Source organism: Streptomyces sp. NPDC039424, from assembly GCF_055639495.1.
In genome coordinates this window covers 113,051-168,716 of the sequence record NZ_JBVKAI010000005.1, presented here as the reverse complement: position 1 = coordinate 168,716, position 55,666 = coordinate 113,051, and the positions used below count along the sequence as shown (strand labels likewise).

At 72.0% G+C, this 55,666-nt stretch carries 53 protein-coding genes and 1 tRNA gene (2 of these 54 cut by a window edge); 22 read left to right on the top strand and 32 right to left on the bottom strand.

The genetic code is table 11. The features are described from left to right. The 4 genes from ACZ7L0_RS15085 to ACZ7L0_RS15070 all read right to left on the bottom strand — a co-directional run. Nucleotides 1-511: the 5' portion of a Cof-type HAD-IIB family hydrolase gene (locus ACZ7L0_RS15085; protein WP_471242886.1), read on the bottom strand. It extends 377 nt beyond the left edge of the window; 511 of the gene's 888 nt are visible here — the first part of the coding sequence; it begins with the start codon at nt 509-511; its stop codon lies off the left edge, out of view. A gap of 71 nt (nt 512-582) precedes the next feature. Beyond that, on the bottom strand, nt 583-1,494 hold the full coding sequence (locus ACZ7L0_RS15080) for an LLM class flavin-dependent oxidoreductase (protein WP_471242885.1): 912 nt from the start codon (nt 1,492-1,494) through the stop codon (nt 583-585). A gap of 59 nt (nt 1,495-1,553) precedes the next feature. Then, complete coding sequence (locus ACZ7L0_RS15075) at nt 1,554-2,108, bottom strand: RNA 2'-phosphotransferase (protein WP_471242884.1); 555 nt, start codon at nt 2,106-2,108, stop codon at nt 1,554-1,556. Between the two features lie 141 nt (nt 2,109-2,249). Next, nucleotides 2,250-4,007: an SDR family oxidoreductase gene (locus tag ACZ7L0_RS15070; protein WP_471242883.1), complete on the bottom strand. Its 1,758-nt coding sequence runs from the start codon at nt 4,005-4,007 to the stop codon at nt 2,250-2,252. 225 nt (nt 4,008-4,232) lie between these two features. Here ACZ7L0_RS15070 and ACZ7L0_RS15065 point away from each other — a divergent pair, with 225 nt between their 5' ends. The 5 genes from ACZ7L0_RS15065 to ACZ7L0_RS15045 all read left to right on the top strand — a co-directional run bounded on the left by ACZ7L0_RS15065 (nt 4,233) and on the right by ACZ7L0_RS15045 (nt 8,033). Further along, the gene (locus tag ACZ7L0_RS15065; protein WP_471243218.1) at nt 4,233-5,198 is read left to right on the top strand and encodes an ABC transporter ATP-binding protein; all 966 of its coding nucleotides are present in this window, start codon (nt 4,233-4,235) and stop codon (nt 5,196-5,198) included. Then, nucleotides 5,188-6,096, top strand: a complete 909-nt coding sequence (locus tag ACZ7L0_RS15060) for an ABC transporter permease (protein ID WP_471242882.1) — start codon at nt 5,188-5,190, stop codon at nt 6,094-6,096. Before ACZ7L0_RS15065 ends, ACZ7L0_RS15060 begins: the two co-directional genes overlap by 11 nt. Continuing rightward, nucleotides 6,096-7,007, top strand: coding sequence for an ABC transporter ATP-binding protein (locus ACZ7L0_RS15055; RefSeq protein ID WP_471242881.1), 912 nt, complete (start codon nt 6,096-6,098; stop codon nt 7,005-7,007). Before ACZ7L0_RS15060 ends, ACZ7L0_RS15055 begins: the two co-directional genes overlap by 1 nt. A gap of 9 nt (nt 7,008-7,016) precedes the next feature. Next, nucleotides 7,017-7,736, top strand: coding sequence for an ABC transporter permease subunit (locus ACZ7L0_RS15050; RefSeq protein ID WP_471242880.1), 720 nt, complete (start codon nt 7,017-7,019; stop codon nt 7,734-7,736). 78 nt (nt 7,737-7,814) lie between these two features. Beyond that, nucleotides 7,815-8,033, top strand: a complete 219-nt coding sequence (locus ACZ7L0_RS15045; RefSeq protein ID WP_471242879.1) for an SGM_3592 family protein — start codon at nt 7,815-7,817, stop codon at nt 8,031-8,033. 381 nt (nt 8,034-8,414) lie between these two features. On the opposite strand, the gene ACZ7L0_RS15040 is transcribed toward ACZ7L0_RS15045, so the two are convergent. From ACZ7L0_RS15040 to ACZ7L0_RS15000, 9 genes are all read right to left on the bottom strand, one after another. Continuing rightward, nucleotides 8,415-9,218 (bottom strand): HAD family hydrolase, encoded by an 804-nt coding sequence (locus ACZ7L0_RS15040; RefSeq protein WP_471242878.1) that lies wholly within the window; start codon nt 9,216-9,218, stop codon nt 8,415-8,417. Next, nucleotides 9,215-10,492, bottom strand: a complete 1,278-nt coding sequence (serS, locus tag ACZ7L0_RS15035; protein WP_471242877.1) for a serine--tRNA ligase — start codon at nt 10,490-10,492, stop codon at nt 9,215-9,217. Before serS ends, ACZ7L0_RS15040 begins: the two co-directional genes overlap by 4 nt. A gap of 509 nt (nt 10,493-11,001) precedes the next feature. Beyond that, a complete protein-coding gene (gene pheA, locus ACZ7L0_RS15030) occupies nt 11,002-11,934 on the bottom strand; it encodes a prephenate dehydratase (protein ID WP_471242876.1) in 933 nt (310 codons plus the stop codon). Between the two features lie 78 nt (nt 11,935-12,012). Further along, entirely contained in the window at nt 12,013-13,308 is a 1,296-nt protein-coding gene (efeB, locus tag ACZ7L0_RS15025) for an iron uptake transporter deferrochelatase/peroxidase subunit (protein ID WP_471242875.1), read from the bottom strand. 8 nt (nt 13,309-13,316) lie between these two features. Continuing rightward, nucleotides 13,317-15,221, bottom strand: coding sequence for a copper resistance CopC/CopD family protein (locus ACZ7L0_RS15020; RefSeq protein ID WP_471242874.1), 1,905 nt, complete (start codon nt 15,219-15,221; stop codon nt 13,317-13,319). 13 nt (nt 15,222-15,234) lie between these two features. Further along, on the bottom strand, nt 15,235-15,672 hold the full coding sequence (locus ACZ7L0_RS15015) for a copper chaperone PCu(A)C (protein WP_471243217.1): 438 nt from the start codon (nt 15,670-15,672) through the stop codon (nt 15,235-15,237). 20 nt (nt 15,673-15,692) lie between these two features. Beyond that, nucleotides 15,693-16,346 carry an SCO family protein gene (locus ACZ7L0_RS15010; RefSeq protein ID WP_471242873.1) on the bottom strand — a complete coding sequence of 218 codons (654 nt, stop codon included), beginning with the start codon at nt 16,344-16,346 and terminating at the stop codon, nt 15,693-15,695. 91 nt (nt 16,347-16,437) lie between these two features. After that, the gene (locus ACZ7L0_RS15005) at nt 16,438-17,181 is read right to left on the bottom strand and encodes a YcnI family copper-binding membrane protein (RefSeq protein WP_471242872.1); all 744 of its coding nucleotides are present in this window, start codon (nt 17,179-17,181) and stop codon (nt 16,438-16,440) included. A gap of 115 nt (nt 17,182-17,296) precedes the next feature. Beyond that, entirely contained in the window at nt 17,297-18,157 is an 861-nt protein-coding gene (locus ACZ7L0_RS15000) for a hypothetical protein (RefSeq protein ID WP_471242871.1), read from the bottom strand. A 200-nt stretch (nt 18,158-18,357) separates the two neighbouring features. On the opposite strand from ACZ7L0_RS15000, the gene ACZ7L0_RS14995 reads away from it, so the two are divergent. The 5 genes from ACZ7L0_RS14995 to ACZ7L0_RS14975 all read left to right on the top strand — a co-directional run bounded on the left by ACZ7L0_RS14995 (nt 18,358) and on the right by ACZ7L0_RS14975 (nt 22,668). Further along, complete coding sequence (locus ACZ7L0_RS14995; RefSeq protein ID WP_471242870.1) at nt 18,358-18,804, top strand: ATP-binding protein; 447 nt, start codon at nt 18,358-18,360, stop codon at nt 18,802-18,804. Nucleotides 18,805-18,884: 80 nt separating this feature from the next. Beyond that, on the top strand, nt 18,885-19,835 hold the full coding sequence (locus ACZ7L0_RS14990; RefSeq protein ID WP_471242869.1) for an intradiol ring-cleavage dioxygenase: 951 nt from the start codon (nt 18,885-18,887) through the stop codon (nt 19,833-19,835). A gap of 9 nt (nt 19,836-19,844) precedes the next feature. Beyond that, nucleotides 19,845-20,660, top strand: a complete 816-nt coding sequence (locus ACZ7L0_RS14985) for a triphosphoribosyl-dephospho-CoA synthase (protein WP_471242868.1) — start codon at nt 19,845-19,847, stop codon at nt 20,658-20,660. A gap of 76 nt (nt 20,661-20,736) precedes the next feature. Further along, nucleotides 20,737-22,086 carry a JmjC domain-containing protein gene (locus ACZ7L0_RS14980; protein ID WP_471242867.1) on the top strand — a complete coding sequence of 450 codons (1,350 nt, stop codon included), beginning with the start codon at nt 20,737-20,739 and terminating at the stop codon, nt 22,084-22,086. Between the two features lie 18 nt (nt 22,087-22,104). After that, a complete protein-coding gene (locus ACZ7L0_RS14975) occupies nt 22,105-22,668 on the top strand; it encodes a GNAT family N-acetyltransferase (protein WP_471242866.1) in 564 nt (187 codons plus the stop codon). On the opposite strand, the gene ACZ7L0_RS14970 is transcribed toward ACZ7L0_RS14975, so the two are convergent. The 10 genes from ACZ7L0_RS14970 to ACZ7L0_RS14925 form a co-directional block, all read right to left on the bottom strand. Continuing rightward, entirely contained in the window at nt 22,601-23,905 is a 1,305-nt protein-coding gene (locus tag ACZ7L0_RS14970) for an MFS transporter (RefSeq protein WP_471242865.1), read from the bottom strand. The two genes, ACZ7L0_RS14975 and ACZ7L0_RS14970, sit on opposite strands and share 68 nt — an antisense overlap. A 33-nt stretch (nt 23,906-23,938) precedes the next feature. Then, a complete protein-coding gene (locus ACZ7L0_RS14965; protein ID WP_471242864.1) occupies nt 23,939-24,712 on the bottom strand; it encodes a TfuA-like protein in 774 nt (257 codons plus the stop codon). Further along, nucleotides 24,699-25,964, bottom strand: coding sequence for a YcaO-like family protein (locus ACZ7L0_RS14960; protein ID WP_471242863.1), 1,266 nt, complete (start codon nt 25,962-25,964; stop codon nt 24,699-24,701). Before ACZ7L0_RS14960 ends, ACZ7L0_RS14965 begins: the two co-directional genes overlap by 14 nt. Then, nucleotides 25,957-29,031 (bottom strand): carbamoyltransferase C-terminal domain-containing protein, encoded by a 3,075-nt coding sequence (locus ACZ7L0_RS14955; protein WP_471242862.1) that lies wholly within the window; start codon nt 29,029-29,031, stop codon nt 25,957-25,959. The genes ACZ7L0_RS14960 and ACZ7L0_RS14955 overlap by 8 nt, the downstream gene beginning before the upstream one ends. After that, nucleotides 29,028-29,915, bottom strand: coding sequence for a multinuclear nonheme iron-dependent oxidase (locus tag ACZ7L0_RS14950; RefSeq protein WP_471242861.1), 888 nt, complete (start codon nt 29,913-29,915; stop codon nt 29,028-29,030). The genes ACZ7L0_RS14955 and ACZ7L0_RS14950 overlap by 4 nt, the downstream gene beginning before the upstream one ends. Before the next feature lie 11 nt (nt 29,916-29,926). Beyond that, complete coding sequence (locus tag ACZ7L0_RS14945) at nt 29,927-30,676, bottom strand: hypothetical protein (RefSeq protein WP_471242860.1); 750 nt, start codon at nt 30,674-30,676, stop codon at nt 29,927-29,929. An 81-nt stretch (nt 30,677-30,757) separates the two neighbouring features. Continuing rightward, nucleotides 30,758-30,943 (bottom strand): hypothetical protein, encoded by a 186-nt coding sequence (locus ACZ7L0_RS14940; protein ID WP_471242859.1) that lies wholly within the window; start codon nt 30,941-30,943, stop codon nt 30,758-30,760. Nucleotides 30,944-31,057: 114 nt separating this feature from the next. After that, nucleotides 31,058-32,425, bottom strand: coding sequence for a MocR-like pyridoxine biosynthesis transcription factor PdxR (gene pdxR, locus ACZ7L0_RS14935; RefSeq protein ID WP_471242858.1), 1,368 nt, complete (start codon nt 32,423-32,425; stop codon nt 31,058-31,060). A 66-nt stretch (nt 32,426-32,491) separates the two neighbouring features. Beyond that, the gene (locus ACZ7L0_RS14930) at nt 32,492-33,964 is read right to left on the bottom strand and encodes an aminopeptidase P family protein (RefSeq protein ID WP_471242857.1); all 1,473 of its coding nucleotides are present in this window, start codon (nt 33,962-33,964) and stop codon (nt 32,492-32,494) included. A gap of 76 nt (nt 33,965-34,040) precedes the next feature. After that, the gene (locus ACZ7L0_RS14925) at nt 34,041-35,468 is read right to left on the bottom strand and encodes a PP2C family protein-serine/threonine phosphatase (protein WP_471242856.1); all 1,428 of its coding nucleotides are present in this window, start codon (nt 35,466-35,468) and stop codon (nt 34,041-34,043) included. A 611-nt stretch (nt 35,469-36,079) separates the two neighbouring features. On the opposite strand from ACZ7L0_RS14925, the gene ACZ7L0_RS14920 reads away from it, so the two are divergent. Both ACZ7L0_RS14920 and ACZ7L0_RS14915 read left to right on the top strand, forming a co-directional pair. Continuing rightward, nucleotides 36,080-36,745 (top strand): bifunctional DNA primase/polymerase, encoded by a 666-nt coding sequence (locus ACZ7L0_RS14920; RefSeq protein WP_471242855.1) that lies wholly within the window; start codon nt 36,080-36,082, stop codon nt 36,743-36,745. 55 nt (nt 36,746-36,800) lie between these two features. Beyond that, nucleotides 36,801-37,361 (top strand): hypothetical protein, encoded by a 561-nt coding sequence (locus tag ACZ7L0_RS14915; RefSeq protein WP_471242854.1) that lies wholly within the window; start codon nt 36,801-36,803, stop codon nt 37,359-37,361. A gap of 245 nt (nt 37,362-37,606) precedes the next feature. On the opposite strand, the gene ACZ7L0_RS14910 is transcribed toward ACZ7L0_RS14915, so the two are convergent. The 3 genes from ACZ7L0_RS14910 to ACZ7L0_RS14900 all read right to left on the bottom strand — a co-directional run bounded on the left by ACZ7L0_RS14910 (nt 37,607) and on the right by ACZ7L0_RS14900 (nt 40,254). Continuing rightward, nucleotides 37,607-38,572 (bottom strand): DUF5926 family protein, encoded by a 966-nt coding sequence (locus tag ACZ7L0_RS14910; RefSeq protein ID WP_471242853.1) that lies wholly within the window; start codon nt 38,570-38,572, stop codon nt 37,607-37,609. A 98-nt stretch (nt 38,573-38,670) separates the two neighbouring features. Next, nucleotides 38,671-39,312 carry an ATP-binding protein gene (locus ACZ7L0_RS14905; protein ID WP_471242852.1) on the bottom strand — a complete coding sequence of 214 codons (642 nt, stop codon included), beginning with the start codon at nt 39,310-39,312 and terminating at the stop codon, nt 38,671-38,673. 108 nt (nt 39,313-39,420) lie between these two features. Continuing rightward, nucleotides 39,421-40,254, bottom strand: a complete 834-nt coding sequence (locus tag ACZ7L0_RS14900; RefSeq protein WP_471242851.1) for a glycerophosphodiester phosphodiesterase — start codon at nt 40,252-40,254, stop codon at nt 39,421-39,423. A gap of 268 nt (nt 40,255-40,522) precedes the next feature. Here ACZ7L0_RS14900 and ACZ7L0_RS14895 point away from each other — a divergent pair, with 268 nt between their 5' ends. Next, the gene (locus ACZ7L0_RS14895) at nt 40,523-42,001 is read left to right on the top strand and encodes a S1C family serine protease (RefSeq protein WP_471242850.1); all 1,479 of its coding nucleotides are present in this window, start codon (nt 40,523-40,525) and stop codon (nt 41,999-42,001) included. A 57-nt stretch (nt 42,002-42,058) separates the two neighbouring features. Here the strand turns inward: ACZ7L0_RS14895 and ACZ7L0_RS14890 are convergent, their stop codons facing one another. Further along, nucleotides 42,059-42,553 carry a hypothetical protein gene (locus tag ACZ7L0_RS14890; RefSeq protein ID WP_471242849.1) on the bottom strand — a complete coding sequence of 165 codons (495 nt, stop codon included), beginning with the start codon at nt 42,551-42,553 and terminating at the stop codon, nt 42,059-42,061. 217 nt (nt 42,554-42,770) lie between these two features. Between ACZ7L0_RS14890 and ACZ7L0_RS14885 the strand changes: the two genes are divergently transcribed. Together ACZ7L0_RS14885 and ACZ7L0_RS14880 are read left to right on the top strand one after the other, a co-directional pair. After that, nucleotides 42,771-42,857: transfer RNA gene (locus ACZ7L0_RS14885), tRNA-Ser, on the top strand. Between the two features lie 308 nt (nt 42,858-43,165). After that, a complete protein-coding gene (locus ACZ7L0_RS14880) occupies nt 43,166-43,477 on the top strand; it encodes a hypothetical protein (RefSeq protein WP_471242848.1) in 312 nt (103 codons plus the stop codon). Between the two features lie 103 nt (nt 43,478-43,580). Here ACZ7L0_RS14880 and ACZ7L0_RS14875 read toward each other — a convergent pair whose 3' ends face one another. The 4 genes from ACZ7L0_RS14875 to ACZ7L0_RS14860 all read right to left on the bottom strand — a co-directional run bounded on the left by ACZ7L0_RS14875 (nt 43,581) and on the right by ACZ7L0_RS14860 (nt 47,306). Beyond that, the gene (locus ACZ7L0_RS14875; protein ID WP_471242847.1) at nt 43,581-44,141 is read right to left on the bottom strand and encodes a hypothetical protein; all 561 of its coding nucleotides are present in this window, start codon (nt 44,139-44,141) and stop codon (nt 43,581-43,583) included. Between the two features lie 12 nt (nt 44,142-44,153). Next, on the bottom strand, nt 44,154-45,056 hold the full coding sequence (locus tag ACZ7L0_RS14870; protein ID WP_471242846.1) for an amidase domain-containing protein: 903 nt from the start codon (nt 45,054-45,056) through the stop codon (nt 44,154-44,156). 529 nt (nt 45,057-45,585) lie between these two features. Next, a complete protein-coding gene (locus ACZ7L0_RS14865) occupies nt 45,586-46,209 on the bottom strand; it encodes a hypothetical protein (protein WP_471242845.1) in 624 nt (207 codons plus the stop codon). A 230-nt stretch (nt 46,210-46,439) separates the two neighbouring features. Further along, on the bottom strand, nt 46,440-47,306 hold the full coding sequence (locus ACZ7L0_RS14860) for a bifunctional DNA primase/polymerase (protein WP_471242844.1): 867 nt from the start codon (nt 47,304-47,306) through the stop codon (nt 46,440-46,442). A gap of 542 nt (nt 47,307-47,848) precedes the next feature. Between ACZ7L0_RS14860 and ACZ7L0_RS14855 the strand changes: the two genes are divergently transcribed. The 7 genes from ACZ7L0_RS14855 (at nt 47,849) to ACZ7L0_RS14825 (ending at nt 55,028) form a co-directional block, all read left to right on the top strand. Next, complete coding sequence (locus tag ACZ7L0_RS14855) at nt 47,849-49,012, top strand: acyl-CoA dehydrogenase family protein (protein WP_471242843.1); 1,164 nt, start codon at nt 47,849-47,851, stop codon at nt 49,010-49,012. Further along, on the top strand, nt 49,009-49,935 hold the full coding sequence (locus tag ACZ7L0_RS14850; protein WP_471242842.1) for a bifunctional MaoC family dehydratase N-terminal/OB-fold nucleic acid binding domain-containing protein: 927 nt from the start codon (nt 49,009-49,011) through the stop codon (nt 49,933-49,935). The genes ACZ7L0_RS14855 and ACZ7L0_RS14850 overlap by 4 nt, the downstream gene beginning before the upstream one ends. Before the next feature lies 1 nt (nt 49,936). Further along, nucleotides 49,937-50,980, top strand: a complete 1,044-nt coding sequence (locus ACZ7L0_RS14845) for an acyl-CoA dehydrogenase family protein (protein WP_471242841.1) — start codon at nt 49,937-49,939, stop codon at nt 50,978-50,980. A 12-nt stretch (nt 50,981-50,992) separates the two neighbouring features. Continuing rightward, entirely contained in the window at nt 50,993-51,388 is a 396-nt protein-coding gene (locus ACZ7L0_RS14840) for a MaoC family dehydratase (protein WP_471243216.1), read from the top strand. Beyond that, on the top strand, nt 51,385-52,551 hold the full coding sequence (locus tag ACZ7L0_RS14835; protein WP_471242840.1) for a lipid-transfer protein: 1,167 nt from the start codon (nt 51,385-51,387) through the stop codon (nt 52,549-52,551). The genes ACZ7L0_RS14840 and ACZ7L0_RS14835 overlap by 4 nt, the downstream gene beginning before the upstream one ends. 147 nt (nt 52,552-52,698) lie before the next feature. After that, nucleotides 52,699-53,256: a SigE family RNA polymerase sigma factor gene (locus ACZ7L0_RS14830; RefSeq protein ID WP_471242839.1), complete on the top strand. Its 558-nt coding sequence runs from the start codon at nt 52,699-52,701 to the stop codon at nt 53,254-53,256. A 116-nt stretch (nt 53,257-53,372) separates the two neighbouring features. Further along, the gene (locus tag ACZ7L0_RS14825; protein ID WP_471242838.1) at nt 53,373-55,028 is read left to right on the top strand and encodes a long-chain fatty acid--CoA ligase; all 1,656 of its coding nucleotides are present in this window, start codon (nt 53,373-53,375) and stop codon (nt 55,026-55,028) included. A 111-nt stretch (nt 55,029-55,139) separates the two neighbouring features. Here ACZ7L0_RS14825 and ACZ7L0_RS14820 read toward each other — a convergent pair whose 3' ends face one another. Beyond that, on the bottom strand, nt 55,140-55,666 hold the 3' end of the coding sequence (locus tag ACZ7L0_RS14820; protein ID WP_471242837.1) for an MFS transporter. Its footprint extends 688 nt past the window's final position; 527 of the gene's 1,215 nt are visible here — the last part of the coding sequence; the start codon falls outside the window, past its right edge — the gene reads right to left on this strand; its stop codon occupies nt 55,140-55,142.

Genomic DNA, 55,666 nt, shown 5'->3' with positions numbered 1-55,666 from the left:
CGTCGGGGGCCGCTCCGTCCGGGGCCAGCAGGTCCTCGGCCGGCGCGAGGTCGTCCGGTATCTCCATGTGCAGCTTCGGGTAGTCGGGCTCCTGGTGGAAGCCGTACGTCTGCTCGACCGCGTACACCGTGCCGGGGGCCGCGTCGCGCAGCAGCCGTACGGCGTCGAGCGCGTTCGGCCTGGCCAGCTCGCGCACCTTCACGAAGCGGTGGGTGCCGGGGCCGCCGTGCAGGTCGACCACGGCGGCGCCGTTGCCGCAGATCGCCAGGCCGTGACCGTGGACGTGCTCGCTGACGACGTCCATCCAGCGGGCCGGGCGGCCGGTGACGAAGAAGACCTCGATGCCCGCCTCCTCGGCGGCCGCCAGCGCGGCGACCGTCCGGGGGGACACCGACTTGTCGTCGCGCAGCAGGGTGCCGTCGAGATCAGTGGCGATCAGCCGCGGCGGGACGGCGGCGGCCGGGGTCTCGGGCTGTCGAGTCGCTGAGGTCACCGGGTCATTCTCGCGCATGTGTCCAGACGGCCGTGCGGGGCGTCGCACGGACGAGTCACCGCGGGCTCACGGACCGCACTCGGCCCGGTTCAGCGCAGCTGTGCCGGGGCCTCCATGGCGATCTGCTCGAAGACCTTCTCGTCGGCGGCGAAGTCCGAGTCGGGGATGGGCCAGTGCACCACGATCTCGGTGAAGCCGAGCTCCTGGTGACGGCCCGCGAAGTCCACGAAGGCGTCCAGGGACCGCAGCGGCCGGCCGCGGTCCGGGGTGAAGCCGGTGAGCAGGATCTTGTCCAGCCCGGCCATGTCCCGGCCGATCGCCGCGCACGCGTCGGCCAGCTTCCCCACCTGCCCGCGCAGGGCCTGGACCGACTGCTCCGGCGTCCCCTCCGCGTACAGCTTGGGGTCGCCGGTGGTCACCCACGCCTGTCCGTGCCGGGCGGCGAGCTTCAGGCCCCGGGGGCCGGTGGCGGCGACGGCGAAGGGCAGCCGGGGGCGCTGCACACAGCCGGGTATGTTGCGCGCCTCGTGCGCCGAGTAGAAGTCGCCCTGGTACGACACCCCGTCCGTGCCGTCCTCGGTCAGCAGCCGGTCGAGCAGCGGGACGAACTCCGCGAGCCGGTCGGCGCGCTCGCGCGGGCTCCAGGGGTCCTGCCCGAGCGCGGTGGCGTCGAAGCCGGTGCCGCCCGCGCCGATGCCGAGGGTGACCCGGCCGCCGGAGATGTCGTCGAGGGAGATCAGCTCCTTGGCCAGCGTCACCGGGTGCCGGAAGTTCGGCGAGGTCACCAGCGTGCCCAGACGGAGCCGGTCGGTGACGGAGGCGGCGGCGGTCAGCGTCGGTATCGCACCGAACCAGGGGCCGTCGCGGAAGCTGCGCCAGGACAGGTGGTCGTACGTGTACCCCGTGTGGAAGCCCAGCTGTTCGGCCCGCGTCCAGGCCGAACGGCCGCCCTCGCTCCAGCGGCGGTACGGAAGGATCACGGTGCTCAGACGCAGACTCATGCCCCCGAGACTAAAGGGCGCCACCGACAACGGACGAAACGGTCACCGTGCGCGGCGGCTCAGCCACCGTGCGCCTCGGTGAACCGCAGATACCGGGGCGGCACGGCCTGGGTGAGCCACACCCCGTTGGCGCTGACGTGGAAGACATGGCCGTCGCGGTGCATGGCGGCGGCGTCGACCGGGAGGACGACCGGGCGGCCCCGGCGGGCGCCGACCCGCCGCGCCGTCTCGCGGTCGGCCGACAGGTGCACGTCGTGCCGGTTCATGGGCCGCAGGCCCTCGGTGCGGATCGCGTCCAGGCTGCGCGCCACGGTGCCGTGGTAGAGGTACGGCGGCGGGGTCGCCGGGGGCAGACCGAGATCGACCTCGATGCTGTGGCCCTGGCTGGCGCGGATCCGGGTGCCCTCGACCGCGAACCGCTTCTTGTCGTTGACGGCCACCACGTGGTCGAGCTCCTCCCGCGTGAAGCGGAAGCCGTGCGCGCCGGCCGCGGTGATCAGTGCGCCGATCTCGACCCAGCCGCCCTCGTCGAGGGTGAGACCGATCCGCTCCGGCTGGTGACGCAGATGCTTGGAGAGGTACTTCGACACCTTCACGGTGCGTCTTTCGTCCATCCCCTCAGCATGGCGGGCGAGACGGGAATCACGCATTTTGTTTTGCCGGTGAGGTTTGATCCACAGCCAACTTCGGTTATCCACAGCCCCGTTGGTGATTCTGTGGACAACTGACCGCTATTCCAGGGGACTTCACCGAGATCACAAGCGCGGCTCCACCCGGGCGAGCGCACGCAGCGCCCCGGGCAGGAGACGGGACAGCAGGTGCGCGCCGCGGGCCTCCGGTGTCACCGGGACCACGGGCCTGTCGCGGACCACCGCGTCCAGGACGGCGGCGGCGACCTTCTCCGGCGGGTAGCCGCGCAGGCGGTAGAGGCGGGCGGCCCGCTTCCGGCGCCGCTTCTGCTCCTCGGCGTCCACGCCCGCGAAGACGGCCGTCGACGTGATGCCCGTATTGACGAAGCCGGGGCAGACCGCCGTCACGCCGATGTCCCGGCCGGCCAGCTCGGCCCGCAGGCACTCGCTCAGCATGAGCACCGCCGCCTTGGAGGTGCTGTAGGCGGGCAGCGCCCGGGAGGGCTGGTAGGCGGCGGCCGACGCGATGTTGACGATGTGGCCGCCCTGCCCGCGCTCGGCCATCCGCGCGCCGAAGAGGCGGCAGCCGTGGATGACGCCCCACAGGTTGACGTCCAGGACCCTGCGCCAGTCGTCCGGTGTCGTGTCGAAGAACGAGCCCGCCAGGCCGATGCCCGCGTTGTTCACCAGTACGTCGACCACGCCGTGCTCGGCGTCGACCTTCTCGGCCAGCTTCTCCATGGCCCGCTCGTCGGAGACGTCCACCGGCTCCGCCCAGGCGCCCGGGGCGCCGAGCAGACGGCACCGGTCCGCGGTGCGGGCGGCGGCCTCCGCGTCCCGGTCGACGGCCACCACGCGCGCGCCGGCCTCCGCGAACGCCAGCGCCGTGGCCCGCCCGATGCCGCTGCCCGCACCGGTCACCAGGACCAGCTGACCGGCGAAGCGCTCGGCGTGCCGGCCGGTGGGCCGCGCCTCGTCACGGCCCTCCTCGACGCCCGTGACGAACTCCTCGATCCAGGCCGCCAGCTGGTCGGGCCGGGTGCGCGGGATCCAGTGCCTGGCCGGGAGCGTGCGGCGGGTCAGCCGCGGAACCCATCGCTCCAGTCCGTCGTACAGCCGCTCCGACAGGAACGCGTCCCCCAGGGGCGTGATGAGCTGCACGGGCGCGTGCGCGTACGCGTCCGGGCGCGGCCGGCGCAGCCGGAAGCGCACGTTGTCCCGGTACAGCCAGGCGCCGTGCGCCGCGTCCGTGGGCAGGGACGGGGTGGGGTAGTCGCCGCCGGAGACCTTCTCCGTCCGCCGCAGGATCGCCGGCCAGCTCTTGCCCAGAGGGCCGCGCCAGGCCAGTTCGGGCAGGGCGGGGGTGTGCAGCAGGTACACGTACCAGGATCTGGCGCCCTGGCCGAGGAGCTGGCCCACGCGGCGGGGCGTCGGGCGCTTCACGCGCGCGTTGATCCAGTGCCCGAAGTGGTCGAGGGACGGCCCGGACATCGAGGTGAAGGAGGCGATGCGGCCCTTGGTCCGCCGGACGGTGACGAACTCCCAGGACTGCACCGAGCCCCAGTCGTGCCCCACCAGGTGCACCGGCCGGTCCGGGCTGACCGCGTCCGCGACCGCCAGGAAGTCGTCCGTGAGCTTCTCCAGGGTGAAGCCGCCGTGCAGCGGCCGGGGTGCCGTCGAGCGGCCGTGGCCCCGGACGTCGTACAGCACGACGTGGAACCGGCCGGCGAGGCGGACGGCCACCTCCGACCAGACCTCCTTGCTGTCCGGGTAGCCGTGCACCAGCACCACCGTGGGCCGGTCCGGGTCCCCGAGCTCCGCCACGCACAGCTCGACCCCGCCCGTGCGCACCGTGCGTTCCCGCGCGCCCCTCAGTGCCGTCACCCCGCGCCTCCGTCCGCCGTCAGCCATCCGCTCCGGTCGTACCGGGTGTCCGAAAACTCGGCCTCAGGCGAGCGTTCCAGTTGTTAGACCGAGCGTCAACAGCCTGGTCGGGCGTGAGACCTCAGGGTGACCCCTAAGGTCCCGTACGACTGGAGGCTGACGCCAAGACGGCTCTCCGGGCTGACGTCCGGCGTGGCCCGCGTCACTACGGTCTAAGACGTGACTGTGATCGTGACCGAAAGCCTGAGCAAGCGGTTCCCCCGGGTGACCGCGCTTGACCGGCTCTCTGTGGACGTCGGACCCGGTGTGACAGGGCTCGTCGGTGCCAACGGAGCCGGCAAGTCCACGCTGATCAAGATCCTGCTGGGTCTGTCCCCCGCCACCGAGGGCCGCGCCGAGGTGCTCGGACTCGACGTCGCCACCGAGGGCGCCGCCATCCGCGAGCGGGTGGGCTACATGCCGGAGCACGACTGCCTGCCGCCCGACGTCTCGGCCACCGAGTTCGTCGTGCACATGGCCCGTATGTCCGGCCTGCCTCCGGCAGCCGCGCGCGAGCGCACCGCGGACACCCTGCGCCACGTCGGCCTGTACGAGGAGCGCTACCGCCCCATCGGCGGCTACTCGACCGGCATGAAGCAGCGTGTGAAGCTCGCCCAGGCCCTGGTGCACGACCCGCAGCTGGTCTTCCTGGACGAGCCGACCAACGGCCTCGACCCCGTCGGCCGTGACGAGATGCTGGGCCTGATCCGCCGCATCCACACCGACTTCGGCATCTCGGTCCTGGTCACCTCGCACCTGCTCGGCGAGCTGGAGCGCACCTGCGACCACGTCGTGGTCGTCGACGGCGGCAAGCTCCTGCGCTCCAGCTCCACCACCGACTTCACGCAGACCACGACCACCCTCGCGATCGAGGTCACCGACACCGACGACCACCCCGACGGCACCCGCGCGGTCCGCGAGGCGCTCCACGCGCGCGGGGTGGACACCCACGACGAGGGCACCGGCCTGCCCGGCTCCGGCCATGTGCTGCTGCTGACCGCGCGGGGCGAGGAGACCTACGACCTGGTGCGCGACGTCGTCGCCGACCTCGGCCTCGGCCTGGTCCGCATGGAGCAGCGCAGGCACCACATCTCGGAGGTGTTCCGGGACAGCGACGAGCAGCGGAAGGAGGCGGTCGGCCATGGCAGTTGAGCACCCCGTAGCGACGCCTTCGGGTGACCAGACCCGCATCCACAACATCGGCTACCGCAGCTACGACGGCCCCCGCCTGGGCCGCGGCTACGCCCGCCGGTCCCTGTACGCGCAGTCCCTGCGCGGCGCCTACGGGCTCGGCCGCTCGGTGAAGTCCAAGGTGCTGCCGATGCTGCTGTTCGCGGTGATGTGCGTGCCCGCGGCCATCATGGTCGCCGTCGCCGTCGCCACCAAGGCGCACGAACTGCCGGTGTCCTACACCCGCTACGCGATCATCATGCAGGCCGTCATCAGCCTGTACATCGCCTCGCAGGCACCCCAGTCCGTCTCCCGTGACCTGCGCTTCAAGACCGTGCCGCTGTACTTCTCGCGGCCCATCGAGACCGCCGACTACGTCCAGGCGAAGTTCGCGGCGCTGGCCTCGGCGATGTTCATCCTCACCGGAGCCCCGCTGCTCGTGATGTACGTGGGCTCGCTGCTCGCCAAGATGGGCTTCGCCCACCAGACCAAGGAATTCGCCCAGGGACTCGTCTCCATGGCACTGCTCTCGCTGCTCTTCGCCGGCATCGGCCTGGTCATCGCCGCCGTCACCCCGCGCCGCGGCTTCGGCATCGCGGCCGTCATCGCCGTGCTGACCATCTCCTACGGCGCGGTCACCACGCTCCAGGCCATCGCCGACACCCAGGGCAGCAGCGGCGCGGTCCCCTGGATCGGCCTGTTCTCGCCGGTCACGCTCATCGACGGGGTGCAGTCCGCCTTCCTCGGTGCCACCTCCTCCGCCCCCGGAGGCGACAGCCCGTCCACCGGGGCGGGAGTGGTCTACGTCCTCGTCTGCCTGGGCCTGATCGCCGCCGCCTACGGCCTCCTGACGCGCCGCTACAAGAAGCTGGGGCTCTGATGACCACGCTCTCCCTCGACCACGTCTCCCGCTGGTTCGGCAACGTGGTCGCCGTCAACGACATCACCATGACCATCGGCCCCGGCGTCACCGGCCTGCTCGGCCCCAACGGCGCCGGCAAGTCCACCCTGATCAACATGATGGGCGGCTTCCTGGCCCCCTCCACCGGCACGGTCACCCTCGACGGGCAGCCGGTGTGGCGCAACGAGGACATCTACCGCCACATCGGCATCGTCCCCGAACGCGAGGCGATGTACGACTTCCTCACCGGCCGCGAATTCGTCGTCGCCAACGCCGAGTTGCACGGACTGGGCGCGAAGGCGGCCCAGAAGGCGCTGGCCACGGTCGAGATGGAGTACGCGCAGGACCGGAAGATCGCCACCTACTCCAAGGGCATGCGGCAGCGCGTGAAGATGGCCAGCGCCCTCGTGCACGACCCGTCCCTGCTCCTGCTCGACGAGCCGTTCAACGGCATGGACCCGCGCCAGCGCATGCAGCTGATGGAACTGCTGCGGCGGATGGGCGATGAGGGCCGCACGGTGCTGTTCTCCTCCCACATCCTGGAGGAGGTCGAGCAGCTCGCCTGGCACATCGAGGTGGTCGTGGCCGGCCGGCACGCGGCCAGCGGTGACTTCCGCCGGATCCGCCGCCTGATGACCGACCGCCCGCACCGCTACCTGGTGCGCTCCAGCGACGACCGCGCGCTCGCGGCGGCGCTGATCGCCGACCCGTCGACGTCCGGCATCGAGGTCGACCTGGCGGAGGGCGCCCTGCGCATCCAGGCCGTCGACTTCGGGCGGTTCACCTCCCTGCTGCCCAAGGTGGCCAGGGACCAGGGCATCCGCCTGCTGACGGTCTCGCCGTCCGACGAGTCCCTCGAGTCCGTCTTCTCGTATCTCGTCGCGGCGTAGGAGGCCAAGATGTACGACCCCACAGTCGCCCGGCTCACCTACCGGGCCCTGCTCGGCCGCCGCCGGGCCCTCATCCTCGGCGCGCTGCCGCTGCTGCTGATCGTGATCGCCGTGATGGTGCGCGCCCTGGTCGGAGCCGACGACCAGACCGCCTCCGACGTGCTGGGCGGGTTCGCGCTCGCCACCATGGTGCCGATCATCGGCGTCATCGCGGGCACCGGCGCGATCGGCCCGGAGATCGACGACGGCTCCGTGGTCTACCTGCTGTCCAAGCCGCTGAAGCGGCCGACGATCATCTTCACCAAGCTGATCGTCGCGATCGCGGTGACCATGGTGTTCTCCGCGGTGCCCACGATGGTCGCGGGCCTGATCCTGAACGGCAACGGCCAGCAGGTCGCCGTCGCGTACACGGTGGCCGCGCTCGTCGCCTCGATCGCGTACGCCGCGCTCTTCCTGCTGCTGGGCACGGTCTCCCGGCACGCGGTGGTCTTCGGGCTGGTCTACGCACTCGTCTGGGAGGCCCTGTTCGGCTCCCTGGTGCCCGGGGCCCGCACGCTCAGCGTCCAGCAGTGGTCGCTGGCGGTGGCCCACAAGGTGTCCGGCGGCGATCTCGTGACCTCGGACGTCGGGCTGACCACGGCGACGGTGCTGCTGGTGGCGGTCACCGTGCTGGCCACCTGGTACGCCGGGCAGAAGCTGCGGTCGCTGACGCTCGCGGGCGAGGAGTAGGAGCAACGGCCTTGACGGGGGCCTCATCTCCGTCCGGGCAGACTTGGTCCAGGGGATGCGCTGCTGGGAGGCACGGGCATGGCTGACGAGGCGCCACGGAACGACGACTGGGACGGGATCGTCCTGGACGACGAGTTCATACGCTCGGCCGGGACCACCGAGCCGTCCGCCCGTGCCCGGATGCTCGCCGCCCGCTGGCGCGCCGAGTCGCCGGAGCCACAGCCCTGGCGGTCGGACGAGCCGCCCGCGGGGTGGTTCTTCAGCAGGGCGCGCCGCCGGAAGTGGCGCCGCCGGTAACGCCGTTTAATTCGGTGGCACCCAACCGACGTGGACGGCACAGTGGTGGTGTCGCAGCCACCGGCCGGGGGACCGGTGCCACGTTCTGGGAGAGGAGCCGGGCGATGTCCATGCACGACAGTACGTCCGGCTCCCGTCAGGGCAGCCCGCGGCGGGCTCCGGAGTAGTTACCCGCTCCGTCCGAGTCCGCCCCGCACGGGGAAGCTGCCCGGGGCGGTCGCTTCGAGCACGCGATGCGCTGCGCTCGCGTGGGCCGCCTTCCCAGTCACCGCCTCTCAGAGAGGCACCCGACGCTGGGGCGGGCGGGTAGGTCGCGCAACTCGGCGCTACGAGACGCCGCTGTGCCGACCCGTGCCGCCCCAGCGGCACGACCGCCCGCAGCTACGCCAGCAGGCGTTCGAGCACCACGGCGATCCCGTCCTCCTCGTTGGAGGACGTCACCTCGTCCGCCACCGCCCGCAACTCCTCGTGGGCGTTGGCCATGGCCACGCCCCGGGCGGCCCAGGCGAACATCGGGATGTCGTTGGGCATGTCGCCGAAGGCGAGCGTGTCGGCGGCCTTCAGGCCCAGGCGGCGGGCCGCCAGGGAGAGGCCCGTGGCCTTCGACAGGCCCAGCGGCAGCAGCTCCACTATGCCCTCGCCCGCCATCGCCACGGTGACGAAGCCGCCCGCGGCCTGCCGGGCCGCCTCGGCCAGCTCGTCGTCCGAGAGGGTGGGGTGCTGGATGTAGATCTTGTTCAGCGGGGCGGTCCACAGGTCCGACGCGTCCGTGAACGGAGTCGCCGGAAGCCGGCCCGTGACCGCGTAGCCGGGGCCCACCAGCACCTCGCCGTCCAGGCCGTCGCGGCTCGCCGCCAGGTACAGCGGGCCCACCTCGGCCTCGATCTTGGCCAGGGCCACGCCCGCCAGCTGCCGGTCCAGGGTCACGGAGGTCAGCAGGCGGTGCTCGCCGGCGTGGTAGACCTGGGCGCCCTGGGCGCAGACCGCGAGGCCGTCGTAGCCGAGGTCGTCGAGGATGTGCCGGGTCCAGGGGGCCGAGCGGCCGGTGACGACGATATGGGCGGCGCCCGCCGCGGTGGCCGCGGCGAGCGCCTCACGGGTGCGTCGCGAGATCGACTCGTCGGAGCGCAGGAGCGTTCCGTCGAGGTCGGTGGCGACGAGTCCGTAGGGGAAACCGGCGCTCACTTGGCCACCGGCTCCAGGACCTCCCGGCCGCCCAGGTACGGACGCAGCACCTCGGGCACGCGCACCGATCCGTCGGCCTGCTGGTGGTTCTCCAGGATGGCCACGATCGTGCGCGGTACGGCGCACAGCGTGCCGTTGAGCGTGGCCAGCGGGCGCACCTGCTTGCCCTCGCGGACGCGGATCTGCAGGCGCCGGGACTGGAACTCGGTGCAGTCCGAGGTCGAGGTCAGCTCGCGGTACTTGCCCTGGGTCGGGATCCAGGCCTCGCAGTCGAACTTGCGCGCGGCCGAGGCGCCCAGGTCACCGGTGGCGACGTCGATCACGCGGAACGGCAGCTCCAGCGAGGTCAGCCACTGCTTCTCCCACTCCAGCAGGCGCTGGTGCTCCGCCTGCGAGTCCTCGGGAGCCACGTAGGAGAACATCTCCACCTTGTCGAACTGGTGGACGCGGAAGATGCCCTTGGTGTCCTTGCCGTGCGAGCCGGCCTCGCGGCGGAAGCAGGGCGAGAAGCCCGCGTAGCGCAGCGGCAGCCGGTCCGCGTCGATGATCTCGTCCATGTGGTACGCGGCCAGCGGCACCTCGGAGGTGCCGACCAGGTACAGGTCGTCCTTGTCGAGGTGGTAGACGTCCTGGGCGGCCTGGCCGAGGAAGCCGGTGCCCGCCATGGACTGCGGGCGGACCAGCGCCGGGGTCAGCATCGGGGTGAAGCCCGCGGCCGTCGCCTGGGCGATCGCCGCGTTGACGAGGGCCAGCTCCAGCAGGGCGCCCACGCCGGTCAGGAAGTAGAAGCGCGAGCCGGAGACCTTGGCGCCCCGCTCCACGTCGATCGCGCCGAGGACCTGGCCGAGCTCCAGGTGGTCCTTGGGCTCGAAGCCCTCGGCGGCGAAGTCGCGGATGGTGCCGTGCGTCTCCAGCGTGACGAAGTCCTCCTCGCCGCCGACGGGAACGTCGGGGTGGATGAGGTTGCCCAGCCTCTGGAGGAGCTCCTGGGTCTCCGTGTCGGCCGCGTCGCGCTCGGCGTCGGCGGCCTTGACGTCGGCCTTGAGCTGCTCGGCGCGCTTGAGCAGTTCGGCCTTCTCGTCCCCGGAGGCCTTGGGGATGAGCTTGCCGAGCGCCTTCTGCTCGGCGCGCAGCTCGTCGAAGCGGACGCCGGACGACCTGCGCCGCTCGTCGGCGGACAGGAGGGAGTCGACGAGCGCGACGTCCTCTCCACGGGCGCGCTGGGACGCGCGCACACGGTCGGGGTCCTCACGGAGCAGGCGAAGGTCAATCACGCGGTCAAGGCTACCGGTGCGGCGTTCCGGCCCACGACTCGGTATTCCGAACTGCCGTGAACTGCGGCTTACGTACCGTTGTGGGGGAATTGCGCAGCGTGTCAATAAACATCGTCTCACTCCCTGGGACGGGGCATGCGGGAGGCGGGGGATTGACTCGACTCCCTTGTCGGAAACGGGATTTGAGGCCTCCGTTGTCCACAGGAATCCACACCCTCCGAAGAGTTATCCACAGGCTGTGCGGAAGACCTGTGGACACCGGAATTGATCACTCCGGAAGTGGTGACCGGAGTGAGGAATTCCCGGTTCAAACTGCCCTGACACCCGCTTTCGGGTGGAAAAAGGTCGCCCCAAAAGATGAACCAAAGGAAACGGATGGACGAAGGGTGATGCGAGCGAGGTCGGCCCGGGGTGCGGGCTGTAGGCCGATTTGTCGACCGAGTGGCGCTTCCGTGTCGACTTGTCCCCAGGTCGAGAAGCTCGCCTGTGGATAACTCCTGTGGATAACTCTAGAACCGCCCGTCCTGGCACCGCGCGACCCAGCTCGCGGCGGCCATGAACGCCTCGTCCGACGTCCCCGGCAGCGTGGGCAGAGGGGTGTCCGGCGTGATGTCCGCACGCGGGTACGAACCGAGGAATCGTACCTGCAGACAGATCCGCTTCAGGCCCATCAGCGCGTCGGCCACCCGGCGGTCGGAGATATGGCCCTCGGCGTCGATACAGAAGCAGTAGTTGCCGATTCCGGCGCCGGTCGGGCGGGACTGGAGCAGCATGAGGTTGATGCCCCGGGTGGCGAATTCGCCGAGCAGGTCGCGCAGCCCGCCGGGATGGTCGTCGCGCGGCCAGATCACCACGGACGTCTTGTCCGCGCCGGTCGGGGCCGCGGGCCGGGCCGGGCGGCCCACCAGCACGAACCGGGTTTGCGCGTTCTCCGCGTCGTGGATCCCGGTCTCCAGGGCCTCCAGGCCGTACCGGGCCGCCGCGAACTCGCCCGCGAAGGCGGCGTCGTACCGGCCCTCCTGGACCAGCCGGGCGCCGTCCGCGTTGGAGGCGGCGGACTCCCAGAGGGCGTCGGGCAGGTTGGCCTTGAGCCAGTTGCGGACCTGGGGCTGGGCGGCCGGGTGGGCGGTGACCGTCTTGATGTCGGACAGCTTGGTGCCCGGCCGGACCAGCAGCGCGAAGGTGATCGAGAGCAGCACCTCGCGGTAGATCATCAGCGGCGCGCCCGCCACCAGCTCGTCCAGAGTGGTGGTGATACCGCCCTCGACGGAGTTCTCGATCGGCACGAAGGCGGCCTCGGCCTCTCCGCCGCGCACGGCGTCCAGCGCGGACTGCACCGACACATACGGGATCAGCTCCCGGGTGGCCGCCTCCGGAAGCGTGCGGAGGGCGACTTCGGTGAAGGTGCCCTCGGGGCCGAGATACGCATAGCTCGCTGGCATGTCCTCACCCTAATGGCCGCCACGAAAACCGGCCCGGGTGTCTCAGGACTGCCCCCGCCGGGGGTGAATCGGCGTGACCTAACCCTCCAGCAGGCGTTGTCCGACGTACTCTCCACGGCCGGCGCCGCCCGGCACCGCGAACAGCCCACTGGCCTCGTGCCGGATGTACTTCGACAGCGCGTCGCCCCGGTCCAGCTTGCGCTGCACCGGCACGAAGCCGCGCAGCGGATCCGCCTGCCAGCAGACGAACAGCAGGCCCGCGTCGGGCGTCCCGTCGGCGTCGATGCCGTCGTGGTAGGAGAACGGGCGCCGGAGCATGGCCGCGCCCCCGTTCTGGTCGGGCCGGGTGATCCGGGCGTGGGCGTTGAGCGGGACGACGTAGTCGCCGCCCGCGTCCGCCTTCTCCAGGTCCATCGGGGTCGTCTCGGTGCCGCCCGACAGGGGCGCGCCGTTGGACTTGCGGCGCCCGATGACCGCCTCCTGGGCGGAGGTGGACAACTTCTCCCAGTCGTCGAGGAGCATGCGGATCCGGCGTACGACGGCGTAGGAGCCGTTCGCCATCCAGGCGGGGTCGGCCGAGCCGGACGCCGGGACGAAGATCCGCTTGTCGAAGTCGGTCTCGGCCGGCTTCGGATTGCGGGTGCCGTCGAGCTGGCCCATCAGATTGCGGGCCGTCATGGGATGGGCGGTGGCGCCGGGGGTGCGGTTGAAGCCGTTCATCTGCCAGCGGACGCGGGCCGCGACGCCCGCGTCCTTCTGGATCGCGCGCAGCGCGTGAAAGGCGACCAGGGCGTCGTCGGCACCGATCTGCACCCAGAGGTCGCCGTTGCTGCGCGCCTTGTCGAGGTGGTCGGAGGAGAAGTCGGGAAGGGGGTCGAGGGAGACCGGGCGCTGCTTCTCCAGGCCGGTCCGGCCGAAGAAGCTGTGCCCGAAGCCGAAGGTGATCGTCAGGGAGGACGGGCCGGCGTCCCGGGCCACGTCGGTGTCGTCGTGCGCGGACGCCTCGCCCGCCATCAGCCGCTCGGCCGTCGCCGACCAGCGGCGCAGCAGCGCGGACGCCTCCTTGCGGCCCGCGCCCGCCGCCAGGTCGAAGGCGACGAGATGGCCCCGGGCCTGGAGCCCCTCGGTGATGCCGGGCTGATGTTTCCCGTGAAACATCGCCCGGCCGGCGCCCACCGAGCTCAGCGGCGTGGCCGCGGCGGGGGCGGCGGCGTACCCCGCGGCCCCGCCCGCCGCGCCGAGCACCAGCCCGGTGGCACCGGCGGTGCCGAGAAGCCTGCGCCGTGAGATGCCGTCGCGCGGGGAGTCGCCGAGGACGGGCTCCGCCGCGGCGGTGTCGGGCGTGCGAGCCTGCGGGATGGACTGGTCGGGCATGGTGGGGTTCAGCCGATCTGCGCGTTCTTGAAGACGGTCGCCTGGTCGATGTCGGAGGTGCGCACGGTCACGGCGATCTTCCATTCGCCGGCCATGGGGATCTGCACCCCGTTCGCCGCCCAGTGTCCGGTGGTGACGTGGTCGGGGTTGACGGGCAGCGGCCCGATCTTCTTGGCGGTGAGCGTGAAGGCGACCTTCACCTCGGGGACGTCGAAGGCCCGGCCGTTGGGCCGCTGCACGTAGACGTGCATCTCGTTGCCGCCCACGCGCGCGGGGTCGAAGTCGAGCCGTACGACGCCCTTGCCGTCCTGGCCGCCGGTGTCGAACGGCATGTCCAGGGTCAGCGCCCCGGCGGACGACGAGGAGGAGGACGAGGACGACGACGTGGCCGCCTTGGCCTCCTGCTCGGTGCGGCCCGGCTCGGTCTGGGTGAGCACGGTGGTGACGGCGAGCAGGACGACGGCGACGCCCGCCTCGGCGAGGACCGAGCGGCGCAGGCCGAAGCGGTCGGGGTCGGCGTCCCGCAGCCGCTTCTGCCGGGCGGAGTCCTCGGCGGCGCGCTGCCGGGCGAGCTGAGCGGCGCGCTCGGCGTTCCCGCCGGAGGCGGGCGCGGTCACGCGCTCCTTCACTTCGGCCTTGGCCTTCGAGGGCTCGGCCCCCTTCGCCGCCGTCGAGGCGGGCGCGGTGTCGGCGAGCCGTGCCGTCCACCGCCGGGAGACCGCCGCGATGCCGACCAGCAGCGCCACGAGCCCGATCTTGACCAGCAGCAGCTGCCCGTACCGGGTGTCGGTGAACGCCGACCAGGAGCCCATCTGGCGCCAGGACTGGTAGGTGCCGGTCGCGACCAGCGCCAGGACGGAGCCGAAGGCGAGGCGGGAGAAGCGGTGCACGGCCGCGCTCTCCACGGGGGTCTCGGCGGGCGCCCGGTAGAGCGCGACCAGGAGGGCGGTGAGCCCGCCCAGCCAGGTGGCGACCGCCAGCAGGTGCACCACGTCGACCGGCATGGCGATGCCCGCCTGGAGCCCGACGGAGGCGTGCTCGGCCATCGCCCAGCTCGCCGCGAGCCCGGCGGCCACCACGGTGCCGCCGATCGCCAGGCCGAAGGTCAGGTCGCGCCTCTCGTCGTCCTCCCGCTTGTCGTAGGCCCCGAAGAGGACGGCGACGAACAGCGCCGCCGCGGCGAGCAGCAGCAGCCGGGAGACCAGCGCGGCGCCGGTCTTGGTCTGCAGCACCTGCCCGAGCAGCTCCAGGTCGAAGATGTCGGCGACCTTCCCGGAGCCGGTGTAGGAGCCGCGCAGGAGCAGCAGCCAGAGGGTGGCGGCGGTGAGCGTGACCCAGCCGCCGACGACCAGCCGCTGCAGGGCCCGTACCCCGGATCCGCGCTGCCAGCAGGCGAGCACGAAGGCCGCGCCGCCGACCAGCACGATGTAGCCGGCGTACGACATGTACCGCCCGAACCCGTACAGCCGGCCCACGGCCCCGCCGCCCGCGGTCTGGTCGGAGACGGAGACGGTGGTCTGGGAGGGGGCCCCGACGGAGAAGGTGAAGGCGCCGGAGACGGGGTGGCTGTCCGCCGAGACGACCTGGTAGGCGACGGTGTAGGTGCCGTCGGCCAGGCCGCTCTTGAGCTGCACCGCGTACGTGGTGCCGCTGATGTTGGACGGCTTGCCGACGTCGACCTTCTTGCCCTTGGGGTCGAGGACGTGCAGCGAGTCGTCGTTCATGGCGACCTTCTCGGAGAAGGTCAGCGACACCTGGGTGGGCGCCTTCTTGACCACCACCCCCTGTGAGGGGTCGCTGCCGGTCAGCGCGGCGTGCGCGGAGGCCGGCCCGGCACCGGCCAGCAGCGCGCCGGTGACGGCCAGGAACAGCAGCACCAGGGTGCGCAGGCGGGGGGTGATGGTCCGCGTCAAGATGGTCCCTCCCTCAGTGTCCGGTCGACGGGTTGTACGTGGCGGACTTCACCGGCATCTCGACGGTGAGGGGCCCGGACTTGGCGAACGTGAGCTTCAGGGTGACCGTCTGGCCCTGCTTCGGCCGGTGCTTCAGCTTCTCGAACATCAGATGGTCGCCGCCGCTCTTGAACACGAGCCGGCCGTGGGCGGGGACGGCGAAGGAGGTGGCCTCCCGCATCGCGCCGCCGGCGGTGTGGTGCATGGTGATCTCGCCGGCCGCGTCGCTGGTGACCGAGGTCAGCTCGTCCTTCGTGCCGCCCTTGTTGGTGATCGTCAGGAACCCGGCCGCCATGTCGGCCGAGACCGGCTGCGGCATGTAGGAGGAGCTGACCGACAGCTCCGCCTTGGCGGCGCCGTCGCCGGAGCCGCCGCAGCCCGCCAGCGCCGGCGCGCCCGCCAGGAGGGTCATCGCGGCCAGGGCCGGACGCCTCACGGGTTGGCTCCCTTGATGATCTTGGGGAGGTCCTTGGTGTAGTCGCCGACCGTGGTGCCCTCGCCGTAGAGGAGGTAGCCCCCGTCGGTCTTCGGGGAGAACGCGACGACCTGGGTGCCGTGGACGGAGACGGTCTTGCCGTTCTTGTCCTTCTTCGTCGGCTCGATGGTGATGCCGAGGGCGCGGGCGCCGGCCTGGATGGTGGAGAAGTCACCGGTCAGGCCGATGAACTGGGAGTCGATTCCCTTGAGCCACTTGCCGAGTTCGGACGGGGTGTCGCGGGCGGGGTCGGTGGTGACGAACACCACCCGCAGCTTGTCCTGTTCGGCCTTGGGCAGGGCCTTCTTGGCGACCGCGAGGTTGTTCATGGTCAGCGGGCAGATGTCGGGGCAGTGGGTGTAGCCGAAGTAGATCAGGGTCGGCCTGCCCTGGGTCTCCTTGCGGAGGTCGTATTTCTTGCCGTGCGTGTCGGTGAGGACCAGGTCCGGCTTCTCGAACGGCTGGTCGAGCACGGTGGCGGCCTTGTCCGAGCCGGACTCCTCGGAGACCACGGCGATGGGTGACTTGCCGTCGTCGCCGCTGCCGCAGGCGGAGAGGGTCAGAGTGGCCGCGGCGAGCAGCGAGGCCGCGGCGAACGTCTTCTTGCGCATAGAGAAATGTCCCAGATGTGAGAGCTCCGGCCCGCACCGGGGCCGTGCCAAGCCTGGCACGGGCCCCTGTGCGCGGCACGGATCAGGGGGTTCAGGCGTCGGCCCGGCGCCGTCCGGCGAGCACGCCGTAGGCGACACCGGCCGCGCCGACGACGATGCCGACCACACCGAGCACGCGCGCGGTGGTGTCGCTGCCGCCGGAGGAGGAGTCGTCGGAGGCGGCGGCGGTCTCGGCCTTCTCCTCCTTCTCGTCGGAGGCGTCCTCGGCGGCGGTCGAGCCGTGGGAGTGCTCGTCCTCGGAGGCGGCGGCCAGTTCGAGCACCGGGGCGGGGTTCTCGGGCTCCTCCTGGCCGTCCTGCTGGACCTCGATCCAGCGGACGACCTCCTTGTTGGAGTACGTCTGGATCGCCTTGAAGACCAGTTCGTCGGTGTCTTCGGGCAGGGCGCCGACGGACAGCGGGAACTTCTGGAAGTAGCCGGGCTCGATGCCCTTGCCGTCGGCGGTCCAGGTGACCTTGGTGATCGCCTCGCTGATCTTCTCGCCGTGCATCTCCAGCGGCTTGTCCAGCTTGGACTTGGTGACCTTCACCTTCCAGCCGTCGATCGGCTGCGGCATCACCGAGGCCAGCGGGTGGTCGGTGGGGAAGCTGACCTCGAGCTTGGTCGTCGAGGCGTCGTCGCGCTCGTTGGGCACCTTGAAGTCGACGACCGCGTAGCCGCCCTTGGCGGCCGTGCCCTCCGGCTGCACGCTGACGTGCGCGAAGGCGGGCGCGGAGAGGACGAGGACGGAGGAGCCGGCGACGGCAGCGGCGGCGGCGAGACGAGAAGCCTTCATGGCGTGGAGCACTCCACTCTGAGTGAGTTCCGGTGGTGAAGAGGGGTATGCGTGCGCGAGGCGCGACCGCGGTCCCTCTCCTTACGGATGTGTGCGGAGTGGCGTTCGCGTCGCGTCAGGCGGCGAGGACGAGTGCGGCGGCCGACGGCGGGCCGCGCCGGATCACCGTGTGCTGGAGTGCGGTGGTCTGCGGGGCGGGCGAGTCGTCCGTGGCGGTACGACGGGCCCGTGCGCGCGGGTCGGGAACGGGCGGGAGCCCGGCGCACAGGGCGCATGCCAGCGCGAGGGCCGCGCGCAGCGACCTTACGAGCGCTCCCTCAGTGATTCCGTGCGTCGACAGGTCGAGCAGGCGCAGCACGGCCAGGTCGCCACGGCGCAGCAGCCAGCCGACGGCGACGGCCGCGAGGAGGTGGCCGAGGACCATCGGCAGCGAGGGCAGCAGGGACGCGGAGGCGCCGGTGGCGTCCGCCGCGTGGTGCATGGCGCTCATGTCCATGCCCGGGTGCGGGGCCGCGGGGGCGGCCAGATGCGCGTCGACGAGGAGCCGGTACGCATGGGCGGGGCTGAGGGCAGCCGCGCTCGACCCGCACACCAGCCGTGCGGCCCGGGCCACGAGGGCCTGGTCGCTCATCCCGGACATCGAGCCCATGGAGCTCATCGAGCCCATGGACGCGGCGCCGGAGGCCGTAGCGGCCGTGGCCTGCTCGGCCAGCCCGAACAGCGTGTGCAGCGCGGTCTGCCCCACGGCGAGCAGCGCCGCGATCCCCGGCAGTGAGCGGGCCCGCCCGGCGAGCGGGGCCACCAGTACGAGGGAGCCCAGGAATCCCGCGCCCAGCGTCCACAGCGGGACGGTGGCGCAGGCGGCCAGGGTGTGCCCCGCCGCAGCCAGCACGACGCAGACCGCGGCGAACACCGCGGCCCGCAGAATCCGGAGTTCCGCTCCGGAGCGCGTAGTGCGCGGCTGGGGGGCAGTCATGGCGGGCTCATCATCGCACTGTCCTCACACCTGCCTTACGGCAGGTCCGGAAGACGGCCGTCGCACAGCCGCCCCTCATACACCGATTCGTCCCCGGCCGCATCCACCGTATGGGCGGAGTCACGCCGACGGTGTGCTTACGGACCGCCACGGGCGGCAATACGTATCGGTATGTCGAGCCGCAGCCAGGAGGCTGGAGCATGAGCATCTGGTGGTCACTCCATCTGCGGCGCGAGGCCGCGAGCGTCCCGCTCGCCCGACGGCTGCTGCTGGGCACGATGGAGACCGCGGGCGTCGACCCCGACATCTCGTACGACCTGTCCGTCGCCCTCAGTGAGGCCTGCGCGAACGCCGTCGAGCACGGCGGTGACGGTGCGCGCGGCGCCTCGGAGGAATACCGGGTGACGGCCTACCTCGACGGCGAGAAGTGCCGTATCGAGGTGACCGACTCCGGCCCGGGACTCGCCCCCGGCGCCGCGGTCACCCGGCCCCCGTGCCCGGACGCCGAGCACGGCCGCGGCCTGTGTCTCATCCGGGAACTCGCCGACCACGTCCACATCGGCCCCAAGTCCGGCCGGGGCGGGACGGTGGTCAGCTTCGACAAGATGCTCAAGTGGCGCGACGACGCGCCGCTGGTGGCGGTCTAGACGCCCGGCCGGGCGGCTCACAGCTTTCTGCCAGCCACGGCTCATGTCCCTGACATGCGGAGTTCGTACGTTCCTCGGCCATGACGGGAAAACACAAGAACAACATCACCCGGCGCCGCGCCCTCGCGGTGACCGGCGGTACGGTCGCGGCCGGCGGCCTCGCCGTCGCCGGTTACCAGTCGGCCTTCGCCGACACGGCCACCGAGGCCACGGCGAGCGCCTCCGCCTCGGCCACCTCGACCGGCGGCACCTGCATGCAGCTGATGTCGAGCGTCACGGAAGGGCCGTACTACCTCGATGGTGCCTTGGTGCGCAAGGACATCACCGAGGGCAAGAGCGGCGTCCCGCTGACGCTCCGGCTCACCGTCGTGGACGCCACCGACGGCTGCACCCCGGTCTCCGGCGCCGCCGTGGAGATCTGGCACTGCGACGCCTGGGGCTACTACTCGGGCTACACCACCGCCAACCCCGGCGGCTCGGCGCCCGCGGAGAGCGAGGACGGCTCCACCGCCGACGACAGCACCTATCTGCGCGGCTACCAGATCGCCAACGCCAACGGGGTGGTGAAGTTCGAGACGATCTTCCCCGGCTGGTACACGCCCCGCACCTGCCACATCCACCTCAAGGTGCACACCGGCGGCGAGAAGGAGGACGGCACCTACGAGGGCGGCAAGGTCAACTACACCGGCCAGCTGTTCTTCGCCGACGACATCGCCGAGGAGATCTTCACGCTGGAGCCGTACTCGAAGCACACCGGCACCTACACCGAGCTCGCCGACGACATGGTCTACGACGGCGGCGGCGCCTCCAGCGGCCTGCTGACCCTGGAGCGCGTGCACAAGAAGGACCCGTCCAAGGGCTACAAGGGCTACATCACCCTGGGCGTCGACCCCGACGCCGAGAACACCGGCGCCGGCAGCGGCGGTGGGGGCACGCCCCCGAGCGGCGCGCCCAGCGACACCCCGACGGGTGCCCCGCCGAGCGGTGCCCCGAGCGACAGCGCCTCCCCGACGGCGTCCGCGTCCTCGTAAGGTACGGCCATGAGCAGCCGCGAGGACGACACGCTGGCGCAAGCCGCAGTGGACGCGCTCACCAGGCAGCTGGCCCTGGCGCCCAAGCCGGGACTGCCCGATCCGCGCGACCTGACCGCCCGGACCACCCGCCGGGACCACCGTGCCCTGCGCTGGTCGGCCAAGGCGCTGACACCCGGCCTCGCGGCGATGGCCGCCTCCGCCCGCCGCACCGGTGAGGTCACGCCGGCACTGCGGGCGGAGCTGGGGGCGATCGGCCGGTGCACCGAGCACTCGGTCGGTCTGGCGGGCGGCGGACACCGGGGCGCCCTGTGGGCGCTGGGCCTGCTGGTCGCCGCTGCCGCGCTGGGGCCGAGGCCCGGGGCACGGGACGTGCTGACGGTGGCCAAGCGGATCGCCGCGCACCCCGACCGCCGCGCCCCGCTCAGGGCGTCACGCGGCTCCTCCGTGTCGGCCAAGTACGGCGCGGCCGGGGCCCGGGGCGAGGCGAAGGCCGGATTCCCGCATGTGCGGCGGGCGTTGGACGCGCTCGCCGCCGCCCGCTCGGCCGGCGCCACCGAGGCCCAGGCGCGCCTGGACGCCCTGCTCACCGTGATGTCCACCCTCCAGGACACCGAACTCCTCTACAGGGCGGGTCCGTTGGGCCTGCGGCAGGTGCAGGCGGGCGCCCGGGGGATCCTGGAGGCGGGCGGAACGGCCACCCCCGTGGGCGCCGAGGCGCTGGCCGCCTTCGACGCCGACCTGCACACGCGCGCGTGGAGCCCCCGGGGAAGCGCGGGACTGCTCGCGGGGGCGCTGTTCCTCGATTCGCTGCCGGTGGCTTGAATTTCCCTGGATTCCGGATCTCGTGGCGGGCCGGCATGGTTGATGGACGGCCCGCCACGTCATTAGCCTGTCGAAAATGCTGGCCCATGAGCCCAAGGCGTCGACGGTCCGGGTGGTCACCACCGCATCCTTGCGTGCCGACCCGGAAAAGCTGATCCCCCTTTCCGGGGAATCCGCTCGCATTCTCCCGTTCGACGAGGAGGTGCTGCGCCACTGCACCGGCGACGTCACCGAATTCACCGCCTCGGTGTGGGGAAAAAGAGCCCACGTCACGGCGGCCGGAATTCCGGAGGGCGATCTGATCGGCGCCGAGGACATCGACCGGCTGCTCACCGGGCTGCCGCTGCTGCGGGCGGACATGATCCGGCTCGTGCGCAACGGGGAGGTCCTGCCGCGTTCGTCGTATCTGAGGTCCGTACGGGAGGTCTACCCGCGCCCGGTCGACCAGCGGATGACCGAGAACGAGCATCTGCTGGAGATGCTCACGCGCGGCGCGGCGAGCCCGGCGGAGGTGACGGCCGCCGTACGCGCGGGAGCCACGCTGATCCTGGAGAACACCCACTGGTACCACCCGCCGGTCACCGAGTTCTGCCGTGCGCTGGAGCTCGCCCTGGGCCACCGGTGCCGGGCGAACGTCTATCTCACGCCCGCCTCGGCACAGGGCTTCGACCTGCACTCCGATCCGACCGACGTGTTCGTGCTCCAGGCGTCCGGCGAGAAGGACTGGCACCTTGAGGCCAGCCCCTGGCAGCGCCGGCACGGCATCGAGCCCGAGGTCACCGACCTGGTGCTGCGGCCCGGCGACGTCCTGTACGTCCCGCGCGGCACCCCGCACCGCGCCCACACCCGGCACGCCCGCTCGGTCCATGTCACCGTCAGCGTCACCCCGAACACCTGGCGGGACGTGCTGCGGACCTCGCTCACCCAGCTCGTCGAGCAGGCCCTGCCGGCCGAGAGGCTGGACGCCGAGCTGCCGGTCGGCTGGCTGCACGACGGCGACGCCCTGGCCCCCGACACCGACCGGCTGATGGCGAGCCTGCGCACCGCCCTGGAGGAGACGGAGGCGGACCGCGTCCACTCTGCGCACCTGCGGAACTTCCTGACCGAGCTGACCGACCGCGTCCCCGGCGCCTTCGCCGCCGACCACGCCCTCGGAGTGCTCGGCGTGACCGACACCACCCGGCTGCGGCGCCGGCGCACCGTGCCGTGCGCGCTGTTCACCCGCCCCGGCACCCCGAAGCTGTACGTCGTCCTCGGGCGCCGCACGGTCGTCCTGCCCGCGCACCACGAGCGGGCGGTACGGCACCTCGTGGTCGCCGACGTGTTCGAGCCGCGGGACCTCGCGGCGTGCGGCCTCGCCGAGCCGCGCGAGCGCCTGGAGCTCTGCCAGGTGCTCGTCGACACCCACCTCCTGCGCACGGCCTGACGCCGCTAAGGTGAGCCCATGGACATTCCGGCCGAAAAATTACCCGGCGGTGTGATATTGCGGCTCGCCACGAAAGGCGACGCCCCGGCACTCGCCGCCGCATATGTCGAGAACCGCGAGCATCTCGCACCGTGGGAACCCCGCCGCACCGAGGAATTCTTCACCGTAGGCACTCAGGCGGCCCTGCTCGAGGAGCGGCTGAGGCAATTCGCCGAAAAGCGGATCGTGCCCAGGGTTCTGGAATCCGCCGACGGCCGGATCGTGGGGACCATCACCCTGTCCGGAATCGTCCTCGGCCCTTTCCGCAGCGCCTATCTCGGGTACTGGATCGCCGCCGACCACCAGGGGCGCGGACTGGCGACAGCCGCCGTGGAGGCGGTGTGCCGGGACGCCCGCGAGACCGTGGGCCTGCACCGCATCGAGGCCACCACCGTCCTGGACAACACCGGCTCCCAACGCGTGCTGGCCAAGTGCGGCTTCGAGCACATCGGTACGGCCCCGCGCTATCTGCACATCAACGGGACGTGGCGGGATCACCTGCTGTTCCAGCGGATCCTGCACGACGACGACCCGACTCCGTGACCCCGGCGGCGGGCGCGGGCGCCGAGGCCCGTACCGCCACGGCGTGCGCACCCGCGCCGGCGGCCAGGAACAGCACCGCCAGCGCCGCCCAGCCCGCCGCCCCCGCGGCCACCACGCCCCCGGCCACCAGGGACGGCCCGACCATCCCCTCGGCGGTCGGGCCCAGGCTGTACGCGGCGGCGTAACTCCCGCGCTCCTCCTCGGGGGACAGCGCGAACTGCAGCCCCCAGCCGCCCGCGGCATGCCAGATCTCGCCCAGCGTGTGCAGCACCACGGTCGCCAGCAGCAGCGCCACGGCCACGGCCGTCGGCACCCGGGCGGCCAGCGTCAGCGCCCCGCACATCAGGGCCAGCGACACCCCGGCCCGCCGCATGTGCCGTCCCGCGCCGGGCACCGTCTCGGCGCCCCGGCTCATCGGCACCTGGAGCGCGATCGCGATGACGGTGTTGGCGGCGATGAGCAGCGGGGCGATCGCCGGGGGCGCCTCGGTCGCCCGGGACACCCATAGCGGGATGCCGATCACCAGCACCGAAAGGTTCAGCTGGAGGAAGCCGTTGCAGCAGGTCAGCGCCAGGAACCTCAGATCCCGGAAGGGCGCGAGCGCGGTGCGCTGCCCGCGCCCGCGCGCCTTGCCGCCCACCTCGCGCGCCCCCGCCATCAGCACGGCGGCGATCACGAACGACAGCCCGTCGCCCAGCAGCAGCGACCGGTACCCCCACGCGCTGCCGCTGCCCACCGCCACCGCCGCGAGCAGGGCGCCCACCAGGAACCCGGTGTTCTTCACCACCTGCACCCGGGCCATGACACCGACCCGCTGCCCGTCGCCGAACGCGGCGCCGACGTACGCCTGGAGAGCGGGCATCCCGGCGTACTCGGCCAGTCCCAGCAGCACCAGCACGGTGAGGAACTGCCAGAAGGTGTGCACGAACGCCAGCGCGGAGCACCACACCGCGCGCCACAGGTGCAGCGCGACCAGCGCGCGGCGCGGCCCGAGCCGGTCGACCAGGGCGCCGTTCGGGACGGTCGCGGCCAGCGCGACGACGCCGAGGACGGACAGGCCGATCCCGATCTGGCCCCCCGACAGCCCGGCCACCCGCGTGTAGAAGAGCGTGGCACCGGCGAGGAACAGACCACCGCCCGTCGCGTCGATCGCGACCGTGGTCAGCAGCCTGCGCTCCAGGGGGCCGGTGGGCCGGACACCGAGCCGGCCGGCGAGTGCTCCCAGTGCTCCCCGCATGATCGGACTCCCTTCATGATGTGCGGCGGACGTTCACAGACAGGTCTCGTGCGCCTCGGACACGCACGTCGGGCAGAACAGCGTGCCGTCGAGCCGTTCCTGACAGGCCGGGCAGCGCCGTACCGGGTCGACACGGTCGCCGAGCCAGGCGCGGGCCAGGACGGAGCGCAGCGCGGTCTCCGCGTCGCGCACCTTCGGGTGCAGGGCGGTCTCCCGGCCGAGCCGCAGCACCGAGGCGACCACCGGCTCCGGCACACCCAGGGCCCGCCACACCGCCCGGCAGGCCGGCCAGGAGCGCTCCGCCCAGTGCAGTTCCTCGGCGGCCTCGGACATCGCCGACCGCAGGGCCGGGGCGAGAACACCCGAGCCGACGGCGGTTGCCAGGACGGCCCGCACATGGACGGTGGACACGGTCAGTTCGGCGTGCCCGGCGTCGGGGTCCAGGGCGACGGCGACATCGGCGTCCGAGGTGAGGACGCCCAGCCGGTACAGGGTGAAGACGTCACCGATGCCGATCGCGCCCAGCGGCCACAGGTCGGCGGCCCGGAGCGCGCCCATGCTGGAGGCGCCCACCACCGTCCAGCCCGCGTCCAGCAGTTCCCGGCACTCGGTCGGCGTGACGGCCATGGACCCGCCGAACAGTCCGTCGACGAGGAGCACGGTGCCGGGCCGCAGGTCCAGCAGCGGCGCCAGGTCGCCCCGGCGTACGGGCGGTCGCAGGTCGACGGCGGCCAGCAGCGACGGGTCCAGCGGGTGGACGGAGGCGGCGCCGAAGACGATGGGCTGTGCTGTGTCATGGGGCCACACGATCGCTCCTGGTGGTGTTGTGTGGTGCGGCCACACGATGGCTTCTGCCGGGATCCACCACGGAGTCGACCATCCCGGGCACCGCGACGTGTGCGACGGGCAGTCCGAACTCCGCGAGGGTCAGGTCGGTGAACACCACCCGCCGGTAGCCGCCCTCCGCCAGCCGCGCGGCGACGTCCCGCAGCGTGGCCCGCGTCGACGTGGGCGGCGGGTCGGGCAGGTCGCGGAGGTCGGTGACGCCGTGGGCCCGGGCGGCCAGCGCGCGGGCCAGGAACGCCGAGCGCTGCGCGGCCGGGTCCGCCCGGTAGACGTCGGCGACCCGGTCGAGGTCCTCCCGGCTGCCCTGGATCGCGGTGGCCCGGGCCTGCGCGGCCTCGGTCAGCGCCCGGCGCAGCGCCACGCCGGCGTTGCGGTGGGTGCCGAAGCCGGACACCGCCAGATGGGCCTGGGCGGCGCCCGGGTCGGAGAGGAAGACGGCGAAGGTGGGCAGGACGGTCGTCCCGGTGAGGTCGATGATCACGGTGTCGACCTCGGCCCGCGCGTACTTGCGCAGCAGTTCCGTCTCGGGCGCCCCGGTGATCGTGTCGAGCCCGACCAGCCGCCCCGGACCGCCGCGCAGATAGCGGGAGGTGGCGTCCCGTTCGACGACCTCGTACAGGGCGTGCAGCACGGCCTCGGCCAGGGTGGCGCCGGAGGCCAGCCCGGTCGTGCTGGGGCGTACGGGCCGGGCGAGGCCCGGTGGCGCGTAGTACGGGAAGACCACGTCGGCGGCCGGCACCAGCACCGCCGTGCCGTCCGCCGCGTCGGTGCCCCGGATCCACTCCAGCGGCTCGTCGGGCAGGCCCGGCAGGCCGAGGTCGGCGGCGCCGAGGAAGTCCCGCCCGGCGGCGCGGAGTTCGGAGGGCCGGGCGGTCAGCTCGGGCCGGGCCAGTGAGCCGCAGTGCCGTTCCAGGGCCTCGAACAGGGCGGAGGCGAGGGCTTCCTGCTTGCCGTTGCCCTTGCCCTGGCACAGGGTGATCTGCCCGGCGCGGGCGCCCGGCCGGGTCACGCTGAACACCGGGATGCCGAGCACGTCCAGCGGGGTGAGGTCGGTGACCCGGCTGATGCCGAGCCGGTACCGCAGCGGCCACACCCGCCCGACGGCCTCGGCGGCCGGCACGGACCGGTGCGAGGTGCCGCACGACACCATCGCGGGGTCCCCGGCCGTCTCCGCCAGCCATGCCAGCGGATCGGCGGTCGCGAGGTCAGTCACGGCGCGCCTCCCGGGTGACCACCAGCAGACAGCGGGCGTGCAGGGCGGTCAGGAAGGCCAGGGCGGCGTCCGGTCCGGTGTTCGTGCCCTCCAGACAGGCGGGCAGGTAGTCCCCCAGAGGGCGCCCGGACGCGGCCCGGGTCAGCGCGGTGAACGCCCACTCGGGCAGATGCAGGCCCGCCTTGCCCTCGGCCCCGCCGGTGATCCGCAGCAGGGTGCCGGCGCCGTCCTGCTCCCAGACCAGGCGGGCGCCCGGGGCGAGGTCGACGCAGGTGTCCGCGGTCAGGGCCGTACCGAGGCCGGCGAGCCGGCGGACGAACCGGTCGCCGAGCACCATGCCGCCGAGGTGGGTGGCCAGCAGCATGTCCAGGGCCTGGCCCGGGGTCTCGATCATCGGCTCGCCGCGCCGGTTGAGCGAGGTGTTGACCATCACCGGGAACCCGGTGCGCTCGCCGACCAGGTGCAGCAGCCGGTGGACGAGGGGGTTGGCGGTGCGGGAGACGGTCTGGACGCGGGCGGTGCCGTCGACGTGGGTGACGGCCGCGAGGGAGGACCGGTACTCCTCCCGGACCCGGACCACGCGCAGCATGTGCGGTGAGGGGGCGTCGAGTTCGAAGTACTCGGCGGCGACCTCCTCCGGCACGATGGGCGCCAGCGGCCGGAAGTCCTCCCGGAACTTGATCTGGGCGTTGATGAAGTCCCAGGTGTCCCGGCTGCGGGCGTCGGCGAAGACCGACCGGTGCCCGAGCGCGCGCGGCCCGAACTCCGACCCGCCCTGGAACCAGCCGACCACCTCGCCCGCGGCGATCCGGTCCGCGAGGTCGTCCAGACCGAGCGGTTCCACGGTCACCCGGTCCCCGACCAGCCCGATCGCGCTGTCGTGGTCGTCCTGGGTGTAGGGGTGGCCCAGGTAGTCGTCGAACTCGCCGACGTCCCGGCGGGTCGATCCGGTGAGGCGGAAGTGCGCGGCGGCGGCGACCCCGAGGGAGATTCCGGCGTCGCTGGCGGCCGGGACGACGAAGAAGCGGTCGGCGCCGCTCTCCCGGGCGATGCGGTCGTTGGCCACGGAGTTCAGCGCGACCCCGCCCGCGTAGGCGAGGTTGCGGCACCCGGGGACCAGCGACATGGCGTGCTGCGCCCGCGCGACCAGCGCCTCCTCCAGGTCGGCCTGGACACGGGCGGCGAGGTCGGCGTGGTCCAGCGGGCTGCCGCTGCCGGGCCGCAGCCGGTGCCGGTCCTTCCAGTCGCTCCGGAAGTGCGGCAGCCCGTCCGGGCCCTGTTCCAGGAGACTCGGCCCGGCGTTGTGCGGCTTGCCCCAGGGCGCGAGCCCCATCAGTTTGCCGCTGCCCTCCTGCCAGTCCCCGAAGACGTACTGGCTGACGGCCGCGTACGTCTCGCCGATGGACGACGAGCCGACCCGTACGTTGAAGGAGTCGGCGCACTCCCGGAACAGCAGCCGGTAGCCGTCGCGGTCGAAGTGGTAGACGGAGAAGACGTGGACCCGGGGCAGCCGCCCCTCGATCCTCAGGTCCAGGTAGTCCTGCAACTCCGGCCCGCTGACCAGGAGATCGTCCGCGCCGAGCACCGAGCCGCCGGAGCCGTCGCAGACCACGACCACCGCGTCCTCGAACGGCGAGGTCCAGAACGCCGAGAAGGCGTGGGCGAGATGGTGCGAGACATAGACGACCCGCTCGTCGAACGGGTCGAAGAGGTCGAATCCGGCCGCCGCCGACGGCACCGACAGGCCGACGTAACCGGGCAGCAGCGGCTGGGCGTTGAAGGCGAAGGCGTCCACGTCGCCGGCGTCGACACCGGCCGAGCCGAGGCAGTAGTCGGCCGCCGCACGGGAGTCCAGGTACCCGACCCCGTCGTGCTTGCGGCGCGTGACCCGCTCCTGCTGCACGCCGACCCGGGGCACCCCGCCGCTCATCAGGCAGGCGGAGGCGTCGTGACTGGCGGACAGGCCGAGGATCACCGGCGCCGCACGCTCCTCGCCCGCCTCCCCCTCGGTCTCCTCGACCTCGACGGCGTCCACCCCGCCGACGGCGACGAACGCCGTGGCGGGCTCGGCACACTCGACGGTGAGCTCCCCGGAGGCGGCGGGGGTGTGCACCAGCCACCCGGCGCCGGTGGTGTGCTCGTCCCCGGCCCGCACGGACACCGTGGCGGCCTTGGGCAGCCACAGCGGCCGGTCGCCGCCCGGCACCGTCTCGGCCGTGCCCGCCGTGGTGACGGCGATCCGCGCCCCGTCCCCGTCGGCCCGCAGCCGCAGCCGCCGGCTCTCCGAGGACAGTATGAACGTACGTACGACATCCCCGTCGGTGCCCAGCCGCCGCACCAGCGGCGACCCCGCCAGTTGCCCGCCGGCCCCCGCCGAGGCCAGCAGCGCGGCCCGCAGCAGGCCCGACGGCACGCCGCGGCCGTCCCGCCGCAGTCGGGCGAGCAGCGCGGCGGCGAGTCCGGCGACCAGGCCGACGGCGGCCGAGGTGCCGCGCATCGGCTCGAAGCCGCCGGTCGTGGAGCCGGTGGGGTAGGGGGCGTCCGGGATGAGCAGTTGCGGCTTGCGGCCGACCAGGTCGGTGCCGCAGTACGGGGTGGGCGCGCCGTCCGCTCCGGTCACGCCGACCGCCAGTACCGAGGGACAGGAGGCGGGAAAGCGCAGCCGGCCCGGACCGTCGTGTCCGGCGGCGGCGACGAACAGCGGCATGGCCGCGTCCCGGGCGGCCTCCTCGAAGGCGCGCCGCACCCCGATGCGCTCCGCGTCCGGCTCGGCCGACGACCAGGGCAGGGCCACGACGTCCCAGCCGCCGTCGGCGCCCACCATGCGCCGCAGGTCGGCGGCGAGGGTGGGGGCCTTGAGGTCGGCGGCGGAGGCGTACCCGATGTGCGCCGCGGGCGCGATCCGCGCGGCGAGGCCGGCCACCCGCTCGGTGTGCGGGTCGGTGGCCGCGCCGTCCGGGGCCGCGGTCGCACCGTCGCTCACCACGAGGATCCGCACCCCGGCGCCCAGCCCCTCGGCCGGGACGCCGTCCAGCAGGCGCCACACGTCGGCCGGTGCCCCGGTCATGACGCGCTCACCGGGGCGAGGCCGACCGACGGGGTCCAGCCGCTCTGGGCGAGCAGCCGCTCGATGCGCCCGAAGTCCTCGTCGAGGTCGTCGGCGCCGAGCCCCACCCCGATCTCGTACGTCACCGCCCGCAGCCGGGGCGAGCCGGCCACCGCCTCCTGGAGCAGGTCGATGACGGCGGGCGTCACCTGGTGGCTGTGGGTGTCCAGATAGCGGTTGTCGAACGTGGGGTCGATGTAACCGCCCGCCACATGGATCTCCACCACCCGCTCCAGCGGCAGCGACCGCAGGACCTCCTCGTAGGGACGGCGCACGGCGACGGCGTAGGAGAAGACGTGGGCGACGTCCAGCAGCAGGTCGCAGTCGGCGCCGTCGGTGACCCGGTGGAAGAACTCACCGAGGCTCATCCGGCCCACCGCGAGCGTGCAGGAGGGGATCTCCGGGACGAACGGGTACCGGCTCAGCCGGCGCATCGTCCGGATGCCGTCCACCACATGGTCGGCGACCTCGCGTTCGAACAGCGGCGGGGTGAAGTAGGGCAGCGGGTACGGGCCGATCGACCACAGGCCGATGTCCTCGCACGTCCACACCGCGTCCAGGGCGTCGCTCACCGCCTCCAGGCGGGTGAACAGGTCCAGGTTGGGGCCGCCGGGCGCGGCCGGGGCCACTCCGGGCAGATGGTGCACCACGGGCAGACCGCGGGCGCACTCGGCCGCGAAGGTCCGGGCCGCGGCGGCGCTGGGCAGGGAGACGCAGGAGACATGGCTGAGCCGGCCGTCGTACCTGGTGCGCAGGTCGGCCATGCTCTGCGGATAGCGGTCGCGGTACTGCCAGTCGAGCCCGAAGCCGAGCCGGGCGACGGAATCCGTCCGTGCTGTTGTCATGGGGGCCTGCTTCACAGCGGTAGGGCCGCCGCCGTCACTCGGTGACCGGGGAAGGCGGCTACGACGATGTGGAAGTCACCGGGTGCGCCGAGCGCGCCGGGATCGAGGGACCGGGGCAGCCGGCCGCGCTCGTCCACCAGGCGCCAGGAGGACCGGAACGACTCGACCTGGAGGGCGCCCGGCACGACGGGCGGCGTCAGCCCCGAGTCGTCCCAGGGCGACAGGGCCGCCTTCGTCAGGTCCATGCCTTCACCGGGGATGCCGGTGGTGCAGGCGCACACGTCCTCGGGGGGTGCGATCAGTTCGGGTGCGGAGAAGCGGCTCACCAGGCCGAACAGCCGGAACACGTCCGCGAGCAGCCGGTCCTCGCCGGCCACGGCGCCGTGCGCGTACAGGCAGAAGTTCTCGAACAGGGTGCGGCCGGCGCTCTGCCAGAAGGCGTCGGAGTCCGCGTAGGCCTCGACCAGCGGGGTCAGAGTCTCCTTGCCGAGGCACCACCACAGCGGCGGGCAGGTGCGCCGCAGATGACCGCGGAGGTTCCGCAGCCGGGCCGCGCGTTCCACGCCGAGAGCGTGTGTGTCGACGGTGGCGAGCACGGACGCCGTGGCCTCGCACACCTGCCCGGACCCGGCCGCCAGGGCCTCGGCCACCTCGTCCGCGGCGGTCTTGGAGTACAGCAGGCGCAGCAGCAGTTCGGTGCGGGCTTCCCTGTCGTCACGCAGCAGGAGTCCCCGCGTCGTGCCGGGCGTGAGAGTGGGCAAGACGATGACCGCCGTTTCGCTCGGGCTCCGGTGGAAATGGGGCGGCCGGGTCCCCTCGGAGACCCGGCCCGTGGGAGGTGTTTACTCCTGCCACTCCTTGTTGGAGTTGATGTTGCCGAGCGAGATGTCGTCGTTGCCGCCGATCTCGGCGCGCAGCGGGTTCACGAACTCCTGCGCGTGCGTGGTGGCGAGGTGCTGGATGATCGCCGAACGCAGTGACTTGTCCCCGTCGATCGCGGCGATGATGGCATCGGTGTTGTCGGACATCGACCTCTCCCTGTCACAGACGACTGACTTGGATCACCGACCGGCGGCGACCACTCAGGAAAGGCTGACGGCCGGACCTCGAATGTGACTCACGTTACGGTCGATACCCCTGGGTCATCCGCGGTCGAGCACCTTCGCCAGCACCTCCAGCGCCTCCGGGTACACCCGCTCGCGCGGCGTGCCGTACCCGATGACCAGCCCCTGCGGACGGTCCTCGCCCAGGGTGTGCCAGTGGCCGCCGAGGTGTCCCACGGCGAGGCCCTCCGCCTCCGCGCGGGCCAGCGCCTCCCGCTCGTCGGGGACCTCCACCAGCGCGTGCAGTCCGGCCGCGATCCCGCGTACCCCGCGGCGCCCGCCCAGCCGGTCCAGGAGCTGGTCCCGGCGGCGCCGGTAGCGCAGCCGGGACGCCCGCACATGCCGGTCGTAGGCATGGCTGTCGATGAGCTCGGCGAGCGCCAGCTGCCCGATGGTCTCGGTGTGGTGGTCGCTGTGCAGCTTGGCGTCGGCGACCGCGTGGGCCAGGTGCGGCGGCAGCACCATCCAGCCCAGCCGCAGCGCGGGGCCCAGGGTCTTGGAGGCGGTGCCCAGGTACACCACCCGGTCCGGCGCCATGCCCTGGAGGGCGCCGACGGGCTGGCGGTCGTAGCGGAACTCCCCGTCGTAGTCGTCCTCGACGATCAGCCCGTCCCGCGCGCGTGCCCAGTCGGTGAGCGCCCGCCGCCGCTCCGGGTGCAGGGTCACGCCGGTCGGGTACTGGTGGGCGGGCGTGACGACCACGGCCGCCTCGTCGCCCAGGTCCTGCGCGCACACGCCCCGTTCGTCCACCCGCACCGGCACCACGCTTCCGCCGTTGTGCCGCACCACGTCCCGGTGGAAGGGCAGCCCGGGGTCCTCCATGCCGATCGTGCCGCCGTCCAGCACACGGGTGAGGAGCGCGAGGCCCTGCACGTACCCGGAGGTGATGACGATCCGCTCCGGCGGCGCGAGCACGCCGCGCGCCCGCCCCAGGTAGCCCGACAGCGCCGTGCGCAGCTCGATCCGGCCGCGCGGGTCGCCGTAGTCGTACGCCAGCGAGGGCGCCGTCGCGATGGCCCGGCGCAGCGCCCGCAGCCAGGCCGCCGCCGGGAACGCCCCGACGTCCGGGCTGCCGGGCCGCAGGTCGAAACGCGGGGCACGCGCGCGTGCGACCGCCTCCGGCGCCTCGGTGTCGACGGAGGGCAGCGAGGCCACCCGGGTGCCCGACCCCTGCCGCGCCGTCAGATACCCCTCCGCGACCAGCTGGTCGTACGCCGCCTTCGCGGTTCCCCGCGAGATCCCCAGCTCCGTCGCCAGCCGCCGCGTCGCCGGCAACCGCGTCCCGGGCGCCAGCCGCCCCTCCCGCACGGCATTACGAAGCACCTGCTCCAGCCCGGCCCGCCGCCCACTCACCGCGTCCGGTTCGAGATGCAGATCCACCCCGATACCGGACAAGAACTCCTTCACGAAAACCCTCCCCCTAGGCACGTGAATGGCCGGGCACCCCTCCGGTACCCGGCCATCGGACTTGTATCAGCCCTTGAGCGAAGCCATCCACGCCTCGACCTCGTCGGACCGGCGCGGCAGGCCCGCCGAGAGGTTCCGGTTGCCGTTCTCGGTGACCAGGATGTCGTCCTCGATCCGCACCCCGATGCCCCGGTACTCCTCGGGCACCGTCAGGTCGTCGGCCTGGAAGTACAGGCCGGGTTCGACGGTGAGGACCATGCCCGGCTCCAGCGTGCCGTCGACGTACGACTCCACGCGCGCGGCGGCGCAGTCGTGGACGTCCATGCCGAGCATGTGGCCGGTGCCGTGCAGCGTCCAGCGGCGCTGCAGGCCCAGCTCCAGCACCCGCTCCACCGGGCCCTCGACCAGACCCCACTCGACGAGCCGCTCGGCGAGCACCCGCTGCGCGGCGTCGTGGAAGTCGCGGTACTTGCCGCCCGGCTGCACGGCCGCGATACCGGCCTCCTGGGCGTCGTACACGGCGTCGTAGATCTTCTTCTGGATCTCGCTGTAGCGGCCGTTGACCGGCAGCGTGCGCGTCACGTCGGCGGTGTACAGCGTGTGCGTCTCCACGCCCGCGTCCAGCAGGAGCAGGTCGCCGGAGCGGACCGGTCCGTCGTTGCGCACCCAGTGCAGCGTGCAGGCGTGCGGACCGGCGGCGGCGATGGTGCCGTAGCCGACGTCGTTGCCCTCCACGCGCGCGCGGAGGAAGAACGTGCCCTCGATGTAGCGCTCGGAGGTCGCCTCCGCCTTGTCGAGGACCTTCACCACGTCCTCGAAGCCGCGCACGGTGGAGTCGACGGCCTTCTGCAGCTCGCCGATCTCGAACTCGTCCTTGACCAGGCGGGCCTCGGAGAGGAAGACGCGCAGTTCCTCGTCGCGCTCGGCGGTGACCTTGTCGGTCAGGGCCGCCTCGATGCCGGCGTCGTAGCCGCGCACCACGCGGACCGGGCCGGTGGCCTCCTTCAGCTTCTCCGCGAGCTCGCGCACGTCGGAGGCCGGGATGCCGTACAGCGCCTCGGACTCGGTGAGCGAGTGACGGCGGCCGACCCACAGCTCGCCCTGGCCGGACAGCCAGAACTCGCCGTCCTCGCGGTTGGAGCGCGGCAGGAGGTAGATCGTCTCCTGGTGGCCGTCCGCGGTGGGCTCCAGGACGAGGACGCCGCCCTCGCTCTCATCGGGCAGGCCGCCGGTGAGGTACGCGTACTCGACCGACGACCGGAAGGGGTACTCGGTGTCGTTCGAGCGGGTCTTCAGATGGCCGGCCGGGATCACCAGGCGCTCGCCCGGGAAGCGGGCGGACAGCGCGGCGCGACGGCGCGCGGTGTGCCCGGCCTGCTCGATCGGCTTGAGGTCACGCAGTTCCGTGTCGGCCCAGCCGGACTTCATGTTCTCGGCGAGCTCGTCGGTCACGCCCGGGTACAGGCCGTTCTTGCGCTGCTTGATGGGCTCTTCGGCTTCGGTCTCCGGGGTCTCCGGGAACTCTTCCGCCACGGTCATCCTCCTCGATACGGCACTGGACCCCATCGTACGGTCGTACGGAAGGAGGCCCAGGGGTCGAGGATCGGTCACCGTGCTAGTCGAACCGCGCCGCGAGCAGGACCACGTCCTCCTCGCTGTCCGCCGTGTCCAGCCCGTCCGGCAGCACCGCGCGCAGCACGTGGTCGGCGAGGGCGCCGGGGTCGTGGCGCAGTGCCCGGGGCGCGCTCGCGGCGGCCGTGTGCAGCCGGGCGAAGGCACGGTCCATGGGGTCGCCGGTGCGGTGCAGCAGCCCGTCGGTGTAGAGGAGCACCGTGTCCCCGGCCTCCGCCTGGATCTCCGCGCTCGGCGCCTCCCAGCAGGCGAGCATCCCCAGCGGCGCGGACACGGAGGTCTCCGCGAACTCGGTGCGCCGCTCGCCGATCAGCAGCGGCGGGCTGTGGCCGGCGCCGGCCAGGGTGATCTTGCGCAGGGCGGGCTCGCAGTAGGCGAACAGGGCGGTGGCGGAGCGGGCGGGCTCGGTCAGGCGCAGCAGCAGCTCCAGGTCGGACAGGACCGCGACGGGGTCCTCCCCCTCCATCACGGCGTACGCCCGCAGGGAGGCCCGCAGCCGTCCCATGGCGGCGACGGCGCTGGGCCCGGAGCCGGTCACCGAGCCGACCGCGAGGCCGAGGGCGGCGTCGGGCAGCGGCAGCGCGTCGTACCAGTCGCCGCCGCCGCGCGGGCCGGTGCGGTGCCGGGCGGCGAGCTGGACCCCGGCTACCCGGGGCAGCCGGGAGGGGAGCAGTTCCCCGGCGATGGTCGCCATGCACGCGCGCGTGCGCTCCACCTCCAGCAGCCGGGCCAGGTGCTCGCCGCCGTAGCGGACGTACAGGCCGACGAGGTGGCGGCGGCGCTCGTCCGGCTCGGCGGGCTCGTCGTACAGCCAGACGGTGGCGCCCAGGCGGCCGGCGGCCTCGGCGGTCAGGGGGAGGGCGTAGCTGGCGGCGTAGCCGAGGCGGGCGGCCACCTCTCGGTGGCGGGGGTCGAGGCCGTCCTCGGCGAACAGGTCGGGGCAGACGCTCTCGGTCCGCCCGCCGGACAGCGCGGCGGCGGTGTCGAGGAGGTCGCCGTACGGCAGCGCGCCGCGCGGCACGGTCTCGATGTGACCGAGGTCGGCCCGGCCGAGGCCCAGGCCGATGGTCGTGCGGGGGCCGAGGCCGTCGGCGGGTTCCAGTACGACGAGACCGCGCCGGGCGCCCACCAGGGCGGCTCCGGCGCGCAGGAGTTCCGTCAGCGCGGCCTCGATCGTGTTCGTGCGGGCCAGGCGTTCGGTGAGTTCGTGGAGGGTGGTGAGGTCCGAGACCCAGCCGGCCAGCCGGTCCTGGAGCAGGGCGCCGGGGGCGGGGGCGTTCGGCGCGTGCGGGGAGTTGGGGGTGGGGACGGGTGGGGTGTCGGGGGCGGCGGATGCGGGTGCGGCAGTGTGTGCGGGCGTGGGAAGCGTTGAATCGATTCCGGCCACTTTCGGAGGGTGAGGGGCGTTCATGGCGTCCGGCCTTCAGACCGGTGCGTATTGCTCAAAAGCATCGCAAACCCCCATGTCTTTCTGCGCCGCTAGCAGTGTCTCCACATGTACACGCACTCGTAAGGGGATGTCCAGCATTGTCCTGCTGGGATTCCTGGTGTCCGTGGGTGTCTTGTGGGTACCTGCATGAGGTCTTGCATAACGGCAAAGTTGGCTTAAAACTGCCTCAGGTAAAGGTTCATTGCGGTCGACTGGGCTTGCTCCACGGAGCGTCACAACGGTCGTGATGGGTACGTACTCGGAGAAGGCCAGGGGTGGTTGGGGGCCACCCGGAACCTGGCGACGGACCCGGGCGTCTTAGCCACCGACGACCGTGCCCCATCCTCCCGTGGCGGAGGCGAAGAGAAATACGCGCGACAGCAAAACGCCATACTTCGCCACCCCGCGCAGCGGCCGTGCATTTGATGGACGCACTATGGACGCGGACGCGGCCAACGTTCGACCCCCTGGGGTTCCCCCTGCTCTGAGCAGGGGTGTGATGCGCCAACAGGTACGCACAGTGAAGTGATCGACACATGATGTGATGTGGTCCTCGGTGTTGCCAGCGGTGCAACGGAAAGGAACGAGCGCTCATGCGCGAGATCCTCGGAAAGCGACGCAGGCTCCTGTCCGGGCGTAACGACGGGAGGCCTGAGCTGATCGGCGCGGCCCTGACCTTCGCGACGGAATGGCAGTGGCCCGTACTCCCGGGCGTGGCCCCGGACCCCCAGGGTCGGGCCCGCTGCGCCTGCCCCGACCCGGGATGCACGGTTCCCGGCGCCCACCCCTTCGACCCCGGCCTCCTCGCCGCCACCACCGACGAGCGCATGGTGCGCTGGTGGTGGACCAACCGGCCGAGCGCGCCCATCGTCCTCGCCACCGGCGGCCAGGCACCCTGCGCGGTCAGCCTGCCGGCCGCCGCGGCGGCCCGCGCCCTCGACGCCCTCGACCGCGTCGGCATGCGCCTCGGCCCGGTGGTCGCCGCGCCCACCCGCTGGTCGCTGCTGGTCAAGCCGTACTCCATGGAGCAGCTGGGCGAACTGCTGTACGCCAAGGACTTCGTCCCCGGCTCGCTCCGCTTCCACGGCGAGGGCGGCTACCTCGCCCTGCCCCCCTCCGAGACCGGCCAGGGCGCCATCCGCTGGGAGCGCGCTCCGCTGCCCGGCTCGGCCTCCCCGTGGGTGCCCGGCGTGGAGGCCGTGGTGGACGCCGTGGTCGACGCCCTCACTCGTACGGGTGTGAGCGCGCCCGAGTTGTAAGGGTGTACGGCGCGCGCCGACCGGCGGCCCGCCCCCGGGTGGCTATCTTCCGTCCATGAACGTTCGTCTGCTCGCCTTGGCGGGCGTCGTGGCGGGCGCCGTCGCGCTGCCGCTGACCGTGGCGTCCGCGGGGCAGGTGGGCGACGCGGGGCGGGCGGCGCCACGTACCTCCCCGCGCGCCGACCGCACGGATCCGCGCGCCGATGCCAAGGAACCCTCCGCCGCGCCCGCCCCCACCGAATCCCCGCTCCTGCTCGGCCTGGGCCTCGCCACCGCCGCCCGCTGCGGCCCCGAGCTCACCTCCCCCGACGGCGTCGAGGCGCAGACCTGCGTCCTGACCCAGGGCGAGGAGACCTGGGCGCGCACCTACTACCGCAACGCCACCGGCGAGGCGCTCGACTCCGTCCTGACCTTCATGGGACCCGGCGGGCGCACCGTGCAGATGCGCTGCGCCGTGAGCGCCGAGGACGAGCCCGCCACCTGTGAGACGCCCCGGGAGCGCAGCCGGGGCGGACCGGACGCCTACACGGCCGTCACGGAGTTCGCGGGGCGCGGCGCCGACGGGCCGCTGCTACTGCGTTCGGGGAGCAACTCCGAGGCCTCTACGGGGAGTTGACGGACGACATCGTTCCGTACACCGGAGGCGGACATGGAAACGCCCGGTTGCTGGCGACGGGGGATGCACCAGCAACCGGGCTACTGGAACGGTAACAAGAGATCGGCCGTTCGCAAATTCGATCTCGGCTATTCGGACACGGATTTGTCTGTCGCGACGAGGAGTTGTGACAGGAGTCACCTGATCCGACGACCTGACCGCGGCTGACCGACCGGTCAGCCGCGACCCCGCGCGTCCGCTGTGCGTCAGCTGAGCGTGACCTGTCGGTTGGTGAGACCGCCGCGCGCCCGGCGCTCGTCCGCGGTGAGCGGCGCGTCCGAGGCCAGGGCGGCGGCGAGGCGCTCGGCGAACTCGGCGGCCGGCTTCTCCACGTCCTCCGCGCCGACCCCGCTCGGCAGGTCCCACACCGGCACGGTGAGCCCGTGAGCACGGAAGGAACCCACCAGCCGGGTCCCCTCCCCGAGGCTCGAACGACCCGCCGCGTGCAGCCGGGCGAGAGCGTCCAGAAGCTGCTCCTCCGGGTGCGGCATGACCCAGCGCAGATGGTTCTTCTCCGGCGTCTCGCACCAGTACGCGGCGTCCACACCGGTCAGCTTCACCGTCGGGATGGCCGCGGCGTTGGCCCGCTCCAGGGAGGCGGTCACCTCGGGCGTGGCGTTCTCCGGGTCCGGCACCCAGAACTCGAAGCCGCTGTGCACCACTGGCTCGAACGCGCCCTCGGGGTCGATCAGGTCCTGCAACCGCGGACCGTCGGCCGGGGCGCGGCGGCCCTGCACCGGCGTCCCCGGCTCGGCGACCAGGGCCCGCTGGAGGGTGTCGGCGAGGTCGCGGCTGATGTCGCCGGACGCCGTGTCGTTCTGCAGGCCGAGCAGGACCGAGCCGTCGTCGCGGCGCAGGGCCGGCCAGGCCATCGGCAGCACCGTGGCGAGCGTGACCGACGGCACGTCCTCGGGCAGGCCCTCCCGCAGGGGCAGTTCGACCGTGGCGGCGGGCACCAGTTCGCGCAGCGCCACCCAGTCGCACTCGCCCGGCAGCCCCTCGAAGGGCCGCTGGACCAGCTCGGTCGCGGCATGCGCGGCGGCCCGCCCGTGGCAGGCCTTGTAACGGCGGCCGCTGCCGCAGGGGCAGGGCTCGCGGGCGCCGACGACCGGGACCTCTGCGTCAGTGAGCTGCGGCCGCTTGGCCTTCGTCTGGGGTCGCTTCTTGGCCATCGTGGGTGTCTCCCGGTTACGGCTCGTCTCGTACGGGCGCGAGCCTAGCCGTTCGCGCCCGTGCCGACGGGGACCCCGGAAGAGTCCGACGGGACCTGTCAGTCCAGTTCGTCGAAGGCGTCCGTGAAGCTCAGCTCGGCGGCCATCGCCGAGACCGGGGGCGCCGTGACGCGCGTAGCGAAGTCGTCGCGACGATGCCCGGTGTCCGGATCGTGCACATCCTCGTGGACCACCACCCACACCGTGACCTCGCCCCGGGCGTCGTCCCGTACGCCCCAGTCGTCGGCCAGGGCGGTGATGATGTTCAGTCCCCGGCCGCCGTGCGCGGTGACCGACGGGGTGGCCGGAGCCGGGCGGGTCGGGCCGCCGCCGTCCGTCACCTCCACCATGAGCCGGCCGCGCGGGTCCACCCGCCATGCGGCACGGACGTCGCCGTCACCGACGGGCGCGTCGCCCAAGGGCCGGCCGTGCTTGCAGGCATTGCTCAAAAGTTCGGAAAGAATCAGTACGGCATCGTCGATGACCGATTCCGAGACCCCACCGCTGCGCAGCTGCGCGCGCATCCGGTGTCTGGCTTCCCCCACGCCCGCAGGGCCATGGGGTACGGCCATGCTCGACGACGTGGGCACCTCCTGTGCCACCACCAACGCCACCCCCGAGACCTCCTTCGCCCCACGCCACGGTGTGGATGCCCCATTGGCCTGTACCGGAAACCGGCCAATCCTCTTCCGATGACGCATTCGCCCGGATCGAATACGGATCGAACGCGCCGGAGCACTCCCTGTGCGGGTGTGGCTGGATTTGGTTGGTGTGGCCGAAAGGGAGAATGCTGCAGGCGCGCGGCCGGGTCAAGGCCTGCGACCGAGTCGGTGCAGTACCGCAAGCGGGCGGTTGGTGATGATGGCGTCGACGCCCAGCTCGACGCAGAGGTCGACGTCCTCGGCCTCGTTCACCGTCCACACGTGGATTTGGTGCCCGGCCCGCTTCAGCCGCTCGATGTACGCCGGGTGGTTGCGCACGATCCGGATCGAGGGGCCCGCGATCCGGACACCGGCGGGCAGCCGCCCGTCGCGCAGTCGGGGCGAGACGAACTGCATCAGGTACACCGTCGGCAGCGCCGGCGACGCCGCCCGCACCCGGTGCAGCGAACGCGCCGAGAAGCTCATGACCCGGACCGGCGACTCGGCGGCCGAGGCCGGGGCGTCCAGGCCGAACCGCTTCAGGAGCAGCAGCAGCCGCTCCTCGACCTGCCCCGCCCAGCGCGTGGGGTGCTTGGTCTCGATGGCCAGCTCCACCCGGCGCCCGGCGTCCGAGACCAGCTCCAGCAGCCGCTCCAGGGTGAGTACGGAGGTGTCCCCGCGGTCCTCGGGGCGGTACTCCCAGTCGGGCTCCTCGTCCCGCCCGCGCCAGCTCTCGCGGGTCTTCCAGGAGCCGAAGTCCAGGGCGGCCAGGTCGGCGAGCTCCAGGGCCGACACCGCCCCGCGTCCGTTCGACGTACGGTTGACGCGCCGGTCGTGGACACACACCAGGTGGCCGTCCGCGGTCAGCCGGACATCGCATTCGAGGGCGTCCGCGCCGTCCTCGATCGCCTTCCGGTACGCGGCGAGGGTGTGCTCCGGGGCGTCCTCGGAGGCCCCTCGGTGGGCGACGACCTGGATGTGGTGCTGTCGTACATGGGTCACCGCGTCATGGTGCCACCGCGAAGGGGTACGCACGTATCTGAGAACCGCCTGAGATGTTCCGGGGATGCGGACGGTCTGTTCCTAATGTCCGATATAAGGAATAGCCCAGAACCCACAGTCACCGCTTATGGTGCTCTGACGGCCCGTGGGAAAAGCTGAGGCGTACAAAAGCACATGCACAGCTGCAGCGCGCCGGGTCGACGACGAGCGTGAACGAGCGTGACCGAGTGCGACCGAGAACAACAGCCGTGGATCGAGGAGAAGAGCTGTGAGCACCGAGAACGAGGGCACCGCGGTACCCCCCGCCCCGTCCGCACCTCCCGTGCCGGTGGCAACTCCCGCTGCTCCCCCGCAGGCAGCCGCGCCCGACGGGGGCGCACCGACGGCTCCCCTCCCTCCGGTGCCCCAAGGCGCCCCCGGGGCACCGGAGTACGGCACGCCCCCCGCCGCGCAGGCGTCCGCGGGACCTTCCGGCCCCGCACCCGACGGTTCCTGGCCGCCCCCGCCCCCCGCGACGCCCTCGTACGCCGACGGCGGTGCCGGTGGTGCCGGCGCGGGCTACGGCGGCTCCGGTGACGGCTCCGGCTGGGGCTCCTCCTACCAGCAACAGCCCGCGCCGAAGTCCGGCCGCGGGCGCGGCGGGCTGGTCGCCGCGGTCCTGGTGGCCGCGCTGGTCGCGGGCGGCATGGGCGGCGGCCTCGGCTACACCCTGGCCAAGAACAACGACGACAGCGGCTCCACCACCGTCTCCGCCTCCAGCAGTGCCACGCAGGTCAAGCGTGCCCCCGGCACCATCGCCAACGTGGCCGCCAAGGCGCTGCCCAGCACGGTCACCATCGAGGCGGAGAGCACCAGCGGCGAGGGCGGCACCGGCACCGGGTTCGTCTTCGACACCCAGGGCCACATCGTCACCAACAACCACGTGGTGGCGGACGCGGTGGACGGCGGCAAGCTCACCGCCACCTTCCCGAGCGGCAAGAAGTACGACGCCGAGGTCGTCGGCCACGCCCAGGGCTACGACGTGGCGGTGATCAAGCTCAAGAACGCCCCGTCCGACCTCAAGCCGCTCGCGCTCGGCGACTCCGACAAGGTGGCGGTCGGCGACGAGACCATCGCGATCGGCGCCCCCTTCGGCCTCTCCAACACGGTCACCACGGGCATCATCAGCGCCAAGAACCGCCCCGTGGCCTCCAGCGACGGCAGCTCCACCAGCAAGGCGTCCTACATGAGCGCCCTGCAGACCGACGCCTCCATCAACCCCGGCAACTCCGGCGGCCCCCTCCTGGACGCCGGCGGCGCGGTCATCGGCATCAACTCCGCGATCCAGTCCAGCAGCAGCGGCGGTCTGGGCGGCTCCGGCCAGTCCGGCTCGATCGGCCTGGGCTTCGCCATCCCGATCAACCAGGCCAAGTACGTCGCCCAGCAGCTGATCAAGACCGGCAAGCCCGTCTACGCCAAGATCGGCGCGTCCGTCTCCCTGGAGGACAGCACGGACGGCGCGAAGATCACCGACACCGGCGCGGCAGGTTCCTCCGCCGTCGAGTCCGGCGGCCCCGCCGACAAGGCCGGCCTCAAGCCCGGTGACGTCATCACCAAGCTCGACGACCACGTCATCGACTCCGGTCCGACCCTGATCGGCGAGATCTGGACCCACAAGCCCGGTGACAAGGTCGCCATCACCTACACCCGCGACGGCAAGGAGCACACGGTCGACGTGACCCTGGGCTCCCGCGTGGGCGACAGCTGACCCTGCGGCCACACGCGGAAGGGGTGCCTCTCGGGAAGAGGCACCCCTTCCGCGTGTTCAGGGCCTGAGCACTCCCCGCCAGGTCCAGCCCGCACCGAGCACGGCTTCCCGCAGGGGGTCGCGCATGTCCCGGGAGTCGAAGCGGAACGTCTCCACCTTCTGCCGGCTCCCGTCGGGCCCCTCCTCGTAGTGCCCCCTCCAGGAAACGATCTGGATCCGGGGCCCGCGCCGGTGCTTGCGTTCCACGACCCGCCCCGGCGCCTTCCCGGCCAGTGTCACCTCCCGCAGCTCGTCGCAGACCCGCACCTCGCGCTTCGGGGGGTCCAGACGCATCCGGGTCTTGAGGGTCCGTTCCACCTGCTTGCGCGTGAGCCCGGAACCCCAGGCGGGCTCCAGAACATGCCACTCGGCCACCACGTCGGCCTTCTCCTCGGGCAGAGCGTTGCGCACCCGGTACGGCCTCTGCGGACCGCCCACCGCGAACAGCGCGGCCCGCACCTCCGCGCCGGACAGCGGCGCGACGCCACTGTCGGGGTACGTGGTCCCGGTCATCCTGTCCCGAAGCCGTGCCCAACCGCCTCGAAGCCGGCCCATCCTCATGCCCCTCCCCGTGAGTCGTCGTGTGGCCCGGACGCCCGCGACGCGCACACGTCAATGACCGAGACGTACAGTAATGGCCCCGCAACCCGGGAAACCGGGCATCCGTACTCTGCGCACCGGCGCCGGGGCCGGTACTCTGTACCCGCTCCGCCCCAGGTGGGCGGAGCGGGGAGGCGTGCCCGAGCGGCCGAAGGGAACGGTCTTGAAAACCGTCGTGGCAGCGATGTCACCGTGGGTTCAAATCCCACCGCCTCCGCTGGCTGAGCAATGAGAACGGCCCCTGGCCTTGGTAGTCGGTCGGGGGTCGTTCTCACGTTCGAGCCCTGTGTCTGCCCGCGGTCTCCCGTGGCTTCCCGCTCGATCGGGCACGACCGGGGCACGATCGGCCCATGACTGGCGCAACTTCCCCACCTGAAGTCTGCCCAGGCGCAGGCAGCGGCCGCGCGTGCTCAGGCGGAAACCGAGGTGCAGGCTCGACGTGTCGCCGAACCGAAGCAGCGCCGACGTGAGTCATATCGGAGCCTGATCGGATGCGTGAGCGGCTTCTCAATAATTCTTTGGCGCATGGCTGAAGTTGATCAAGCCTCAGCGGCTGCCCGACGTGAAGCCTTGGTCAGCGCCATGCAGCGAGACGGTCGTGCAGCGTTGGACGCGGTCGAGCAGGCGACACGCGAGGTGGTCGTCGACGGTCCTGGGGAAGTATCTCGGGCAGCCGAGTTGCTGTGTTTCGGCGCAGTGCTCGCGCATCACCACCTGTGCTCGCTGACTGACGGCCTGGACACAAGTAGGGCCGACTACGATCGTGCCTATCGCGACTACAGACGCTCCGAGCGTGAATTCCTCGACGTGGCCGGCAAGGCCGTTGCTGACGGCTGACGCGGCCGACCGTACGGGAGCGTTCGCGTCCGCGACATGGGAGATGACGAGCCCCCGCCCTCCGGAACGAGCCGGAGGGCGGGGGCCTCATGTACTCGGGCGATCAACTGTTGTTCTTCATCCTGGAGCCGGTTCCTCCCGGTGCCTTGGGCGCCCAGCCGGGAGCGTGGGTGGCGTCCTTGAAATCGGTCGATTTCATCAAGACCCGCCAGTCCTCCTTGCCCGCGTCGCCGTCGAGTCGAACGGTGAACTCCTTGATCTGACGGGTGTCATGGAAGTAGAGGATCACGACCTGGCGCTCTGAACCGCCGTCGTAGAAGTCGCCTGTCACTCTTCCGCCGGCGCCGGCACCGAAACCCTTGATCCAGTTCTCAGCGGTCTTTCGGGCCTCGGCCTCGCTGCTGTCGCTGGTCGCCAGTTTGCGAAGCTCATCCGCCTTGCCGTCGGCGATGTCCCACACGAGCTCTTGCATCACCAGCAAAGAGCCGGTGGAGGGGTAGCCGACCACGTGCAACGGCTCATGGTCGGCGTACGCCTGCTCGTAGGACGCGCCTGGCCCTCTGGCATCAGCAGAGCTGCTGTCGAGGACAGCGCATCCAGACGTCAGCAAGACTGCTGCCGCCAGCCATCCAGCCGCCGCGTGGCTCTGCTTCAACCTAGGCATCTGACGTCCTTGTCACGAGCGGGTCTTGGGCCTGATGATCGTGACCTTTTGGATCGGGTTCGAGGTGTGACTGTACCGATTGATCACCTCGTGGAGGGTGGTCTGATTCTTCAGGCCGTGCTGCACGATCCCCGCATGCCCGTGCACCATGGACGAGACGATCGCCGCATGGTTGTAAACCCTCTCCCTCTTCCACTTGAAGAAGACGAGATCCCCCACCTTGGCGTTGTACTCGTGCGGAATGATCGAGGAATTCCGCCACTTGGTCACGTGTCGCCGGAGATAGTCCGCGCTCGTCCAACTCCAGCTCTTGCCGAAGCCGTACCTGCCCTGCCACCAGGCATTGTCCGCCTTGCGGCCGCCGGGGCGCATCTTCATCCCGCCTCCGTGGTACAGGGCCTTGGAGACGAAGTTCGCGCAGTCGGTCCTGTACTCCCACCTGGTGTCCAGGTTGTTGTACGCCCAGTTGGCCGTTCCATGGCCGCTGATTGCCGCGGCTGCGGCTGCTGAATCTGCCGACTCTGCCGACTCTGCCGACGTGGACGCCGGGTCGGCGTCAGGGCCGTACATGCCTTCATCGATGAGCGGCTGCGGCTCCTCCTCCTGGTCGGCGGCGATGTTGCCGCTCGCGTCAGGGAGGTGCGGATCGGCTGAAGGTGCGGGCCAGCCGCTCGCGGTCCACACCGCGTCGGGAACGGCTGCGGAGGTGCTGTCGGGAAGGTCTATGGAGCTGCTGTCGGCAGCGTCCGCGGAGGCATTGTCGGCAGTGTCTGCGGTGGCGTTCGCTGTCCCCGTGACGGCGCCCGTGGTGTCGGGAACGTCTGGGGTGGCGTTCGCTGTTCCTGTGATGGCGCCGGTGGCGGTGAGGGCGAGTACTGCTGCGCCGGTGATCGTACGACTGAGCTTGTTGCGCAAGAGCCGAGTTCCTTCCCCCTGTGATGGGTCCCGGCCGCCTGGTCGTGGTCGTGGATCGGCGCGGCTCGGGACTCGTTGACCAGGAAGATGGAGGCGCGCACGCGCGGGTTCCCGGTTGCCGGTGTTTCGAGCGGCATCCGAGTCGGAGCTCACCTGGGTGACGCCTCGGTAGCCGCAGGTAGGCTTGCTGCTCCTCGGCAACTTCAAGGCACGCTGGATCTGCTCGTTCGCCCGCTGCTGGCTGCGGTGAATCGCCTTCGCGTAGGAAAGGAGCAGCCGGCCGTCTTCATCGGTACCGAACTCCTTGAAGTGCTCGCGGACCAGGCGCACGAGGACGGGGGAATCGGCCCAGGCCGGGTCGCCTTGCGGCACGCGAGGCCGGAGGCCGGCCACCGCCTCCGCGCAGGTCATAGACGCCGCACGTCAGAAGGGGTGTCTCTCAGTGAGAGACACCCCTTCCGCGTGGAGCCGGTCTCATCCTGAATCCGGCTCCATGGCGTTGAGTCAGAAAAGAATCCCGGTCCTGGATTCAGTTGTAATCGTACCGGCGCTTACTGAAGTCCTCCGTGTGGTCGTCCTGGGTGAAGAATTCCCTGCTGGACCGACTCACGGTTTGGTCGGACCCGACCGGAAAGTTGACCGTAACACTGCAGGTCTGGGTCTGGGTATTCCCCGAAGCGGTGGCTGCCCCGCCGGTAGCGGTACCACCACCAGCATCCGCGTCACCACCAGTGGCGATGATGTCCTGGGTGCACAGCGGGCCGGCCGGTACGGCCGCCGCGGGGGCGGGGCTGCTTTCGTCGATGGACACGGCGTGCTTCACCCGGTGAGATTTTTCGAAACGGTGAAGATTTTCGGCGTGGGCGGGACGGGGTTCTCGGACGTGCTCGGGGCGGCCGTCTTCGGCGTGGGCGGGGCCGCCTGCCTGGGGATACGCGGGGCGGCCGCCTTCGGCGTGGGCGGGGAAGCCGTTTTCGGCGTGGGCGGGGAAGCCGTTTTCGGCGTGGTCGGGGAAGCCGTCTTCGGCGTGGTCGGGGCTGGATGCCGGGGTGTGCGCGGGGAAGCCGTCTTCGGCGTGGGCGCTGCCCACAGCGGAGACACTCAGCGCGCCGATTGCGGCGCTGAGTAGGGCGGCCTTCGTGCCAAGGCGCATGGGAGCCTCCATGTAGTCGGTGTCAGGAAGTTTCCAGAGACGCCCTATGCAACGTGGCAGCGGCCATTTGGTTCTGATGTATTCACCCGATTGCTTCACATACTCCCGATCGAGTTTCCAATCGGTGGATCTCCCCCATGTCCTTGGTCCACCACCTGTCGCCGATAGGGGACGGGTGCCCAGCCGAAAACGGGTTGTCTCCGACCGATGACAAGACGCGGCTCGTGGTTTTACGGCCGGTGTCCTGTCATGCGTGCCGCCGACGCGATCGTCGCGCGGGCCTCGCGTTCCGTCAGGCCGGTGCTGAGGGCCGCGTCGATCAGGGGGGTGACGAGGGCGGGGCCGATGCCGTTCTCGTAGGCGCGGCAGGCTGCCCAGAAGAGGCGGGTGTTGCGTTGGCCCTCGTGGGCGGTGAGGACGAACTGGATGAGGCCCTGCCCGTGGTGTCCGGCGGGCGCGGGGGTGGGGTGCGGGGTGCGCGGGGGCGGCAGGAGCAGGCGGAGCAGGGCGGGTGGGCAGGCGGCGGGGGCGAGGTGGGCGGTGCCGGGGGCGGTGCCGTAGACGCCGTGGTCGGTGCGGGAGCCGGGGCCGACGAGGTAGCCGCCGGCGCCGCGGATGTCGATGCCGGGGGCGAGCCGGCCGGCGGAGTTGGGGACGACGGCGTCCGGTGGGCCGGTCAGCCAGAGGTGGCGTCCGCCGCTGGGGGTGAGGACGACGACCGTCGCCGGGATGGTGAACAGGTGGCGCAGGGCCAGTTCGCGCAGGGCGGCCGAGGAGTCCGTGCCCGACTTCGTGTCCAGGTCGACGCCGATCAGGTGGTGCGGGGGCAGGCCGCAGGCGATGCCGTAGCCGGTGGCCCAGGGCGCGGCGGCGAACAGCTCGCGGATGCGTGCCGGGTCGGTCGAGGCGTCGTACACGCCGTGGCCGAAGCGGCCGCACTCGCCGTGGCAGGGGGCGGGTTCGGGCTGGTCGCGGTGGGGGGAGCGCAGGGCCGGGAGCTTCGTCCGGGACAGGGGGATGACGGCCAGACCGCGTTCGGCGGCTGACAGGGCGTGTGCGAGGGCCAGCGTCGTGGCCTGCCGGTCGGTGGTGGCCATGGATTCATGTTCGTACACGTGTTCGAAAAAGGGAAGAGGGGCGGGGTGCGACTCGCCGGTTGATGTGCGGTGCGGGAGGAGGCGGCCAGGAGCGCGCCGGAACGATTCGCCGCTTGTGGCGCCTGGTCGCGGCCGTGCCCCACGACGCTCCGGTCAGTCACTTCGGTTGGCAAAAGGTGGCGAAAGGGGTTTATCGACTTCTCGTCACGCTTGCGTGCGAATCAAGGCTTCCGGGGTGGTTCGACGGGATTCGGTGGGCAACTCTGATTGCGGGACATCGCAACCCGAACTTCACGCACTGGTACTCACGCACTGTTTCTGGAGGAACGACATGGCAAGCATCCGCAGCCCGGAGGTCTGAGCCTGGGACCGAAGTCCCTTGTGGTGTGCGCTCAGTGGGGATTCAAGGTGTCTGCGCGGCGGTACTCCGGTGCCGCCGCGCAGGCGTTTTCGCGCGCCTGGACGACCTTGACACCCGACGTTATCTGACGGACAGTCAGAAATCGTCGTACGAGGCCCGTTCGAGGTCGGGAGGCCCCGCCGTGCACCTCGCCCCCACCGAGCGCCAGCAGCGGCTGCGCGCCGAACTCCGCGCGTACTTCCGGGACGTGCTGCCGCAGGGGCCGCCCGGCGGCACCGACCCGCACGAGCGGCGGGCGCTGCTGCGCCGTATCGGCGCCGACGGCTGGCTGGGGCTGGGCTGGCCGGTCGAGTACGGCGGCCAGGGCCGGGGCGCGGACGAGCAGTTCGTGTTCTTCGACGAGGCGTACCGGGCGGGCGCCCCCGTCTCGATGGTCACGTTGAACACGGTCGGGCCCACGCTCATGAAGCACGGCAGCGAGGAGCAGAAGGCCTTCTTCCTGCCCCGGATCCTGCGCGGTGAGCTCGTCTTCGCCATCGGCTACAGCGAGCCGTCCGCCGGCACCGATCTGGCCTCGCTGCGGACGCGGGCCGTACGGGAGGGCGACGGCTGGCTGATCGACGGCCAGAAGATCTTCACCTCGGGCGCCCAGCACGCCGACTGGATCTGGCTCGCCTGCCGCACCGACCCCGAGGCCCCCAAGCACCGCGGCATCTCCCTCCTCCTCGTGCCCACGGACGCGCCCGGCTTCTCCTGGACACCGATCGAGACGGTGGGCGGCCAGACCACGACGGCCACCTACTACGACGGCGTCCGGGTCCCCGCCGGCAGCCTGGTCGGCGCCGAGAACGAGGGCTGGACGCTGATCACCGACCAGCTCAACCACGAGCGGGTCGCCCTCGCCGCGATCGGCATGCAGGCCGAGGAGTTCCTCGCGGCGGCGCTGACCGCCGCCCGTACCCCCGATCCGGTGACGGGCAGGCGCCGCATTGACGAGCCGTGGGTGAGATTTCAGCTGGCCGAGGCGCATGCCCGGCTGGCGGCATCACGCCTGCTCAGCTGGCGTTTGGTGGGGGATGTGGGGGCCGGCCGGCTGGCCCCCGGAGAGGCCAGCGGGGTGAAGTTCGCGGGAACGGAATCGGCTGTCGCGACGTATCGCATGTGTCAGCACGTCGTGGGCGGCACAGGACTCGTCCGCTCCGGTTCCCCGGGGGTGTTCGGGGACGGCGAGCTGGAGCGGATGAACAGGGCGGCGCAGATCAACACGTTCGGGGGCGGGGTGAGCGAGGTGCAGCGGGAGATCGTCGCGACGATGCGGCTCGGGATGACGAGGGGACGGCGATGAGCGGCGAGCCGGACGAGCTGGGCGTGCGGCTCAAGACGTACGAAGGGCGACCGGCCGCCGTCGCGGGGCGGGGCAGGGACCCGGTCAACGCACCGATGATCCGGCACTGGTGCGAGGCCATGGGCGACACCAACCCGGCGTACGAGGGGCCGGGCGCCATCGCCCCGCCCACCATGCTCCAGGCGTGGACGATGGGCGGCCTGTCCGGTCACGCGGGCCGCACCGGGGCGTACGACGAGCTGCTCGCCCTGCTCGACGAGGCGGGCTGCACCTCGGTGGTCGCCACCGACTGCGAGCAGGAGTATCTGCGGCCCCTGCGGCCGGGGGACGAGGTCACCTTCGACGCGGTGATCGAGTCGGTGTCGGAGCGGAAGAGGACGAAGCTGGGCACGGGGTACTTCGTCACGACCCGCATGGACGTGCGGGTGGCCGGCCGGCTCGCGGGCACCCACCGCTTCCGCGTCCTCAAGTACGCACCGGCCCGGCGGAAGGCCGCGGAGAAACCCCGGGCCAGCCGCCCCCGCCCCGTGGTGGGCCGGGACAACGAAGGCTTCTGGGCAGGCGTGGCCGAGCACCGGCTGCTCATCCAGCGCTGCGCCGGCTGCGGCACGCTGCGCCACCCCTGGCTGCCGGGCTGCAACGCCTGCGGCTGCCTGGACTGGGACACGGTCGAGGCGAGCGGCGAGGGGAGGGTCTATTCGTACGTCGTGATGCACCACCCGCCCTTCCCCGCGTTCGAGCCGCCTTACGCGGTCGGCCTCGTGGAGCTGGCGGAGGGCGTGCGGATGGTGAGCAACGTGGTCGGGGTGCCCTACGACAAGGTGCGCATCGGGCTGCGGGTCCGGGTGGAGTTCCCGAGGTACGAGGACGACGAGGGCGGGCTGGTCCTGCCGGTGTTCCGGGTCGTCGAGGGGGAGGCCTGACATGGACTTCACGCCCACCGACGCCCAGGAAGAGGCCCGGGAGCTGGCCGCGCGGATCTTCGCGGACCTGGCCACGCACGAGCGGCCGGCGGCCACCGGCACCGGCAGCGACCCCGAGCTGTGGAAGGCCCTGAGCGGCGCGGGTCTGATCGGCGCCGTGGAGGAACTGGGCCTGCTCGGCCTGGTGCTGCTCCTGGAGGAACAGGGCCGCACCACGGCCCAGGTCCCCTACGCCGCCACCTGTGTGTACGGGCTGCTGGCGGTCGCCGCCCACGGCACGCCGGAGCAGCGGGAGCGACTGCTGCCGGGCATCGGGGACGGGTCGGTGGTGGTGGGCGGGGCGTTCCCGGCGGAGGGAGGCGTACGGGCCCTGGCGCGGGGTGAGGTGGCCGGCCGGGCCCGGCTCACCGGCACCGTGCCCGTCGTCCCCTGGCTGCGGGACGCCACGCACGTCCTGGTCGCCGACGGTGACCACCGGCTGTGGCTGGTGCCGCTCGGGGAGGGCACCGAGGTCGCGCCGGTCGAGCTGACCGCGCCGTGGTCCGCCGGGCGGCTCACGCTCGACGGGGCCGGTGGAGAGCGGCTCGGCGGCGAGGGGGCGTACACCGACGTGCTGGCCACCGCGCGCACCGCGTTCGCCGGACTGCAGGCGGGGGTGTGCGCGGGGTCCCTCGCCCGGGCCGTGGCGTACGTCGGCACCCGGGAGCAGTTCGGCCGCCCGCTCGCCACCCGGCAGGCCGTGCAACTCCGGGCCGCGGACGCCCACATGGACACCGAGGCGATACGGGTGACGGCGTACGAGGCGGCCTGGCGCCGGGACGCCGGACTGCCGTACGCCACGCACGCGCTGACCGCCGCGTGGTGGGCGTCGGAGGCGGGGCAGCGGGTCGTCCACACCGGTCAGCATCTGCACGGCGGCGCGGGCGCCGACCTCGGCCACCCGGTCCACCGGCACTTCCTGTGGGGGCGGCAGCTGGACGCGTATCTGGGCTGCGGCGGCGAAGTGCTGCAGGAACTGGGGGAGTTGATCGCGAGTGGGGAGTGAGGCATGAGGGAGGTGAGGGCCGGCGCGCAGCTGCCGCCGCTGGAGATCCCGATCACGCGGACGCTGATCGTGGCGGGCGCCATCGCGTCGCGGGACTACCAGGACGTGCACCACGATCCCGAGCTGGCGCGGAGCAAGGGCTCCCCGGACGTCTTCATGAACATCCTGACGACCAACGGCCTGGTCGGCCGGTACATCACCGACCACTTCGGGCCCACCGCTGTGCTCCACAGGGTGGCGATACGGCTGGGGGCGCCCAACTACCCCGGCGACACGATGGTGCTGTCGGGCACGGTCGAGGAGGTGGACGGCGCCACCGCCACGGTCCGGGTCGTCGGGGAGAACGGCATCGGACGCCATGTGACCGGCACGGTGACGGTCACCGTCCCGCCGGAGCGTGCGGCATGAGCGTACGGACCAGGGACACCCTCGGCGGGCGGGCGGCGGTCGTGGGTATCGGGGCGACGGAGTTCTCCAAGGACTCGGGGCGCAGCGAGCTGAGGCTGGCCGTGGAGGCGGTGCGGGCCGCGCTGGACGACGCGGGGCTGACGCCCGGTGACGTGGACGGGATGGTGACGTTCACGATGGACACCAGTCCCGAGATCACCGTGGCGCAGGCCTGCGGCATGGGGGAGCTGTCCTTCTTCTCCCGGATCCACTACGGCGGCGGGGCGGCCTGCGCGACCGTCCAGCAGGCGGCGCTCGCCGTCGCGACCGGGGTGGCCGAGGTTGTGGTCTGCTACCGGGCCTTCAACGAGCGCTCGGGGCGCCGCTTCGGCTCCGGGGTGCGGCACCGGGAGCCGACGGCGGAGGGCGTGGCGCTCGGCTGGGCGCTGCCCTTCGGGCTGCTCACCCCGGCCTCCTGGGTGGCGATGGCGGCACAGCGCTATCTCCACACGTACGGGCTGACCCCCGAGGCCTTCGGGCAGGTGGCCGTCGTCGACCGCGACCATGCGGCGACCAACCCTGCGGCGTACTTCCACGGCCGCCCGATCACGCTGGCCGACCACGCCGCCTCGCGCTGGATCGCGGAGCCGCTGCGGCTGCTGGACTGCTGTCAGGAGACGGACGGCGGACAGGCCCTCGTCGTCACGTCCGTGGAGCGGGCCCGCGACCTGCCGCACCCGCCCGCGGTGATCGCGGCGGCCGCTCAGGGCGCGGGCCGGGCGCAGGAGCAGATGACCAGCTTCTACCGCGACGACCTGACCGGGCTGCCCGAGATGGGCGTGGTGGCGCGCCAGCTGTGGCGGACCTCCGGGCTGGCCCCGGCCGACATCGACGTGGGGATCCTGTACGACCACTTCACGCCGTTCGTGCTGATGCAGCTGGAGGAGTTCGGGTTCTGCGGAAGGGGGGAGGCGGCGGACTTCGTGGCCGGGCGGGAGCTGCCGATCAACACGCACGGGGGTCAGCTGGGGGAGGCGTACCTGCACGGGATGAACGGGGTGGCGGAGGGCGTGCGCCAGCTGCGGGGCACGGCGGTGAACCGGATACCGGGGGCGTCCCGGGTGCTGGTGACGGCGGGGACGGGGGTGCCGACGTCGGGGCTGGTCCTGACTGCGGACGGATGAGCCCGCACGGGTAAACCCGTAGGACGAGGCGCCCGCTCGTCCACCTCCAGGAGGTGGAGACAGCCCCACCCCTACAACCTGAGGCGGACTCGTCTTCGGGACCTGGGGCCGATCCGCGGGAACAGGCCTCGCTCATAGCGTGGATCCATGACCACATCCGTCTGCACCAGCGCGTCGGCCGTCGCTGCACCAGCGAGGCAGACCCGGCCGTACCCGTCGTTCTCGTCGTACGTCAGGGCCCGCCAGCCGGTGCTGCTGCGTACCGCCCGGTCGCTGACCGCGAACCCGAGCGACGCCGAGGACCTGCTGCAGACCGCGCTCACCAAGACGTACGTGGCGTGGGAGCGGATCGAGGACCACCGGGCGGTGGACGGTTACGTCCGCCGGGCGCTGGTGAACACGCGGACGTCGCAGTGGCGCAAGCGCAAGGTCGACGAGTTCGTGTGCGACGAGCTGCCCGAGCCGGAGCCGGTGCCCGGCGGGGACGACCCGGCCGAGCGGCAGGCGCTGCACGACGCGATGTGGCGGGCGATCGGCAGGCTGCCCGCCCGGCAGCGGGCGATGGTGGTCCTCAGGTACTACGAGGACCTGAGCGAGGCTCAGACGGCCGAGGTGCTCGGAGTGTCCGTCGGCACGGTGAAGTCGGCGGTGTCGCGGGCACTGGGCAAGCTGCGGGAGGACCCGGAGCTCGATCTGGTGCGCTAGGCCGTGTCCCAGCAGCGGGAAGTTTCCCTGCCCCTAGTGACATACCGAGCGGTATGTGCGCAGAATCAGCGCACCCCCTACTACCGCGTAGGCAATGTCGCCCCCGGGAGGATGCCGTGCTGAGCACGATGCAGGACGTACCGCTGCTGATCTCGAGGATCCTGACCCACGGGTCGACGATCCACGGCACCTCGCAGGTGACCACCTGGACGGGGGAGGGCGAGCCGCACCGCCGCAGCTTCGCCGAGATCGGTGCCCGCGCCGCCCAGCTGGCGCACGCCCTGCGCGAGGACCTCGGGGTGCGGGACGACGACCGGGTCGCGACCCTCATGTGGAACAACTCCGAGCATACCGAGGCATACTTCGCGATCCCCTCCATGGGTGCGGTGCTGCACACGCTCAACCTGCGCCTGCCCGGCGAGCAGCTGGCCTGGATCGTGAACCACGCCGCCGACCGGGTGGTGATCGCCAACGGCTCCCTGCTACCGCTGCTCGCCCCGCTGCTGCCGCACCTCAAGACCGTCGAGCACATCGTGGTCGCGGGGCCGGGCGACCGGTCCCTGCTGGCGGACGCCGGTGTCCCCGTGCACGAGTACGAGGAGCTGATCGCCGGGAAGCCGAGCACGTACGACTGGCCGGAGCTCGACGAACGCCAGGCCGCCGCCATGTGCTACACGTCCGGTACCACCGGCGACCCCAAGGGCGTGGTGTACAGCCACCGTTCGATCTACCTGCACTCCATGCAGGTGAACATGACCGAGTCGATGGGCCTGACCGACCAGGACACCTCGCTGGTCGTGGTCCCCCAGTTCCACGTCAACGCCTGGGGCCTGCCGCACGCCACCTTCATGACCGGCGTCAACCTGCTGATGCCGGACCGCTTCCTGCAGCCCGCGCCGCTCGCCGAGATGATCGAGCGCGAGCGGCCGACCCACGCCGCCGCCGTCCCCACCATCTGGCAGGGCCTGCTCGGCGAACTGACCGCCCGCCCCCGGGACGTCGGCTCCCTCACCCAGGTCACCATCGGCGGCTCGGCCTGTCCGCCCTCCCTGATGGAGGCCTTCGACAAGCTCGGCATGCGGGTCTGCCACGCCTGGGGCATGACGGAGACCTCGCCCCTGGGCACGGTGGCCCGCCCGCCGGCCCACGCGGTCGGCACCGAGGAGGAGCTCGCCTACCGGCTCACCCAGGGCCGTTTCCCGGCCGGTGTCGAGGCCCGCCTCTCCGGTCCCGGCGGCGAGCGCCTCCCCTGGGACGGTGAGTCCGCGGGCGAGCTGGAGGTCCGCGGCTCGTGGATCGCCGGCGCCTACTACAACGGCCCCGACGCCGAACCCCTGCGCCCCGCCGACAAGTTCAGCGAGGACGGCTGGCTGAAGACGGGCGACGTGGGCACCATCTCCCCCGACGGCTTCCTCACCCTCACCGACCGCGCCAAGGACGTCATCAAGTCCGGCGGCGAGTGGATCTCCTCCGTCGAGCTGGAGAACGCCCTGATGTCCCACCCGGACGTCGCCGAGGCCGCCGTGGTCGCCGTCCCCGACGACAAGTGGGGCGAGCGCCCGCTGGCCACCGTCGTCCTCAAGGAGGGCGCCTCCGCCGACTTCGAGACCCTGCGCGGCTTCCTCGCCGAGGAGGCCCACATCGCCAAGTGGCAGCTCCCGGAGCGCTGGACGGTCATCGAGTCGGTGCCGAAGACGAGTGTGGGCAAGTTCGACAAGAAGGTGCTCCGCAGGCAGTACGCGGCGGGCGAGCTGGACGTCACCCAGCTCTGACCGAAGGCGCCGGCGCGGCCACTGGCACAGTCACCGGCGCGGTCGACGGAAAGCGGCACAGGCAGCCGCCGGGCAGGGCCACATGGGGTGCCCCGCCCGGCGGCCCGGCCGTCACCGCCGTACCGCCGTGGTGGTCCATCCCAGCAGCAGCCACAGCCCCGCCACCGCGCTCACCCCGTCCCAGCCCCAGTGGTCGAAGGCGAGGCCCGCCAGGGTCGAGGCGAGGGCGCCGCCCGCGAAACCGGCCACCACGTAGGCGGTGTTGGCGGTCGCCGGGGCGGAGGTGGTCGTCAGGGCGAGGGTCTGGTTGGCGACATGGGAGGCGACCAGGGCGGCGTGGACGGCGACCGCGGCCACGAACAGGGCGGCTAGGACGTGCCCCCCGAGCCAGAACAGCGGCACGGACGCGGCGGCGAGCAGATAGGCGGACCGCACCACCTTCGCGGCGCCGAAGCGGTCGACCAGCCCGCCCGCGAGCGGGGCCACCGCGCTGGCCGTGAGGCCGAACAGGCCGAACAGACCGGCGGTCGCGGTGGACAGGCCGTACGACGGGCCGGTCAGCAGCAGGGCGAGCGAGGTCCACAGCGCGCTCCAGGCGCCGAACATCCCGGCCTGCCGCACGCTCGCCCGCCACAGCT

What these genes read in the sequence shown, in the direction of transcription:
- ACZ7L0_RS15080 (WP_471242885.1), bottom strand. Translation starts at nt 1,494, where the DNA reads ATGAGTCTGCGTCTGAGCACCGTGATCCTTCCGTACCGCCGCTGGAGC.
- ACZ7L0_RS15075 (WP_471242884.1), bottom strand. Translation starts at nt 2,108, where the DNA reads ATGGACGAAAGACGCACCGTGAAGGTGTCGAAGTACCTCTCCAAGCAT.
- ACZ7L0_RS15060 (WP_471242882.1), top strand. Translation starts at nt 5,188, where the DNA reads ATGGCAGTTGAGCACCCCGTAGCGACGCCTTCGGGTGACCAGACCCGC.
- ACZ7L0_RS15055 (WP_471242881.1), top strand. Translation starts at nt 6,096, where the DNA reads ATGACCACGCTCTCCCTCGACCACGTCTCCCGCTGGTTCGGCAACGTG.
- ACZ7L0_RS15050 (WP_471242880.1), top strand. Translation starts at nt 7,017, where the DNA reads ATGTACGACCCCACAGTCGCCCGGCTCACCTACCGGGCCCTGCTCGGC.
- ACZ7L0_RS15045 (WP_471242879.1), top strand. Translation starts at nt 7,815, where the DNA reads ATGGCTGACGAGGCGCCACGGAACGACGACTGGGACGGGATCGTCCTG.
- pheA (WP_471242876.1), bottom strand. Translation starts at nt 11,934, where the DNA reads ATGCCAGCGAGCTATGCGTATCTCGGCCCCGAGGGCACCTTCACCGAA.
- efeB (WP_471242875.1), bottom strand. Translation starts at nt 13,308, where the DNA reads ATGCCCGACCAGTCCATCCCGCAGGCTCGCACGCCCGACACCGCCGCG.
- ACZ7L0_RS15015 (WP_471243217.1), bottom strand. Translation starts at nt 15,672, where the DNA reads ATGACCCTCCTGGCGGGCGCGCCGGCGCTGGCGGGCTGCGGCGGCTCC.
- ACZ7L0_RS15010 (WP_471242873.1), bottom strand. Translation starts at nt 16,346, where the DNA reads ATGCGCAAGAAGACGTTCGCCGCGGCCTCGCTGCTCGCCGCGGCCACT.
- ACZ7L0_RS15005 (WP_471242872.1), bottom strand. Translation starts at nt 17,181, where the DNA reads ATGAAGGCTTCTCGTCTCGCCGCCGCCGCTGCCGTCGCCGGCTCCTCC.
- ACZ7L0_RS15000 (WP_471242871.1), bottom strand. Translation starts at nt 18,157, where the DNA reads ATGACTGCCCCCCAGCCGCGCACTACGCGCTCCGGAGCGGAACTCCGG.
- ACZ7L0_RS14995 (WP_471242870.1), top strand. Translation starts at nt 18,358, where the DNA reads ATGAGCATCTGGTGGTCACTCCATCTGCGGCGCGAGGCCGCGAGCGTC.
- ACZ7L0_RS14990 (WP_471242869.1), top strand. Translation starts at nt 18,885, where the DNA reads ATGACGGGAAAACACAAGAACAACATCACCCGGCGCCGCGCCCTCGCG.
- ACZ7L0_RS14985 (WP_471242868.1), top strand. Translation starts at nt 19,845, where the DNA reads ATGAGCAGCCGCGAGGACGACACGCTGGCGCAAGCCGCAGTGGACGCG.
- ACZ7L0_RS14980 (WP_471242867.1), top strand. Translation starts at nt 20,737, where the DNA reads ATGCTGGCCCATGAGCCCAAGGCGTCGACGGTCCGGGTGGTCACCACC.
- ACZ7L0_RS14975 (WP_471242866.1), top strand. Translation starts at nt 22,105, where the DNA reads ATGGACATTCCGGCCGAAAAATTACCCGGCGGTGTGATATTGCGGCTC.
- ACZ7L0_RS14970 (WP_471242865.1), bottom strand. Translation starts at nt 23,905, where the DNA reads ATGCGGGGAGCACTGGGAGCACTCGCCGGCCGGCTCGGTGTCCGGCCC.
- ACZ7L0_RS14955 (WP_471242862.1), bottom strand. Translation starts at nt 29,031, where the DNA reads ATGACCGGGGCACCGGCCGACGTGTGGCGCCTGCTGGACGGCGTCCCG.
- ACZ7L0_RS14950 (WP_471242861.1), bottom strand. Translation starts at nt 29,915, where the DNA reads ATGACAACAGCACGGACGGATTCCGTCGCCCGGCTCGGCTTCGGGCTC.
- ACZ7L0_RS14940 (WP_471242859.1), bottom strand. Translation starts at nt 30,943, where the DNA reads ATGTCCGACAACACCGATGCCATCATCGCCGCGATCGACGGGGACAAG.
- ACZ7L0_RS14930 (WP_471242857.1), bottom strand. Translation starts at nt 33,964, where the DNA reads ATGACCGTGGCGGAAGAGTTCCCGGAGACCCCGGAGACCGAAGCCGAA.
- ACZ7L0_RS14925 (WP_471242856.1), bottom strand. Translation starts at nt 35,468, where the DNA reads ATGAACGCCCCTCACCCTCCGAAAGTGGCCGGAATCGATTCAACGCTT.
- ACZ7L0_RS14920 (WP_471242855.1), top strand. Translation starts at nt 36,080, where the DNA reads ATGCGCGAGATCCTCGGAAAGCGACGCAGGCTCCTGTCCGGGCGTAAC.
- ACZ7L0_RS14915 (WP_471242854.1), top strand. Translation starts at nt 36,801, where the DNA reads ATGAACGTTCGTCTGCTCGCCTTGGCGGGCGTCGTGGCGGGCGCCGTC.
- ACZ7L0_RS14910 (WP_471242853.1), bottom strand. Translation starts at nt 38,572, where the DNA reads ATGGCCAAGAAGCGACCCCAGACGAAGGCCAAGCGGCCGCAGCTCACT.
- ACZ7L0_RS14905 (WP_471242852.1), bottom strand. Translation starts at nt 39,312, where the DNA reads ATGCGTCATCGGAAGAGGATTGGCCGGTTTCCGGTACAGGCCAATGGG.
- ACZ7L0_RS14890 (WP_471242849.1), bottom strand. Translation starts at nt 42,553, where the DNA reads ATGACCGGGACCACGTACCCCGACAGTGGCGTCGCGCCGCTGTCCGGC.
- ACZ7L0_RS14880 (WP_471242848.1), top strand. Translation starts at nt 43,166, where the DNA reads ATGGCTGAAGTTGATCAAGCCTCAGCGGCTGCCCGACGTGAAGCCTTG.
- ACZ7L0_RS14875 (WP_471242847.1), bottom strand. Translation starts at nt 44,141, where the DNA reads ATGCCTAGGTTGAAGCAGAGCCACGCGGCGGCTGGATGGCTGGCGGCA.
- ACZ7L0_RS14865 (WP_471242845.1), bottom strand. Translation starts at nt 46,209, where the DNA reads ATGCGCCTTGGCACGAAGGCCGCCCTACTCAGCGCCGCAATCGGCGCG.
- ACZ7L0_RS14860 (WP_471242844.1), bottom strand. Translation starts at nt 47,306, where the DNA reads ATGGCCACCACCGACCGGCAGGCCACGACGCTGGCCCTCGCACACGCC.
- ACZ7L0_RS14850 (WP_471242842.1), top strand. Translation starts at nt 49,009, where the DNA reads ATGAGCGGCGAGCCGGACGAGCTGGGCGTGCGGCTCAAGACGTACGAA.
- ACZ7L0_RS14845 (WP_471242841.1), top strand. Translation starts at nt 49,937, where the DNA reads ATGGACTTCACGCCCACCGACGCCCAGGAAGAGGCCCGGGAGCTGGCC.
- ACZ7L0_RS14835 (WP_471242840.1), top strand. Translation starts at nt 51,385, where the DNA reads ATGAGCGTACGGACCAGGGACACCCTCGGCGGGCGGGCGGCGGTCGTG.
- ACZ7L0_RS14830 (WP_471242839.1), top strand. Translation starts at nt 52,699, where the DNA reads ATGACCACATCCGTCTGCACCAGCGCGTCGGCCGTCGCTGCACCAGCG.